Here is a 54,622-nt window from a genome sequence, read left to right as displayed (position 1 = left end):
CGCCCATCGTGCAGGCCTTCACCGACAGCTGGGGCGACATGCTGCGCGTGGTGTGCATGGCGCTGATGAACGTCATTCCGGTGGTGGCCACCGTGTTTGGCGCGGCCTATGCGGTGCAGGCCGCCTACGGCATCGGCTTTCAGAAAGACGTGTACCTGTGGATTCCGGTGCTGGGCAACATATTGGCCGTGATCGTCATTCCGTACGTGGGCAACCTGTCGGACCGCATCGGCCGCCGCCCGCCGATCATCTTTGGCGCGCTGGCCTCGGGCCTGCTGTCGTTCGCCTACCTTTACGCCATCAGCATCAAGAACGTGCCGCTGGCTGTTTGCATGTCGCTGCTGATGTGGGGCATCGTGTACCAGGGCTACAACGCGACCTTCCCCAGCTTCTACCCGGAGCTGTTCCGCACCCGCAACCGCGTGTCGGCCATGGCCATTTCGCAGAACGTGGGCACCACCATCACCGCGCTGCTGCCGGCCCTGTTCGCCGCCGTGGCGCCTCCGGGTTCCACCAATGTGTGGCTCACCGTGGGTGCCATCACCTTCGCGGTGACCATCCTGGCGGCTCTGGCGGCCATGAGCGCACGCGAGACCTACCGCGTTCGCATGAACGACCTGGGCAAGCCCGACGCGGTGCCGGTCGACAAGCAGGAATACGACCGCCTGCGCGAGCAGACACTGTCGGACGCACGCATGGCCAAGGCCACGGCCTGATGCGAACCGCCATCGCCTGAAAACCTTTCGCGCACCAAGGCTTGTGGCGCCATGAAGAATGGCGCCATGACCTCCCATCTCAAGATCGATTTCGTCTCCGATGTGTCTTGCCCCTGGTGCGCCGTGGGCCTTGGCGCACTCGAAGCCGCACTGAAAAACGTGGCGCCCGACGTCACCGCCGAGCTGCACTTTCAGCCCTTCGAGCTGAACCCGCAGATGCCGCCCGAAGGGCAGGACACCTTCGAGCACCTGAACCAGAAGTACGGTTCCACGCGCGAGCAGCAGGCCCAGTCGCGCGAAATGATTCGCCAGCGCGGCGCGGCGGTGGGCTTCGAGTTCAGCCCCGAAGGCCGCCCACGTGTGTACAACACCTTCGACGCCCACCGCCTGCTGCATTGGGCCGAGCTGGAAAGCCCGGCCAAGCAGGCAGCGCTGAAGAAGCTGCTGCTGAAGGCCTACTTCACCGACAGCCAGAACCCTTCGGACGCCGACGTGCTGGTGCGCGCGGCAACAGAAGCGGGCCTGGACGCCGCACGCGCCCGCGAGATTCTGGCCAGCGACGAGTTCGCGCAGGAAACGCGCGAGCGCGAGCGCATGTACACCGACGCCGGCATTCACTCGGTGCCCGCGATCATCATCAACGACCAGCACCTCATCTCCGGCGGTCAGCCCGTCGAGGTGTTCGAGCGTGCGCTGCGCCAGATTGCCGGCGCTGCACCGTCGAGCCTGTCGGTAGCCTGACCAGGGCGGCGCAGGGCGCCGTCTTTGCGCAGCGTTACGAAAGTAAAGGCCGTCAACGCGCGGCGGGCTTGGGGGGTTGAGGTGGCATCCTTTCATTGCTGTCACCCTCAGGAGCCCGAAGATGAAGAAGAAAAGCCTCATTGCCGCACTTGCCATTCTGGCCGCGGCTTCGCTGCCCGCGCTGGCCGACGAATACGGCAAGCACCCGTTCTACCTGCATGCGCTGTCCGACCTGCGCACCGCCGAATGGCAGGTGGCGCACCGCCGGCCTGAAGACGGCAGCGTCTCGCGCGACGAGCAGGTGGTGGTCGACGAAATCCACGCCGCCATCGGCGATCTGCAGCATGCCGCATGGCTGGACGGCAAGCCCGTCGAATGGCGCGAGCCCACTGATGCATGGCTGCCGCGCGAAGGCCGCCTGCATGTGGCGGTCGACTTGCTGCGCAAGGTGCGCTCCGACGTGGCGCGCGAAGAAGACGACCCGCGGTCGCGTCCGTTCCAGCAACGCGGCCTGGCGCATGTCGACCTGGCACTGAACACCGCGCAGCACGCCATCGGCGACGTGCGCCACCACGACATGCGCAGGGAGTGAACGCCATGCCGGCCACTGCCGCTGCGGCTGCGTTGTTCTCCCGGCGCCGCGCGTCCATGGCGCTCGGTGCCTGCGCGCTGGCACTGCTTGCTTCCTGCGCGAGCACGCCGGGCGACCAACGGCCGCTGGTCACGGTGTCGCTGCCGTCCGCGCCCCTGAACGAGGCCACGCGCCTGCGCTGGCTCGACCGCGTGAGCTGGGGCGCCAACGCCAGCAGCGACGCGCAGCTCGCGCAGCGCGGCCTGCCGCTGTGGATGCGCGACCAGCTCAACCCGCGCTCCGCTGCTGCCGCGCAACTGCCGCCCGCGGCGCAGGCGCAGATAGACGCCATGGTCATCTCGCACACGCCGCTCGATCAGCTCGTGACCGAGCTCGACGCGCAGCGCAAGGCGGCCGACGCCCTGCCCGACGAAGACCAGAAGAAGGCCGCGCGCCAGGCCTACCAGCAGCAGCTGAACAACCTTGCGCGCGAAGCGCAGACCCGCTTCGTGCTCCGCGCGCTGTATTCGCCCAACCAGCTGCAGGAGCAGATGACCTGGTTCTGGATGAACCACTTCAACGTCAACCTGCGCAAGGACAACCTGCGCGCGATGGTGGGCGACTACGAAGAAAACGCCATTCGCCCGCACGCGCTCGGCAAGTTCCGCGACCTGCTGGGCGCCACGCTGCACCACCCGGCCATGCTGCGCTACTTGGACAACGCGCAAAACGCCGCCAACCGCATCAACGAGAACTACGCGCGCGAGCTGATGGAGCTGCACACGCTGGGCGTGGGCAGCGGCTACTCGCAGGCCGACGTGCAGGAGCTGGCGCGTGTGCTCACCGGCGTGGGCGTGAGCATGCAACCGCTGGACGCGCCGCCGCCCAATGTGCGCCCGGCCTTGCGGGCCGACTATGTGCGCAAGGGCCTGTTCGAGTTCAACCCCAACCGGCACGACTACGGGCCCAAGACGCTGCTGGGTCAGCCCATTCAAAGCCACGGCCTGGCCGAGGCCGACGAGGCGCTCGACCGCCTGGCGCGTTCCCCGGCCACTGCGCGCTTTGTGTCGCGCAAGCTGGCCGTGTACTTCGTGTCGGACGACCCGCCACAGGCGCTGGTCGATCGCATGGCCGCGGCTTTCACGCGCAGCGACGGCGACATTGCGGTCACGCTGAAGGCGCTGTTCGAGTCGCCTGAATTCACCGCCTCGCTGGGCCACAAGTTTCGAGACCCGGTGCACTACGTGCTGGCCGGCGTGCGGCTGGCCTACGACGACCGCGTGGCGCTGAACGTGAACCCGATGCTCGGCTGGATCAACCGCATGGGCGAGCCGCTGTACGGCCACGAGACGCCCGACGGCTATCCGCTGAACGAAGCGGCATGGGCGAGCGCGGGGCAGATGAACACGCGCTTCGAAATTGCGCGCGCCATCGGCGCGAACGGTGCCGTGCTGTTCCGCGCGGACGACAAGGCGCCGCTGGAGAAGCCCGCGTTTCCGCAACTGGCCGAGTCGCGCGCGGTGCGTGCCATGCAGGGCGGCCTGAGCGCGGACACGCGCGAGGCGCTGGCGCAGGCGAAGAACCCGCAGGAGTGGAATACCTTCTTGCTGGCGTCGCCGGAGCTGATGCGCCGCTGAGGTTTTTCGGGGTTTTCTCCCTCCCCTTCCGGGGGAGGGCAGGGGTGGGGGCAAGCGGCGTTCGATGAAGCGCTGCGGTGAAGCAAGCGCCGCCGCGCCCCCATCCCAACCTTCCCCCGGAAGGGGAAGGAGCAAGACAGAAGGCAGAAGACAGAAGACATAAAGGACATCGTCATGCAACGCAGAGAACTCCTCAGGCTCATGGCCGCCGCCCCCTTCGCGGGCGCCGCGGGGCAGCTCATGGCCGCGCCCGCGGCCGAAGGCACCAAGCTGCTGGTCGTGTTCCTGCGCGGCGCCTACGACAGCACCAGCCTGCTGGTGCCCACCGGCAGCGACTTCTACTACGCCTCGCGCCCCAACATCGCCATCGCGCGCCCCGGCACGCCCAACGGCGCGCTGCCGCTCGACGCCAACTGGGGCCTGCACCCCGCATTGGCGCAAAGCGTGATGCCGCTCTACCAGCAGAAGCAGGCCTCCTTCATCGCCTTCGCCGGCACCGACGACCTCACGCGCAGCCACTTCGAAACGCAGGACTCCATCGAGCTGGGCCAGGCGCTCGACAAGCGCCGCGACTACCGCTCGGGCTTTCTGAACCGCCTGGCCGGCGTGCTGGGCGCGGGGCCCATCACCGACGTGTCGCCCATCGCCTTCACCGACCAGTTGCCCATTTCGATGCGCGGCAACGCCAAGGCCGCCAACATGGCGCTGGCGGGCAATGCGCGCTCGGGCATCGATGCGCGGCAGAGCCAGGTCATTGCGGCCATGTACCGCAACACCGCGCTGGCCCAGCCGGTGGCCGAAGGCTTTCAGGTGCGCGACGAGGTGATGCGCGCCGTGCAGGCCGAGATGGACGCAGCCAGCCGCAACGCCATGACCGCCAAGGGCTTCGAGCTGGTGGCGCGGCGCATGGCGCTGTTGATGCGCGACCGCTACGACCTGGGCTTTGTCGACGTCGGCGGCTGGGACACCCACGTGGGGCAGGGGGCCGCCACCGGCTACCTGGCCAACCGCTTCGAGGAACTGGGCCGCGGCGTGGCCGGCTTCGCGCAGGAGATGGGCGACGACGCATGGCGCCAGACCGTGGTGGTCGTCATCAGCGAGTTCGGCCGCACCTTCCGCGAGAACGGCAACCGCGGCACCGACCACGGGCACGGCACCGTGTACTGGGTGCTAGGCGGCGGCCTTGCGGCGCAGGCTGGCGGGCGCGTGGTGGGCGAGCAGCAGGCGCTCACGCAGGCCACGCTGTTCCAGAACCGGGACTACCCGGTGCTCAATGAATACCGCGCGGTGTTCGGTGGGCTGTTCCAGCGGATGTACGGCTTGTCGCCGGCACAGTTGGCGCGGGTGTTCGACGGGGTGGCGCCGAAGGACCTGAGGCTGGTGTGAGGCGCGTGGCGCGCTAGCTAAGGTCCGCGCCCCCATCGTCCAGCGAAGGCGGCCGCGTCAGGTCGGCGTCGATGCCCATGACCGCGCTTGCGCGTTCCACGGCTTGCCAGAGTGAAGAGGGCATCTGCAGAATTTCTTCCGGCGAACTGGCGCGCTCTATCCATGCGCCTATTTGATGATGCTGGTCGGCTGTCAGCAGGTCGAGATTGAGCATCTCATCGATGGTTTTCATTTTTGCGAACGGGTTGGCTTTGGCTTTGATGTGCTGCCGCAAATGCCGGGTTCAAGGTGAACGGGTGGCGGGGCAGCGCAGAGGCGATGGCCCAAGTTTGGCATGAGCCAGCGCGGGCACGCGTGGGCCGCCAATCAGCCCCCACGCGGCCGTCAGCCAAAACACACAGGAGCTCCAGCGCGCGACTTGACGGGCTCTCCACAGACCGCGTACATTGCCCCTGCCTCGTGATGAGCGGGGTCGGGATTGGCGTCCCGCTGACATCCTGCGACGAAAGCCGCAGTCACCGCACATGGTCTGCGGCTTTTTTCGTTCGTGCGCCTTTTAAGGCGGCTCGAACGGGAGGGCTCGCGCCCTGCCGGTTTCCGCAAGGATGTCCCGGTACGCCAACCTGTTCGAGCTGCCGCCCCCGATTGGCGTCGAGGGCGTCGGTTGTTGCAAATCGACATCCTAGGAGGCCCCATGGCCCATGCTTCGAACGCCGGCTGCTCTTGCAGCAAGCCCTACCGTCCCACCGCCCAGTTCAAACCCTTCGAATGGTTGCAAGGCGAGCCACTCGATCCATCGCAGCAAAGCCACGCCGCGTTTCTCAACGACGCACGCGATGCCGTTCAGGGTGCGCACACGCTGGCGCAGTTGCTTGCGTGGGATGAAGACCGCCGCGATGCGGCTATGTCCGACGCAGACCCCGCGCCGCTTTTCGACCCGTGCCAGCGCAGCGCGTTGAATCGGTTTCTCTCGGTGTCGCTGGCCCTGCTTCACGCGCGCATCGAAAGCCAATGCGAGGCGCTGACGGGTTAGCTTGGCCAGACGGAGGGCCGAGCGGCCCGCTCAGGCAATCATCGGTTCCAGGTCCGCAGCCAGCACGCGTGGCGGCGGCATCTGCTGAACGATGTCCTCGGTGATGCCGATGGCCACCATCGCGGACTGGCTCGGCCAGAAGCCGGCCACGTTGCTCAGGTCCACGCCCTGGCGCTCCAGGGCCACGCGCCACACCGCCAGGTGAAGCACGCCGCCGAGCGCGTTCACGCGCTCCGACTTGGCAGGGTTCACAAAGCTCGACAGCCCGCCGATGAGGTCGGGCGCAAAGTCCCAGCGCTGCGCGAGCGACGCGCTCACATCGCCGTAGTGGTAGCCGAACTCCGCAAGCTCAAGTTGCGCGCGCCCGAGCGCGTCGAAGGGGTGCGCGGCGTTCAGTGCGGCCATGCGCTGCGGCATGGCCTGCGCCATGATGAGGTGGCCAATGGCATGCATGCTGCCCGCGGTGAACGCCAGGTTGGGGTCGACGCGCCGTGTCTTGGCGGCCAGGTAGCGCGAGACCGACGCCACGCGCAGGCTGTGCGCCCAGAAGTCGGGCAGGTCGACACCGTCCACCTTGCGATAAGTGCCCGACACCCCGGAGCTCACGACGAACGACCGAATGGTGGAGAGGCCCAGCATCAGAATTGCGCCCTGAATCGAAGAGATCTTTCGCTGCACCCCGAAGAAGGGCGAGTTGACCATCTGCAGCACCTTGGCCGCCAGCACCTGATCGAGCTCGATGCGGTGCGCGATGGTCGCAAAGGACACGTCGTCGTCGCGCAGCATCTCTATCAGGTCGGACACCACCCGCGGAACCGTGGGGAGCGACGCTTCGTTGGCGAAGAGTTGGTCGAGTGTCATGGCGTTGGTCATGGCGTGGATGTGTGTTTGCCTTGGTATGCAAAAGATTCTGCGCCAGAGCGTTGCGCAATGGACCCCCAATCGGTGTGAATCTGTAATTTCTACGGATACCGGTGGGCGCCGCTTCCGCACTGCAAACCTGATGTAGACAGACCGTTCTACAATGCCCCGGCTGAAGTGCTTTCAGCGCTTGAAGCGAGACACTGGAACCATGAAGCTGGCAATCGTCGTGTTGGAAGGTGTGCAGGCGCTGGACGTTGCGGCACCGATGGATGTGTTCGCCGAGGCCAACAACTTTCTTCCCCCCGAGCAGCACTACCAGGTCACGCTGGTCGGCCTGCGCGCGGGGAGCGTACGTTGCGCCAACGGCATGGCGCTGCAAGTCGATGTGGGCTACCTCGACCACCACGACCAACCCGATCTGCTGCTGGTCGCAGGCGGGCCCAAGCTGCCCGACGTGAACACCTACGCACCCAGCTTTCTGCATTGGTTGCGCGCCAAGGCCACGGGCGCGCGGCGCTACGGCTCCGTGTGCAACGGCGCCTTTCCTCTGGGCCATGCGGGGCTGTTGAACGGCAAGCAGGTCACCGCGCATTGGCATGACGTCGACCGGCTCATTGCGCAGTTTCCCAGGGCGCGCGTGCGGCCCGACAAGATCTTCGTGCGCGACGGCAGCCTGTTCACCTGCGCCGGCGTCACGGCCGGTGTCGACCTGTGCCTGGCGCTGGTCACGGAGGACTGGGGCCACGAGCTGGCCTTGCGCATTGCCAAGCGCCTCATCGTGTACATCCGCCGCGAGGGCGGGCAGTCGCAGTACAGCCCCTTCCTGGCGGTGGGGCCGCAGGAAGAAACCATCGTGGCGAAGGTGCTGCGCCATGTCACGGACCACATCGACGCGCCGCTGTCCATCGAGCAACTTGCCGATGCGGTGGGCGTGAGCCGGCGTACGTTCTCGCGCGTCTTCTCGAAGCACGCCAACATGACACCGTCGGCGTTCGTGGAGCAGGTGCGTGTCGACTTCTCGCGCAAGCTGCTCGAGGAGACCGACCTGCCGATGAAGACGGTGGCGTTTCGATGCGGCTTCCACAGCGCCAACCACATGCGCATCGTTTTCGCGAAGCGGCTGGACACGACGCCGCGCGACTACCGCCTGCGCTTCAGAAGCGAGGCGCCGACGCAACTGAATGAAGGTGCGCCTGGCTTGCCTGCGATGGCCGACGCACACGGCGTCGCTGCCACCGGCGCACTGCAGGTCGCCGAAGCGTCCTAGCCTCGAACGCACATGGGCATGGCCTGAAAACGGCCATCAATGGCGCAAACCGCGCCACGGCCGCAGCCCGCGCTGCGACCCTCGCTCCTAGACTTTGCTGCAAGGCGCTTGGCGCCATTCGTTCGCGTTCATCCAGGAGCAAGCATCAACACCACGCACACGCTGAGCCCGGCGGCAAGCCCGCGGCAGGCATCGTCCCTTCGTAACCTCCCCGTCAGTCTGTTCGCCTCGGTCATGGGTGTTTCAGGGCTGGCCACGGCCTGGCGGCAGGCGGGTCAGCAGTTCGGGGCCAGCCCGCTGATCGATGGCGCCATCGGCACGCTGGCGGTCGTGCTCTTCGTGGTGCTTTGCGTGGCCTATGCGGCCAAGGCGGTGCTGCATCCGGATGCAGTGCGCAGCGAGTTCCAGCATCCCATTGCGGGCAACTTCTTCGGTACGGTCGCCATTGCCATTCTGTTGATCTCGTCGGTGGTGGCGCCCGTCAGTGCGCGTGCGGCGCAGGTGCTGTGGACGGTGGGCGTGGTCACGACCATTGCGCTGTCTTTCACCATCGTGAGCCGGCTGCTGCGGGGCAAGGTCGATGCGGGCCACGCCGTGCCGGCCTGGCTCATTCCGGGCGTGGCCACGCTCGACATCACGGTGGCCGGTGGCACCATGCCGATGGCCTGGGCCAGAGAGGTCAACCTGTTCTCGATGGCCGTGGGCACGATGCTGGCGCTGGTCTTCTTCACGATGATCGTCTCCAGGCTCATTCACCACCATGAAAAGCTCGCGAACGACATGGTGCCGTCGCTGATGATCTTGACGGCGCCGTTCGAGGTCGGCTTTCTGGCATACACCCACTTCTTTCAGCGGGTCGACAGCTTTGCCGCGATGCTTTTCTACTTCGGCCTGTTTGTGTTCTTCTCGCTAGTTTTCAAGGTGTTCAAGCGCAGCATTCCGTTCGCGGCCGGATGGTGGGCCCTGAGCTTTCCGATGGCCGCGCTCAGCAATGCCGCGCTGCGCTATGCGCAACACGTCGATCACGTGGCGGTCACGGCGCTGGCGCTCGCGCTGCTGGCCTTCCTGAGCGTGCTGATTGCCGTGCTGCTGTTTCGAACGACGCGGTTGCTGGCGAGCGGCAAGTTGCTCGGCCCGAAGTGAGCGCAAGAGCGCGCGGGCCAACCTTCTGCTCTATGCCTGCGCCTTGCCCGCCATCTCCAGGTTGAACGCGTACTGCTCCTCGACCGCCACCGGCGTGCGCGCGCTCTGCTGCACCGAGCCCTCTTTCGTCCAAAGGAACGGAAAGAAGTTGAAGCACTGGTCCGCGCCGATGGTCTTCATGTCTGACTCCCAGCCGGCCCAGCGCATGTCTGCGTAGAACACCTGCAGCCGGTCGGTCGACGCCCATTCCAGAAAGTCGCTGTAGCCGATCTCCAGCGACTCCCAGGTGAGCGTGTCGGGCGCCCAGTAGTACATGGCGCCGGCGTCTTCGCCGAGCCCGCCGCCGTTCAGCGCAAAGAAGCCGCCCACCACGTCGTCCGCCACCAGCAGAAAGCCGTTGGACCGTCCGTCGTTCCAGTCGAGGATGTTGCGGCCCAGCCTGGCATGGCCCGAGCCCAGCACGCGCAGCCAGCCGTGGTCGATGAGCACGCCGCCGGTGTCATGGGCCACGGCGCCCATGGTCGAGCGCGTGGTCACCTGCAGGCCGAGCAGCACGCGGTCGCGCTCGGGCTGGGGGGAGGGGGCCAGCAGCTCGAAGGAGTGGCTCGCGCCTTCAGCCCACTCCTTCAGGAGCGGCAAAGCGGCGTCTTCGGTGTCTATCAGTTCTTCAAGCGTGCGCATAAGGAGTTGGTTTGGCCAGGTCGGGGTAAATCAACTGGATGTAACGCGAAAGAATTGTTAATTCGGCGTCTTTCAATTTGAAGTTCTTACAACTTCAGAGCCGTTCATGCTGCTTTCTGACGGTAAAGTTCCCGGCCTGAGTTTTGGATTGTCCCCGACTCTTTCCCCCCACCGCCTTCCGTTCCCCCCCGCCTCTTCATGTCCAACCTCATCGTGCACGGCGGTACGCCGCTGCGTGGCCGCATCACCCCCTCCGCCAACAAGAACGCCGTGCTACCGGTGCTCTGCGCCACCCTCCTGACGTGGGAGCCCTTGCGGCTGCTGGGCGTGCCCGACATCACCGACGTGCGCAAGATCCTCGACATCTTTCGCACCCTGGGCAGCGAGGTGCACATGGACCACGCTACCGGCACGCTGGAGCTGCACCACCGCGAGACCAGCTTCGACGCGGCACGCCATCGGCTGCCCGAGGAGATGCGCTCGTCGATCATGCTGGTGCCGCCGCTGCTCGCGCGCTTCGGCGTGGCGCGGCTGGAAGACAACGTGAAGGGCTGCACGCTGGGCGTGCGCGAGATCGATCCGCATGTGGAGGTGTTTCAGCGCTTCGGCGGCGAGGTCGAGCGCACCGAAGGCTCGCTGCTGGTGCACAGCAAGGGCCGCCTCACGCCCACTGACCATTGGCTGGACTACGCCTCGGTCACCACCACCGAGAACTTCGTGCTGTGCGCGGCCGCCGCGGGCGGCACCTCGACGCTGACCAATGCCGCGTCGGAGCCGCATGTGCAGGAGTTCTGCCGCTTCATGGCCATGATTGGCGTGCGCATCGACGGCCTGGGCACCTCGCGGCTCACGGTGCACGGCGGCGGCGCGTTCAAGGGCGGGGAGTTTCGCTTCGACGAAGACTTCCACGAGATCACCACCTTCCTGGCGCTGGGCGCCATCACCGGCGGCGATGTGGTGGTGCGCAACAGCGCGCCGGAAAACTTTCCGCTGCTCGACCGCACGTTCGCCAAGTTTGGCGTGCAGATCGTGCATGAAGACGGCTGGTCGCGCGCCATTCGCAGCGGCCCGCTGAAGGTGCAGACGCCCTTCACCAGCAACGTGCTCACCAAGGTGGAGGCCGCGCCGTGGCCTTACTTTCCGGTCGACCTGCTGCCGATCTTCATTGCGCTGGGCGTGCGCGCGCAGGGCAATGCGATGTTCTGGAACAAGGTGTACGACGGCGCGCTGGGCTGGACGGGCGAACTGTCGAAATTTGGCGCGCATGTGTTCTCGTCGGACCCGCACCGCCTCATCACCTTCGGCGGCAACCCGCTCACGCCTGCCGTGGTCGAGAGCCCTTACATCATTCGCGTGGCGATCGCGCTGTTCATGGTGGCGGCGAGCATCGAAGGCAAGTCGGAGATCCGCAACGCCGCGCCCATTCGCCGCGCGCATCCACGCTTCGTGGAAAACCTGCGCAGCCTGGGCGTGCAGGTGGAGTGGACGAGCGAGGAATGACCGAAGACCCGTCGCGCTCGTGCCTCAGAACGACGGCACGGGGTTGCGGCCTTCGGTGAGCACGTAGGCGTCTTTGCGCCAGGCGTACACCAGGGTGTTGTCGATGTTTTCGGTGTGGCGGCTCTTGCCGTTGACGACGGTGCGCGTGCCCTTGAAGGCGATGCGCATCTCGCCCGGCGTGTTGTCGTCGGGGCCGGGCGTGAAGGCGGGCGTAAAGGCGGGCGTGCCGCTGATGTCGTAGCACTCGGCTTGCTGCGGCTCCTGCAGGCTCTCGGGCCTTGACGGCTTGTCGCAGCCCTCGCTGGCGCCTTCGTTGGAGGCCGACATGGCAATGGACGGCGTCACCGGGCGCACCTTGCCCGCATCCAGCGCATACACCGCCAGCCATTCGCCGCAGTAGCCCTGCCAGCAACTGCCGTTGGTGATGGTCAGTGCGTAGCGCCGGGGCGCCATGCGCTCGATCTTGGTGGTGCCCAGGTTGCCCATGAAGCCGAGGTAGTCGACACCGTCGGTGCGGCTCGTGAGCTTCCAGCCTTCGGGGCCCTGCTCGAAAAAGTAGGCGCCGAGCCATGCGCCGTTGGCGTGGCCGTCCATTGCCTGGCCCTGGTCGTCGACCGGCACGGTCTCGGTGAGCATCACGGCATGGGTGTCGTCCAGCTTCACCACTTCGCGCGGTGACACGCGGGCGTTCTGCTCGGCGGTGCTGCCGGGCACCGACTTGCCGTCGTTGCCGATCTCGGGGAGCGACACCGCGTCGGGTTGCTCGGGCTTGGCGTTGGGGCCTTGCGAGTCGGGGAACACCAGCGCCATGAGGTCGGCGCGCTTCAGGCTGGCGGAGGCGGTGGGCGGCGTGGAAGGCGCGGGCGTTGCGCCTGGTGCGGTGGCGGCTGAAGCGGCTGCGGTGGGTGCGGCAGGTACATCTGCCGCGCCCGTGGCGGCCTCTTTCTGCGGGCAGCCGCCGAGCAGCAGCAGGCCGGCGGCTGCGAGGGCCACGGCGGCTGTGCGTTGCAGCGTTGGGGAGGGAGCGAAGGGAGTCGGAAGGCGTCTGAGCATGGCCGCCATTTTGCCGAAGCGCCGCGGCGATGACCCTGTCGCCGCGGCGACCTCCGGCTTGGCGGGAGAATGCGCGGCAGTCGATGACCGAGCGACCAAGCAACCACGCAACCTCGCAACCTCGCGACCCCGCAAGACAAGGAGCCTCACGCATGACCACGCTGCAACAACTTCTGGGCACTGAACTGCCCCTCGTCCAGGCGCCGATGGCCGGCGTGCAGGGCAGCGCGATGGCGGTGGCGGTCAGCAACGCGGGCGCGCTCGGTTCGCTGCCCTGCGCCATGCTGAGCCCCGACGCCCTGCGCAGCGAACTGGCCGCCATTCGCGCCGGCACCGACAAGCCCTTCAACGTCAACTTCTTCTGCCACACCCCGCCGGTGCCCAGCGCCGAGCGCGAAGCCACCTGGCGCTCCGCCCTCGCGCCGTATTACATCGAGCACGGCATCGACCCCGCGGGCATTGCGGCCGGGCCGGGCCGCAACCCCTTCAGTGCCGATGTGGCCGATCTGCTGGCCGAGTTTCGTCCGCCGGTGGTGAGCTTTCATTTCGGCCTGCCGCCTGCGGCGCTGCTGGCGCAGGTGCGCGGCTGGGGCGCGAAGGTGCTGGCCTCTGCCACCACGCTCGACGAGGCGCTGTGGCTCGAGGCGCACGGTGCCGACGCGGTCATTGCGCAGGGGCTGGAGGCCGGCGGGCACCGCGGGCATTTCCTTTCGCACGACCTCACCAAGCAGCTCGGCACCTTCGCGCTGCTGCCGCAACTCGTGCGCGCGGTGAAGGTGCCGGTGATTGCGGCCGGCGGCATTGCCGACGCCAGCGGCGTGGCCGCGGCCATGGCGCTGGGCGCGGCCGGCGTACAGGTGGGCACCGCCTACATGCTGGCGCCCGAGGCAACGACCAGCGCCATCCACCGCGCCGCGCTCAAGAGCGAGGCCGCGCGGCACACCGCACTGACCAACCTGTTCACCGGCCGGCCGGCGCGCGGCATCGTCAACCGCGTGATTCGCGAGTTGGGCCCCATCGGCGCGGTGGCACCGGAGTTTCCGCTTGCCACCTCGGCCATTGCGCCGCTGCGCGCCAAGGCCGAGGCCAAGGGCAGCGGCGACTTTTCTCCGCTGTGGTCGGGGCAGAACGCGAGCGGCTGCCGCGAGGTGTCGGCGGCCGAAATCACGCGGGCGCTGGCACAGGGCTTTCGCTGAGCGACATGGGCGCCACTGACCAGCGTGCTCAGTCCCGAAAAGGGCAGCAAGTAAGCTCGCAAGCCAAACATCTCGCCTGAAGATCGCCCGAAGATCGCCCGAAGATCGAATGGTGGTCGCATGAAGAAAAGTGCCTTCGTTTCGTTCCTGTTTTTCCCGCACGCCTGAACCATGACCCAACTCCACCTGCCCCTCAAGTTCCTCGAACATGCCGCCCAGCCTTCGGTGCGCGAACCCTGGCTGCTGGTGCTGATGCACGGCGTCGGCAGCAACGAGCAGGACCTGTTCGGCCTGGCGCGCATGCTGCCGCCGCAGTTTCATGTGCTGAGCCTGCGCGCGCCTTACGTGTTGTCGCCCGACGCCTACGCCTGGTTCGAGTTCCAGGTGCTGGCCAACGGCGAGCGCCACATCGATGAAGAACAGGAGCGCGAGAGCCGCTTCCTCATCGGCGAGATGGTGGCCTCGGCCGCGCAGCAGCTCGGCGTGCCGCCGGAGCGCGTGGTCGTCGGTGGCTTCAGCCAGGGCGGCATCATGGCCTTGTCGCTGCTGCTGACCAAGCCGGAGACAGTGCGCGCAGCGATGGTGTGGCACAGCCGGCTGCTGCCGCAGGTGGTGCCGCACATGGCGCTGCCCGAGGCCTTCGAAGGCAAGGCGCTGTGGGTGAGCCACGGCAGCGCTGACAACGTCATTCCGCCAAGTGCCGCGCAAACCACGCGCGACCTGGCGCGCACGCTGCCGCTGGCGTTGTCGGGCGCGGACTTTCCGGGTGCGCACGAGCTTCGCCCGGCCGAGCTGCAGGCCACGGTGGCCTGGCTGCAGTCGCTCAGCGTGCCGAAGAACGCGTGAGCAGGCGGGCCATCACCATCGCCTGCATTTCGCCGACCCACTCGCGGTCCCAGTGGCACTGGCAGTGCCACTGGGACCGGCACTGGCTCCTGCACTGGCACTTTCACCGTCGCTGGCTTCAGGCTGCACCAGCAGCCGGTAGCGGCGCCCGCCCCATGCGGCGGTGAGCAGCGCATGAACCGTGGCGGGTGAGGGCTGTGGCTGCAGGTCCGTGCAGGCTGCGAAGGCTTGCAGCCATCGGCCGGCCAGTTCGTCGTACACGCGCCGGTGGTGCTTGGGCTCCGCCACGCGGTGCTCGAGCATCAGCATCGCGTGGTCGAAGGCGGGCAGGCCATTGGGCTGCGTGTCGCAGGTGATGTGCACGAGGCGACTCACGCGCTCCTGCCAGCTCAGGTCGGTCGGCGCGATCGCCTCGGCGTCGAGCCGCGCGAGCAGGGCCTCGATGCAGTGGCGCACATAGCCCGAGAGCAGCGCCTCCTTGTCGGGAAAGTAGTCGTACAGCGTGCCCACCGCAATGCCGGTTTCCAGCGCCACGGCGCGGGTGGTCACGCCGTTCCAGCCGTGCGCGTTCCAAATCCGAACAAAGGCATCGTAGATCGCCTGCACGGTGAACTTGCCGCGGGCTTGCGTGGGGCGTTTCAGGGGCTTGGAGCGGGGTGCGTGCGGCATCGGCGGGTTTCCGAACCCGCGATGAAACGGGCCGCCCTACAGTTTGCGAATGAACAACGCATTCACTTTAACCCGCCTCGAAACGCGCAAGAACGCCCTAGGCACCACCCGTGTGCTGACCACGCCGGACAGCGGCGCGCTGCAGCCCGGCGAGGTGCTGATGAAGATCGGCCGCTTCGCGCTGACCACCAACAACATCACCTACGCGGCCTTCGGCGACGCGGTCATGAAGTACTGGCAGTTCTTTCCGACCGGCCATGCCGACTGGGGCCACATGCCGGCCTGGGGCTTTGCCGACGTGGCGGCGTCCAACGCCGAGGGAGTGGCGGTGGGCGAGCGCTTCTACGGCTACTTTCCGATCGCGAGCCACCTGCGCATGCAGCCCGTGCGCGTGACGCCACGCGGCTTCTACGACGGCGCGCCGCACCGTGCCGGCCTGGTGTCGGCCTACAACCAGTACATGCGCTGCAGCCAGGACGCAGGCTACGTCGCCGCGCTGGAGGACTACCAGATGCTGGTGCGCCCGCTGTTCATCACCTCGTTCATGCTGGCCGACTTCCTGGAAGACAACGGCTTCTTCGGCGCGCGGCAGGTGGTGGTGTCGAGCGCCTCGAGCAAGACGGCGTTCGGCACGGCCTTCTGCCTCGGCCCGCGCGAAGGGCTTGAATTGGTCGCGGCCACGTCCAACGCCAACCGCGCGTTCGTGCAAGGCCTGGGCTGCTACAGCCGCACGGTGGCCTATGAAGAGCTGACCACGATGGCGCGCGAGGTGCCCACGCTGTACGTCGACTTCTCGGGCAACGACGATCTGCGCGCCACCGTGCACCATCACTTCGGCGACGCGCTGGTCTACGACTGCTATGCGGGCTCGGCGCAGAACACCGCGTTTCTTGGCGACACCGGCGCGCTGCCCGGTCCCGCGCCGCAGCTCTACTTTGCGCCGGTGCAAATCAGCAAGCGCAATGCCGACTGGGGCCCGCAGGAGGTCAACCGCCGCTTCAACGAAGCGCAGGGCCGCTTCATCGCAGAACTCAGCCTTCCCGGCAACCGCTGGATGACGCTGGCGCAGGGCGAAGGCTTCGCGCATGCGCAGGCCGTGATTGCCGACCTGCATGCGGGCAAGGTCGATCCGCGCCAGGCGCATGTGGTGCGGCTCGCGGGCTGAGCGGCTCACATGAAAGAGGGATGAAGGCATTCACCTCATGCGATAGCCTGCACCCGGCCGGATTGCGGCAGAAATCGGGAGGTCTGGATGTCATCGCAGAAATCGAGCAGGAGCCGGTCGGCTCCTTACATCATGTGGCGCCTGCTCGGAGCGGGTGCCGGCGCGCTGGTGCTGTGCTTGCTACACGGTTGCGTCAGCCTGACGCAGCCACAAGAAGCTGCGCTGTCGCGGGAGCCGGGCGAGCGCGTGCTGGGCCACTCCGTTGATGTGGGTGTCGAGGCCAGGAAGCACTGGGAGTACGCATGGCTGAGCACGCGGGCCTACAACGCGCACTACGTCGAGGCCACCGGTATAGCGCCCGAGCCTCCCAGGCTGGAAAGTGGGTCGGGCGGCGCGCAGAGCCTGAAAGCAGAGCGCGACTGCCCGAGGCCCGACGAAGTGCTGGAAGGTGCCCGCTGGTACCGATGGGAGGAATTCCCAGGCCCGCAGGACGGTGACCTCACCCAGCGCCTGAGCAAGGCGCACTTGCGCGTCGAGGTCTGGGAGCATCCGGCCACGCGTCGGATGGTGGTCGCGTTCGGCGGAACAGTGTTTACCAACGCGTCCGACTGGTTGTCGAACATCCGCTGGTTCCTGCCGGAGCGCGAGGACGAGTACACGACGATCCAAAAGGCCTTCGTAAAGGCGTTCGTTGCCAGGTACAAGGAGCGGGCCGCCGATCCGCGCTATGCATACCTGCGAAGCGGCGGCGGGGTGAAGCTCTATGCCACAGGCCACTCGCTGGGTGGCGGCCTCGCCCAGCAATTCGCGTATGCGCTGCCGGCGGATGCCGATGTGCCACGCGTCGAACGCGTGTATGCATTCGACCCATCGCCTGTGACGGGCTATTACAGCGTTGAGGAAAACGTGCGGGAGTCAAACGCCAGGTTGCTCGAGATCGACCGCATCTACGAACGCGGCGAGGCGCTCGCATTCGTGCGCTCCATCACCAATTTCTTCGTGCCGCCGAGCGACAACGAACCGAAGATTCGCAGCGTGCGCTACGCGCTGTTCTACAACATCAAGACCTTCTGGAACATCGTGGGTGCGCACTCGATCCCGCAGCTGGCGTGCGAACTCGGCGAGGCTAAGAACCGGGCCGAGCCGCCGCCGGTGCAGGCAGCGGCTTCGTCGGCCGGGTGAACTTCCGAACGGCCGGCGCGTCACAGGGCGTTACGACGACATGGCAGGGTGCGGCCCGAATGGGTGCACCATCGTCATTCGCCTCCCCTGACATTCATCGCAAGGAACCCGACCTCATGTCCGACAGCGATACGCGCGATTCCCGTGACAACCGCAACCCTTCCGACTTCAGACCCCGCCGCGAAACGCCCACCGGCGCCATCGTCATCGCTGTGCTGGTGCTGCTTGCCGCCGCATTCTTCGGCTGGCGCTGGTACCAGCAGCAACAGCTGAAGCCCGCCGAGCCCACGCCGGTTGCCGCCGCGGCCAACGACGCACCCGCGCCACCGCCACCCGCCGCGGTGGAACCCTCGGGCCCGCAGAACCCGGTCGATGCGCTCGCGCCGCCCGATGCCGCCTTGCCCAAGCTGGCCGATTCAGATTCGCGCGTGATGAAGGCATTGGCCGACCTGCTCGGCGCGAAGAACGCCCAGGCCTTCTTGCGCTCCGACGGCGTCGTGAACCGCTTCGTGTCCACGGTCGACAACCTGGCGCGCGAACACGCGCCGGCCAACGCATGGCCGGTGCAGCCCACGGGCCAGCGCTTCATTGCCGAAGGGCAGGGCGAGGCGCAGGCCATCTCGGCCAACAACGCCGCGCGCTACAACGCCTTCGTTCTGCTGGCGCAGTCCATCGACCCGGCCAAGGCCGCGGCCGTTTACGCCAGGCTCTATCCGCTGTTTCAGCAGTCGTATGAAGAGCTGGGCTATCCGGGGAAGTATTTCAACGACCGGCTCATCGCGGTGATCGATCACCTGCTGCAGGCGCCCGAACCCCAAGGCCCGGTGCTGGTGCGCCTGGTCGAGGTGAAGGGCGAGGTGCCTTCGCAGCGGCCCTGGGTGCGCTACGAGTACGTCGATCCGCAGCTGGAGGCCATGTCCTCCGGCCAGAAGATCATGGTGCGCATGGGGCCGGAGAACGAGCGCAAGGTGAAGGCCAGCCTGCGCGGGCTGCGTCAGCAGATCGCCACGGGGGACGTGGCGAAGAAGAAGCAGCCCTGAAGCAGCCCTGAAGCCCCCGAGCGGGACCCCCTCAGCCGCCCCTCAGCCGCCCTTCAGCAGCGCCTGCACGTCCAGGCTCCACATCACGGTGTCGCTGGTCGACACCGCCACCGCGCCGGCGGCCAGCGCGCTGCGCACATCGTTGTGCGTGCTCACGAAGCCGGAGGCCACGATGGGCGGCAGCGCGTTGCGCTCCTTGATGGCAATGTGCGAGAGCATGGGTGCCGGCATCAGCTGCACCAGGTTCGGGTCGCTCTGCTCCAGCGCCTTCACGCTGCGCGGCCATGTGGAGCGATCGGTCACGAACACCTTCTGCATCGTCAGCAGGCCTGCCCGGTTGGCGCGCTGGATGGTGGCCACGCGGGTGGACACCAGGCTGGTCGCGCCGATTTCGGCCAGATACTCCACGCCGCCCTTGTCGGGCGAGATGCCCTCGCAGCTGTCGATGTTGACGATGGCGATCTTGCCCGCCCGCGTGATGGTCGACACCACGCCTTGCAGCTTGCGCAGTTCCACATTCGCGACGATGGCGATCTCGCTCGCGCTGTCGATGAAGGCGTCGATCTGCTCCGCCCCGTAGAGCGTTGCGATGATCGGGTGCCGCGCAAGGCGCGCGCCAAGGGAGCGGTCCATTCGTTGAAACTCAGTCTGCGTGGGGGGACAGTTCGTCGGTGAGGCCGAGCTTGCCCGGGTTCAATATGTTCTTCGGGTCGAGCGTGCGCTTGATGGCCTGCAGCACCGGGAAGGCGCTGCCCAGCGAGTCGGCCATGTAGGGCGCACGCAGCAGCCCCACGCCGTGGTGGTGGCTCAGCGCGGCATTGTGGCGCACCAGCACGGCGTTGGCCGCGTCCCAGGCGGCGCGGTACCAGCGCGCGCGGTCTGCCACATCCACTTCGCCTCGCAGCGAGAAGTACAGGCAGGCGCCGTCCACGTAGGCGTGCGACTGGTGCGCCGAGCCGGCCAGGGTGCCGGGCACGGCGTTGATGGCGGCCACCACCTCGTCGTAGATGGCGGGCAGGTCGCTCCAACGCCCGCTCATCTCCAGCGTGTCGGCCACGAAGCCGGGGCTGCGCTTGAAGCCTTCGGCGCTCTTGCCGGTGAGGTAGCGGGTGTCGAGCCAGCGTTCGAAGATGGCCGGGCCGTCCAGCACGCGGCCCAGTTCCTTGCAGGCGCGTTCGCTGATGGTCATGACGGCATCGACCATCTCGGGCGCGCCTTCGTCGGCGATCAGCAGCACGTGCGTGTCCGCCAGCTCGAACTGCACCTTGCTTTCCAGCGCGTCGTACAGCCGCAGCGCGGCCGGGTTGGCGCCCCGCTGCATGATCTCGCGGCAGGCCTCCAGGCCGCTGGCGAAGCTGTCGAAGCCGTAGGCGATGGCGCGGCCGTAGTCGGGCAAGCGGTGCAGCTTGAGCCGCACGCGCACGATCACGCCCAGCGTGCCTTCGGAGCCGATGAACAGCTGCTGCAGGTCGGAGCCCACGGCCGCGCGCGAGTAGCCACCCACGGTGACGAGGCTGCCGTCGGCCAGCACCACGTCCATGCCGAAGACCATGTCCTCGATCTTTCCGTAGCGCGTGGACAGTTGGCCCGCGCCGCGGCAGGCCACCCAGCCCCCGACCGTGCTGATGCCGAAGGAAGAGGGCCAGTGGCCCATGGTCATTTGATGCTCGCGCTGAATGGTTTCCTCGAACACGTCGCCGAACATGCCCGCCTCCACCTCGACGATCTGGCTGTGGGCATCGAAGCCGATGAACTTGTTGAGTTCGCACACGTCCAGCACGATGCCGCCGCGCACCGGCAGCGCCGCGCCGGTCACGTTGCTGCGGCCGGCCGACACGGTGACCGGAATGGCCGCCGCATGCGCGATGCGCATCACGGCCTGGATCTGCTCGACCGTGGAGACGCGCACGATCACGGCCTGCGGCGTGGCCGGCTTGCCGCCGGTTTCGCTGACCATCGAGCCGGCCCACCAGTCGCGCGTCCACGTCACCACGTCAGCGGCGGCGGTGAGCACTTCGTCGGCCACCTTGCGCAGCGCCTCGGTGTGCGCGGGAGCCACGGAGACCGGCGCGCGCTGCAGGCCGGGCGGGCCGTCGGTCGCGGTGATCGTCTTGGCGTAGGCCGGTGGCGTGTGCGCCCCGACGACGTAGTTGCGGCGGTTGTAGCCGCGCTGGATGGCGTCTTTGCTGATCATTTACTTCACTCCCATAAGGATGGATTTTTCATGCGCGATGGCCGCGCGGTAGCTGGCTACCTGCCGGGCCGTCTCGGCGGTGGACAGGCCCAGTTCGGCCTGGAGGATGTCGCCCACGCGGGCCGCAGCGCGCCCGGATGCGTCGCGCGCCATGAGGCGCGCGCGGATGCGCCGCGACAGCACGTCGTCGACGGTGCGTGCGAGTTCGTGCCGTACCGCGTAGACGATCTCGGCCTCGCTGTGTGGCAGGCCTTCGACGATGGGCCGCTGCAGGCCGGGGTCGGCCTGCAGGATGTCGGTGACAAAGCGCGCCTCGGTGCCGTAGCGTTCGCCCAGGTGCGCGGCCATGCCGCCCGATGCGGTGATAGCCTGCGCGTCGTAGCCCGCAGCACCCAGCAGAAAGGCCGACCTGGTCTTGCAGCCGTTGCGCTGGCCCAGCACTTTCTGTGCGGCGTCGATGGTCTGCTCGGCCATGTGGCGCGATGTGGTGAGCTTGCCGCCGACGATGGTCAGCAGGCCGTCGGGTGCGGTGCGGATCTGGTGGTTGCGCTTGATCTCCAGCGTCTTGCCGCCGGCTGCACCGGCGGGAGCCACCAGCGGGCGGCAGCCGGCGATGCTGCCGACCACGTCTTCGGCGCACAGGTCGGTCTTCAGCGCGGAGCGCGCGCCGTCGAGCAGAAAGTCGAGTTCCTCGCGTGTGCAGCACACGTCGTCGAGGTTGCCTTCGTAGTCTTCGTCGGTGGTGCCCAGGTACGACACGTCGCCCCAGCGCGTGATGGTCGCGCGCCGGTTGCGCCCGGGCACCGGAATGGTCACGGTGCAGTCGTTGCGGATCTTCAGCCACGGAATGGCCACGTGCACGCCCTTGGCGGGGCGCACGTTCAGCGTTTTTTCTTCGTTCTTCTTGCGACCGTCCCAGTCGCGCAGCCACACACCGGTGGCCATGACGACGACGCGCGCGCGCACACGCATCTCGCGGTCGTCGGCCTGCACCACGGCACCGTCGACCTTGCCGTGCGCGTTGCGGGTGATCTCCACGGCCTTTGCATGGTTGAGCACGGCCGCCCCATGAAAGGCGGCGGTGCGCGCGATGTTGAGCGTGAGCCGCGCGTCGTCCACCCGCGCGTCGAAGTACATGAAGCCGCCGGTCAGGTGCTCGTCCTTGAACGTGGGGCAGTGCGACAGCACTTCGGCCTTGGTCAGCTTCTGGTGCAGGATGCCCTCGCGCCAGCCGCCCGCGATGTCGTAGGTCCACAGCAGGCTCTCGAAGGCCTTGGCCAGGCGCTTGTCGAACACGCCCTCGCGCTCCATCACCGGAAACAGGAAGGGCAGCCGCTGCACCAGGTGCCGCGCATTGCGGCGCAGGCGCTGGCGCTCCAGCAGCGAGTGGCGTACCAGCCCGAGGTTGCCCTGCTCGATGTAGCGCAGCCCGCCGTGAACCATCTTGGATGATTTGGACGACGTGCCGAAGGCGAAGTCGTCTTTCTCGACCAGCGCCACGCGGTAGCCGCGCAGGCTGGCGTCGAGCGCGGCGTAGGCGCCGGTGACACCGCCGCCGACGATCAGCATGTCGAACTGTTCGTCGGCCAGGCGCGCGAGCTGATCCTGCCGGTCGAGCCGCAATGGCTCGGTGGTTGTCATGTCGGCCCGGTCCTTGCCGGACCGCAGGGATAGCAAACCCATCATGAGGGGAGTTCTCCTTTGCAAAGGTTCTTGAAATGGCGTGCATGCGCGAGCTCTGACGCAACGCGGGCATGCCACAAGGTTCTGCGCGCGTGGCGTTGCGCGGCATCGACGGAGGGTTCGAACACGGCGTCGGTAACCAGCGTGTCGCGCGCCTGCTGCAGCGAGTCCCAGAGCAGGCCCGACGAGCCGGCCAGGAAGGCAATGCCGCGCAGGCTGGCGCGGTCGGCCTCGGCCATGCGCCGCACGGGCATGCCGGTGAGATCGGCCTGAATCTGCAGCAGCGTCGAGCTGCCCGACAGCCCGCCGCCCACGAAGAGTTCGGACACACGCACGCCAGAGACTTCCTCGTTCGACTGGATGCACGAGGCCACCGAATGCGCGATGCCTTCAAGGATGGCGCGCGCCACTTCGGCGCGTGTGGTGGCCATCGAGATGCCCGTGAGCGAGGCACGCGCGGCGGCCTCCATCGCGGGCACGCGCAGTCCGGTGAGTGCCGGAATGAAAGTGACGTCGCGCGCGCTGCCCGCGGTCGCCGCCAGCGTGCTGATTTGCGCCGCGTTGTCGAACCACTGGAGCTTTTCGCAAACCCAGTTGAGCGCCGAGCCGGTGGTGGCCACGAAGGTCTCGACCGCGAAGTGCGACACGCCCTGCGCGCGCCGCGCCGTCATGGTGAGGGTGCCGTCGTGCAGGCCGGCGTTGGCGGGCTGAACGGGGCCGGTGATCACGTCGACGAAGCTGCCCGTGCCGTGCACGCACATCGCCTGTTCGCGGTCGAGGCAGCCCAGGCCGATGGCGCCCGCGTGCTGGTCGCCGGCGCAGGCGAGGATGGGCACGTCGATGCCCAGCAGGTCGGCGCGGGTGCGGCCGAACTGGTCTGCGTCCTCGCGCAGTTCGGGCAGCAACTCGGCGGGAAAGCCGAGCGCGCCGATCCAGTCGAGCTGGTAGCGGTGTTCGGCCAGCACATAGGCGCTGCCGGAGGTCACGTTGGTGGGCGTGGTCACGCAGGCACGTGCGTCGGACAGGTGCCACAGCAGCCAGCTGTCGATGGTGCCGAAGGCCAGCCGGCGCTGCTCGAAGGCCTGTGCCACGGCGGGCGTTTCGCGCAGGTGGTGCGTGGCCCAAAGGTAGGGCGAGCGCACGCCGACCGGGCGGCCCATCTGCTTGACCAGCAGCCGGTCCCATTGCGACGCCAGCTTGTCCAGTTCGTCGACGTAGCGCGTGTCCTGCCACACCATGGCGGGCACCAGCGCGCGGCCGGTGTGGGTGTCCCACAGCACGGCCGAGCAGCGCTGCGTGGCGATCGCGAGCGCCACGATGCGCTTGCTCTCGGCCCGGGCGCGCGCAATGGTCGTGCGGCACACGGCCAGGGTCTTGTCGAGGATGGTGTTGGCGTCCTGCTCGACCACGCCGGGGCGCGGCGTGTCGACCTGCAGGGGCGCGTACTCGAGGCACGACACATGGCCGTTGCGCCCGACGACGGCGGCCCGGGTGCCCGAGGTGCCTTCGTCGATGGAGAGGATCACGTCCTCGATGGTGGACTTCATCGGTTCATTTTTCCCACGGCTGGATGCAGGGTTTCGCGCAGCGGGCGCGCGTCTTCCTCGAACTGCGGCGCGCCGTCTTCGTTGTCGGGGTTGATGGTGGTGCGGGTCGGGTCCCAGCGGATCACGAAGCAGATCACGCTGGCAATGAGCGGCACCACCGACAGAATGAGGAAGGTGTGGTCCAGCCCGTACTTCTCGCGGAACAGCGGGAACACCAGCAGGCCCAGCGCCGCGCCCATGGAGCCGAGCGCGCCGATGATGCCGTTGGCGCCCGCGCGCAGCTCGCTGCGGAACGACAGCGACGACAGGCTCTTGCCGTTGGCGCCCGGCCCGCCCGAGTGGAACAGGATGAAGAGCGACGGCACCGTCACCGCCAGCCACAGCGGCATGTGGCCATGGAACAGGCCCAGCGTGAGCAGCATGAGGAACACCATCGCAAAGCCGAAGGCCGACGCGCGACGCAGACCCAGCTTGCGGCCGATCCACGGCGAAAGAAAGCCGCCGAAGATGCCGAACACGTTGAACGCCAGTGCGCCGATGGTGGCCTGCGCAAAGTCCCTGCCGAACAGCGTGGCGCTGATCAGCGGCAGGTACCAGCCCACCGCGAAGTATTGGATCGACTGTCCGATCTGCACCGTTGCCGCCAGGATGGTGCGCTGCAGGTACACGCCGCGAAAGATCAGAAGCACGTTGGCCGCGCCGCGGCGCGCCTGGTTCATGACAGGCAGGCGCTCGTTCTTGGGTGCCGCCACGAACAGCTGTCCGTAGATGCGGCTCATGGCCTTGGCGGCGTCGTCGAGCCGCTCCTTGCGCGCCAGCCACACCGGGCTTTCCACGAGCAGCACGAACTGCAGCACGAGGATGGTGACGCCGAAGACCGCGGTGGCCGCCACCGAATAACGCCAGATGGAGTCACCCACGTCCCACGAATAGAACATGAGCGCCAGCAGCAGGTTGGTGCACACCGCGGCGTACCACATGCCCTGCCAGGTGTTCAGCCGGCTCTTGAGCTTGGCCGGCGTGAACTCCGCGAGCACCGCCATCGCAATGGCGAAGTCGATGCCGTAGGCCGCGCCCACGAAGAAGCGGCCCACCAAAATCATCTCGAAGCTGGGTGCGAACACCACCAGCACCGCACCGATCACGGCGAGCAGCTTGGCGAGGATCAGCGGGCGGATGCGGCCCCAGCGGTCGGCCATCCAGCCGCCGATGGGGTTGAACGCAATGGCAACCCACGAGGCCATGGACGTCATCAGCGCCACCTGCGCGGCGGTGAGCGAGAGGTTGCGCGTCATGGGCCCGAGGCCCGCGCTCAGTGCGGAGTTGGAAAAGGCGTCGAGGAAGAGGCCGCCAAGTGCGAGCCACCAGATGACGGCGGCCCGCCCGACGATGCCCTGGCGTGAATCCAGGTAGGCGATGACATCGTCGATGCCGCGGATCTTGATCGCGTTGGGTTGCACAGTTGTCTCCATTGGAATAATCCGCAAGAAGACGATGCAAACCATGCAGGCGCGACAAAGCCATCTTACAGATGGTCTTTAAATCTGAACCTGTGCGCAAATTTTAAGTGCGACCTTTTCGATGAGTCAATGAACGCCGGGGCGGTGTTAACCACTAGCGTGCCAGCGCGCGCCTCGGCGCCTTCGTTGCGCTCAGAGCTTGGAGCCCCCATCGACACGCAGTGTGTCGCCCGTGATCCAGCGCGATGCGTCCGACGCAAGGAACGCGACGGCACCGGCAATGTCGTCGGGCTGCGCCACGCGCTTCAGCGCCTGCAGTGAGAGCGTGAAGTCGCGGCCCGCGTCGGTCTTCGCGAACTTCGACATGTCGGTCTCGACCACGCCCGGTGCCACTGCATTCACGCGGATGCCGCGTTCGCCGAGGGCCGAGGCAAAGTGCTTCACCAGCGTATCGATCGCGCCCTTGGTGGCCGCATAGGCCGACAGCGCGCCCACCGAGGCATGCGCGGCAAGCGACGACACCAGCACGACGCTGCTGTCCTTGCCCAGCATCGGCAGCAGTTGCTGCACCAGGAAGAAGGGCGCGCGCACGTTGACGGCGAACATGCGATCGAAATCGTCGACGGTGGTTTCTTCGATGGTTGCGCCGACCGACACACCGGCGTTGGCCACGAGGATGTCGAGCCGCTCGCCGACCACTTCGCGCACCTGGCGCGCAAGCGTGTGCGGCCCGTCGGGCGCGCCCAGGTCGGCCTTCAGCGCATCGGCGCGCCCGCCAGCCTGGCGGATGTCGGCGACGACGGTTTCGGCCTCGGCTGCGCCGCTGCTGTAGTGCACCAGCACCCGCGCGCCGGCCTTGGCGAGGGCCAGTGCGCTGGCACGGCCGATGCCGCGCGAGGCGCCGGTGACGAGGGCTGTCTTTCCTTGGAGCGAATGCATGGAGATTCCTTTGAGGCAGACGTGGGAGGTATCTCCGCCTGCCGGGGGTGCGTTGGCGATATGCCTTTGCATGAGACTTAATCTAGGGCCCGCATGCACGCTTCACAAAGACTTTGTAAGCTCGGCCCCATACCTCACAGGCATGGAGCCGACCCATGGAACTGCGCCATCTGCGCTACTTTGTTGCCGTGGCCGAAGAAGGCAGCTTCACGGTCGCGGCCGAGCGCAGGCTGCACACCGCGCAGCCCTCGCTGAGCCGGCAGATTCGCGACCTCGAATACGAGGTCGGCACGCCGCTGCTGAGCCGCAGCGCGCGTGGCGTCGAGTTGACCGCCGCGGGCAAGGCCTTTCTCGACCATGCGCGGCTGGCGCTGTCGCAGGTCGAGGCGGCCGGCGAAGCGGCGCGCCGCGCGGCCACACCGGCCAAGACCACGTTTGCGCTGGGCTTCCTCACGGGCCAGGAGATCGACTGGCTCGCAGAGGTCATGCGCACGCTGCGCGACGAGCTGCCGCTGATCGAGGTCACGGTGCAGAGCCAGTATTCGCCGAGCCTGGCCGACGCGCTGCTGCGCGGCAAGCTCGACCTGGCGTTCATGCGCCGCGAGCCGAACATGCCGGACCTGGCGTTCAAGCTGGTGACGCGCGAGCCGCTGCTGGTGGTGCTGCGCAGCGACCATGCGCTGGCGGCGCGCAAGTCGATCGACCCGCGCGCGTTGGCGAAAGAGAACTTCGTTCAGGTGTCGAACACCGCGCCCGCGCTGCGCGCGGTGATCGACAGCTACCTGAAGCACCATCGGCTCGCCATCACGCCGGTCCACGAGGCCGACAACCTGGCGATGGCAATTTCGCTCGTGGCGTCCACGCGCGGCGTGGCACTGCTGCCGGTGTATGCGTTGAACTTTCTGCCGGCGTCGGTGGTGAGCCGCCCATTGAAGTCTGTGGGGCCGTCGAAGGGCGAGGCGCCCGCCATCGACCTGGTCGTCGGCTATCACAAGGCCAACGCCTCGCCCCTGCTCAAGCTGTTTCTGTCACGCATGGACGAGATGGTGGCGCGCGTGGCGCAGCGGGCGCATTGAGCGGCGCGCGCCTCGTTCCCGCCGGGACAATTCGCGCGGGCCTTCAGGCCGCTTCGGCTTCCTTGTAGTCGCCCACGGGCAGGCAACTGCAGAACAGGTTGCGGTCGCCATACACGTTGTCGACGCGGCCGATGGGCGGCCAGTACTTCGCGTTCTTCAGCGCGGCCAGCGGGTAGGCGCCGAGTTCGCGCGCATACGGGTGGCTCCATTCACTGCCCAGCAAACTGGCCGCGGTGTGCGGTGCGTGCTTGAGCGGGTTGTCGTCCTTCGGCCAGACGCCTTCCTCGATGCGGCGGATCTCGCCGCGGATGGCGATCATCGCGTCGATGAAGCGGTCGAGCTCGGCCAGCGGCTCGCTCTCGGTCGGCTCCACCATCAGCGTGCCCGGCACCGGAAAGCTCAGCGTGGGCGCGTGAAAGCCGTAATCGATGAGCCGCTTGGCCACGTCTTCGGCGGTGACGCCGCTGGTGTCCTTCAACGGGCGCAGGTCCAGGATGCATTCATGCGCCACGTGCCCGTTGGGGCTTGCGTACAGCGTGGGGTAGTGGTCCTTCAGGCGCGCGCTGATGTAGTTGGCGCTCAGGATGGCCGTTTCGGTCGCGGCCTGCAGGCCCTTGGCGCCCATCATGCGGCAGTACATCCAGCTGATCGGCAGCACGGCCGCGTTGCCCAGCGGCGCGGCCGACACGGCACCCACGCCGTGCGACGGCACACCGGCCGTGGCATGGCCCGGCAGGTAGGGCACCAGGTCTTCGACCACGCACACCGGGCCCACGCCCGGGCCGCCACCGCCGTGCGGAATGCAGAAGGTCTTGTGCAGGTTCAGGTGGCTCACGTCGCCGCCGAACTCGCCCGGCGCGGCCACGCCGACCAGCGCGTTCATGTTGGCGCCGTCCACGTACACACGCCCGCCGTGTTCGTGCACCAGTTCGCACAGTTCCTTCACGCGGGTTTCGAACACGCCGTGCGTGCTGGGGTAGGTGATCATCACGGCGGCCAGCTTGTCGCTGTGCTTTTCGCAGGCGCGCTTCAGGTCGTCCATGTCGACGTTGCCCTGCGTGTCGCAGGCCGTCACCACCACCTGCATGCCGACCATCTGCGCGCTGGCGGGGTTGGTGCCGTGCGCGGAAGAAGGAATCAGGCAGATGTTGCGGTGGCCCTGGCCCTTGGCCTCATGAAAGGACTTGATGGCCAGCAGGCCCGCGTACTCGCCCTGCGAGCCCGCATTGGGCTGCAGGCTGATGCCCGCGTAGCCGGTGGCCTCGCACAGCCAGGCGCGCAGTTGGGCGTCGAGCTGGGCATAGCCCTGCAGCTGGTCGGCGGGTGCGAACGGGTGGATGTTGGCGAACTCCGGCCAGGTGATGGGGATCATCTCGCTGGTCGCATTGAGCTTCATGGTGCAGCTGCCCAGCGGGATCATGGTGCGGTCGAGCGCCAGGTCCTTGTCGCTCAAGCTGCGGATGTAGCGCAGCATGGCGGTTTCGCTCTTGTGGGTGTTGAACACCGGGTGCGTGAGAAAGGCGCTGGTGCGGCGCAGGTCGTCGGGAATCAGCGGCGTGGTGTGGGCAGCCAGGTCGTCGAAGCGCGGCATCGCGGTGCCGGCGGGCACGAACAGCGCCCACAGCGTTTCGATGTCGTTGCGCGTGGTGGTCTCGTCCAGCGAGATGCCCAGGTGCTGCTGCAGCCGCTGGCGCAGGTTGACGCCGCCGGCCTGCGCCCGCTCCAGGATGGTGTGCGTGTCGTCGCCTGTGCGAATGGTCAGCGAGTCGAAGGCGGTGGTGTTCACCGGCTCGCGGCCCATCTGCGACAGGCCCTTGGCGAGGATGGCGGTGAGCACGGCCACGCGCTGCGCAATGCGCGTGAGGCCGTCGGGCCCGTGGTACACGGCGTACATGCTGGCCACCACGGCAGGCAACACCTGCGCGGTGCAGATGTTCGACGTGGCTTTCTCGCGGCGGATGTGCTGCTCGCGCGTCTGCAGCGCGAGGCGGTAGGCGGGCTGGCCGTGGGTGTCCACGCTCACGCCGACCAGGCGGCCCGGCAGCGAGCGCTTGAAAGAATCGCGGCAGGCCAGATAGGCGGCGTGCGGGCCGCCGTTGCACAGCGGCATGCCGAAGCGCTGCGTGGTGCCGCAGACGATGTCGGCATCGAACTCGCCGGGCGCCACCAGCAGCGTGAGCGCCAGCAGGTCGGCCGCCACGATGAAGGCGGCGTCGCACTGGTGCGCATGGCCCGCGAGCGGGCGCAGGTCGTGCACGTGGCCGGTGGTGGCGGGGTACTGCGCGAGCACGCCGAAGAACTCGCCGCTCACCATCAGGTGCGGCAGCGTTTCCGACACGGTGCTCACCTTCACCTCGATGCCCAGCGGCGCGGCGCGGGTCTTGATGACCTCGATGGTCTGCGGATGGCAGTCGCCAGACACCAGGAACACATTGCTCTTGCTCTTGACGCTGCGCTTGGCCAGCGTCATGGCCTCGGCCGCGGCCGTGGCTTCGTCCAGCATCGACGCGTTGGCGATGGCCATGCCCGTGAGGTCGCACACCATCGTCTGAAAGTTGAGCAGGGCTTCCATGCGGCCCTGTGAAATTTCGGCCTGGTAGGGCGTGTACGCGGTATACCAGGCGGGGTTTTCGAGCACGTTGCGCAGGATGACGCCCGGCGTGTGCGTGCCGTAGTAGCCCTGGCCAATGAAGCTCCTGAACACCTTGTTCTTCGATGCCATCACCTTCAGCTCGGCCAGCGCGTCGGCCTCGGTCACCGGCGCGGGCAGGCGCATCGGCTTGTTCCGGCGGATGGCCGCGGGCACGATGCCGTCGATGAGCTCCGCGCGCGTGGCCGAGCCGATCACCGGCAGCATGCGCGCCTCGTCCGCCGCATCGATGCCGATGTGGCGGGCAAGGAATTCTTCGGCGTTCTCTAGTTCTTGCAAAGAGGGAAGGGCGGGCGTCGGCATGGCGGTGACTGTCTATCGGCGTTAATAAAAGAACTCAGCGGTCGCCGCCGGGCCGCCCCAAGGCGGACCGCGCCTTCCCCACGGGGGATGGAGAAGCACACGAAGTGGCAAGCCGAGGGGCAAACATCATTTCAGGATTCGGCGGCGAACTGGTCGTACGAAGCCGCGTCCAGCAAGGCGTCGAGCTGCGCGGGTTCGCTCAGCTTGACCTTGAAGAACCAGCCGCTGGCCAGCGGGTCGCTGTTGGCGAGCGAGGGGTCGGCGCGCAGCGCTTCGTTCACTTCGACAACTTCGCCCGACACGGGCATGAACACGTCGGCGGCGGCCTTGACCGATTCGACGACGCCGGCAACTTCGCCTTGCGCAAAGCTCTTGCCCACTTCAGGCAGGTCGACGAACACCACGTCGCCCAGCGCGTCCTGCGCATGCACGGTGATGCCGACAGTGGCCGCGCCGCCTTCGGCCAACACCCATTCGTGGTCCTTGGTGTACTTGATGCTCATGGAAAACTCCTCGTGGAAAAAATGTTTCGGGGTGCAGAGCCTAACGGGGCTCGGTGTCCTTCAACCGCGGTAGTAGCGGGTGGGAACGAAAGGCATGGTGGACACTTCCATTGGCACCGGCTTGCCGCGCACGATGGCCTGCACGCGCGTGCCCGGCTCCGAGAAAGCGGTGGCCACATAGGCCATGGCGATGCAGCGCTCGGCCGTGGGGCCGAGCAGGCCGCTGGTGACGATGCCGATGTCTTGGCCTTCGAAGGACTGCAGCACGCTGCCTTCGCGCACCGGAATGCGCTCCAGTGCCACCAGGCCCACGCGCTTGCGCTTGAGCGTGTCGTGGTCGGTGTGACCGGCGGCGAGCGCAGTGGCGGCGGTGAGCTGCGCCAGTATTTTTGCCGCGCCCGGAAAGCCGCCTTCGCGCGCGCCGCCCGTGCGGCGCACCTTCTGCATCGCCCAGTTCAGTGAGGCTTCGACCGGCGTGGTGGAGGTGTCGATGTCGTTGCCGTACAGGCACAGGCCGGCTTCCAGGCGCAGCGAGTTGCGCGCGCCCAGGCCCACGGGCTTGACTTCGGGCTGGGCCAGCAGCAGGCGGGCGAGGGCGTCGGCGTCCTGGGCGGCCACGGAGATCTCGAAGCCGTCTTCGCCGGTGTAGCCGCTGCGGGTGACGAAGGATGCAATGCCGCCTATCTTCACCGCACCGCCGGTCATGAACACGAAGCGCTCGATGCCGGGGGACAGGCGCGCCAGCGTGGCGGCGGCTTGCGGGCCCTGCAGTGCGAGCAGGGCGTGGTCGGGCAGGGGCTGCACCGCGCAGCGCGCACCGATCTTCTGCTGAATGTGCGCGATGTCGGCCACCTTGCAGGCGCCGTTGACGATCACGAAGAGCGAGCCGTTGCCTTCGTTGAAGAACATCAGGTCGTCGAGGATGCCGCCTTCGTCGTTCAGCAGCAGGCCGTAGCGCTGTTTGCCGACGGGCAGGTCGATGACGTCGACGGGCATCAGGGTTTCGAAGGCGGCGGCGGCGTCGGGGCCCGTCAGGCGCAGTTGGCCCATGTGGGAGATGTCGAACAGGCCGGCCGCGTCGCGTGTGTGTTTGTGTTCGGCCATGAGGCCGGCGGGGTACTGCACGGGCATCGAGTAGCCGGCGAAGGGCACCATGCGGGCGCCGAGCTCCAGGTGGAGGTCGTGCAGGGGCGTCTTGAGGAGGGTGTCGGAAGCAGATGCGCAAGAGGCCATGGGGCACTCCAAAGGGGCAGACGAAATCCATGACGCAAGCCATGGGCCACCCCTGCTGTCCGCTTTACCTGAGAGATTCGCCCCACGATCGGGGTTTGCTCCTTCGGTGGGCTGTTGTCTGGCAACGGCCTCTCTCCAGCAAGGAAACGCCGGTGTTCACCGGCGTCTTGTCAGTCCTTTTGCCTGAGCGTTCGGGGAATCCCTGCGCCTTCGGCGGCCCCGTCACGCGGGGCTCTCTCCTGACCCGGGCGAGTGTAGTGGATCGGGGCTGGGTTGCGGTTGCTCAGGGATTCAAGGATTCAGGGCGCGTGCACAGGCCGCCGGGTACTCCCCTCCGCGAATGTCCCCCGGGCTTCGCCCTCCTCCTTTATTTCGCTGCGGGGAGTACCCGACGCCCTGTGCACCAGGGCACGCTGCTGGTGTTCCGCCGATCAACCCCGGCTCTGAAAACGCTCACGTCGATGGGGTGCCTTGCGCAGCGAAATAAAGGGGGAGGCCGCAGGCCGGAGGACATTCGCGGAGCAAGGCACCCCGTCGGCGTGAGCGTCGCCCTGAACAGAACATCGACGAACTTCAACCGTTCAATGAACAACCTCAGCCGGCGGCAACAACCGATCGATACGCTCGCGCAACGATTCGGCCCGCTCCGGCCCCGCGCTTTTCTCGACCTCCGACAGCATCAGCGCCGCAATGGTCAGCATGGCCTCGCGGTCGCGCGCCTCGCGCAGGGCGTCGCGCATCTGCAGCGCAAATTTTGGGTCGCGGCGCACGAACATGCGCTCGCACATGTCGAACAGGAACATGCGCGTGGTGGCCAGCGAACGCTTGCCGTCGAAGGTGTCGGCCGACATGCTGACCTGGATCGGCTCGGCCACAGCAGCTACAGCGGCCGCCGCAGCCTGCGCCACCTGTGCGGCTGCCGATGCTGCAACAGCCGCCGCATGCGGGTCGTGAAGGTAACCCCGCTGCACCAGCGCCAGCAGCACCTGCTCGGCCTCACCCCGCGTGGTGAACAACGGACTGAAGTCCGTCAGCGAACGCCGGCCATCGGCCATCAGCAGCAACGCACGCTCGCGCTGGCTCAGCGTGCGCTGGTCGCCCTGGAGTTCGTCGCGCGCCTTGTCGGTCTTGGTGGGGAGCATGGCAGCCACAGCTTTCTGGGATCGGGGGCTGAAGCATCGTTGCATGCGGTGACATCTTCATGAACCGTTTGGTTTAAGTGGTCAGGCTCGCATTCACGCCATGTTTCAGGCGGTGGCAGCTTCCTCCTCAACCGGCACCATCGGCACCACCGGCACCGTCCGGTTGCGCAACCGCAGCGCCAGCCCCGTCGCCACGCACAGCACGCACAACACCGTCGTCAGCGTGACCCCCAGCCCGCGTGCGTCCGACAGCATGCCGAACAGCGGTGACACCAGCCCGCCCACGGAGAGCGCCAGCCCCAGCGTGATTCCGCTGGCCGTGGCCGGGTTGCGCGGCAGGTAGTCCTGCGCCAGCGTTACCTGCGCCGCGAAAGGCAGAAACATGCACATGCCCAACAGCGCAGTACAGGCCAGCGCCCAGGCCGCGTTCGGCGCCAGCACCAGGCCCGCCATGGCCGGCAACGCGAACAGGTAGCCCGCGCGGATGGTGCCCATGCGGCCGATGCGGTCGCCAAGCCAGCCGCCCAGCAGCGTGCCCACGGCACCGAACGCGGTGAAGGCGGTGAGCGCCGCCGCACCCTGAAACGCGGTGCCGTGCAGGTCGCGGGTGATGCGCAACGAGAGCATCGACAGCACCGTGACATACGGAATCGACCAGCCCACGATGGTCGCCACCAGCACGCCGAAGGCACGCCAGTCGTTATGCGGCTTCAGCAGATGACTGGCGGCCTGGCGTGCAGCTGCGGCCGCTGCAACCGAGGCACGCTGGCCCCCCGCGTTCGCCACCACCCACACCACGCCCATGGCCAGCGCGGGCAGCCCCAGCAGGTAGCTGCGCGACAGGCTGCCGCCGCCGACCACCGTGGCCGCCAGCACCGGCGCGAACGAAGCGCCGATGGTGCCGCCCACCGAGAACACGCTCATTGCCTTCTGCGAAGCACCGCCGGCAGCGCGCGCGGCCACCGTGGCCGGCGGGTGGTACGCCGCAATGCCCAGGCCGCACAGCGCAATGGCGATCCAGGTCAGCAGGTAGCTCTGGCTGACGCCCGCCAGCACCACGCCCAGTGCCGCCACCAGAAAACCGGTGGGCACCAGCCAGCTGCGTGGATGGCGGTCGGCATACAGGCCGAACAGCGGCTGCACCACGCTCGACAGGCCGGTGGCCGCCAGCATCAGCCCGGCCGCGGCCGTGTAGCTGTAGCCGCGCTCCAGCACCATGAAGGGCAGCAGCGCGGGCACCAGGCCCTGGTAAAGGTCGTTGACGGCATGGGTGCCGGTGAGCAGCCCGAGTCGGCGCTTGTTCATGAGGGTCGCTTCTTTCGTTTCCTGGTGAAAAAAGCATCGTAGGAAGCCGTGCGAAGATGTTCTCTCTACGAATTGGCATTCATCGTCGAGAAATGGACAAAGCAATCAACCTGCGCCCCGAAGAAGGCGAGTCGACCCCGCGCGCCGTCGCGGTGCTGGCGACCGACCCCGCGGGGGACGCCTTCATTCCGCCGCACACGCACCGTCGCGGGCAGCTGATTCACGCCATCTCCGGCGTGATGCTCGTGAGCGCGGCGGCCGGAAGCTGGGTGGTGCCGACCGGGCGCGGCGTGTGGGTGCCCGGCGGCATGGAGCATCAGATTCGCATGGCGGGCGAGGTGCGCATGCGCACCGTGTTCGTCGAGCCCGGCATGCGCGCGGACCTGGGCAGCCAATGCCGCGTGATTCATGTGGGCGAGCTGCTGCGCGCGCTCATCGTCACGGCGGTGGCGCTGCCGCTGGACTACGCACCGGGCGGGCGCGACGAACGTGTGATGGAGCTGATGCTCGACGAGATCGAGGCCGCGCCTGCTCTGTCGCTGCATGTGCCCATGCCGCGCCATGCGCGCCTGGCGGCGCTGTGCGAAGAACTGGTGCGCGACCCCTCGCTGCCCGCCTCGCTCGACGCCTGGGCGCTGCGCCTGCACATGAACAGCCGCACGCTCGCGCGCCTGTTTCAGCGCGAGACGGGCATGAACTTCGGGGCGTGGTGCCGGCAGGCACGGCTGCTGTTGAGCCTGCCCAAGCTGGCCGCCGGCGCGTCGGTTCTGGACGTGGCGCTGTCGCACGGCTACGAGAGCCCGAGCGCCTTCACCGCCATGTTCCGGCGCACGCTGGGCGTGCCGCCCAGCGTGTACCTGCGCCGTTGATTGCTACTTGGCGTAGACCAGGTCGCGCAGTGCCAGCGACACCCACGGCACATAGGTGATCACCATCAGGCACGCCAGGATCACCAGCACGAAAGGCACAAGGTGCCGCACGATGCGGTCCAGCGATATTCGCGCCACCGTGCAGGCCGCGAACAGGTTCACACCGAAGGGCGGCGTGATCATGCCCAGCGCCAGGTTCACCACCATGATCAGCCCGAAGTGCACCGGGTCGATGCCGAAGTGCACCGCCACCGGCGCCAGAATCGGCGCCAGCACGATGATGGCCGCGCTGGTCTCGATGAACATGCCAATCACGAACAGCGCCGCGTTCACGCCCAGCAGGAACATGGCCGGAGACTTCAGCACCTCCTGCAGCCAGTGGCCAATGGCGTCGGGCACGCCCGCGCGGGTGATCAGAAACGCGAACAGCCCCGCGTTGGCAATGATGAACATGATCACCGCCGACGACATCACCGACTTGCGCAAGATCACGTACAGGTCGGTCAGCTTGATCTCGCGGTAGATCACCACGCCCACCACCAGCGCGTAGAACACCGCCACGGCCGAGGCCTCGGTCGGCGTGAAGATGCCGCCGTAGATGCCGCCCAGAATGATCACCGGCATCAGCAGCGCCCAGCCGGCCTGCCACAGCGCACGGCCGAAGGGCATGCGGCCTTCGCCGTCGGTCTTGCCCCAGCCCTTCCACTTGCAGTAGGCCCACACGAAGAACATGAGCGCCAGGCTGATCAGAATGCCGGGGCCGAAGCCCGCGATGAACAGCTCGCCAATGGACACCTCGGCGCTCACGCCGTAAAGAATCAAGGGAATCGACGGCGGAATGATCACGCCCAGCTCCGCGCTGGTGGCCTGCAGGGCCGCCGCGTAAGACGCGGGGTAGCCGTGCTTGATGAGCGCCGGAATCAGGATGGCGCCAATCGCAAAGGTGGTGGCCACCGACGAGCCCGACACCGCCGCAAAGATCATGCAGGTGAGCACGCAGGTCATGGGCAGGCCGCCCTGCACGCCGCCCACGATGCTCTTGGCAAACTCCACCAGCCGGCGCGAGATGCCGCCGGTTTCCATCAGGTTGCCCGCCAGAATGAAGAACGGAATGGCCGCCAGCGGAAACTTGTTGATCGAGTTGAACATCTCCTTCACGGAGATGAGCATGTTGGCGTTGGTGACCTGAATGCCCACGATCGACGAGAGCCCGATGGACACCGCCACGGAAATCGACAGTGCAAAGCACAGCACCATCGTTGCAACCATCACGACACTCATTGCGCGGTCTCCAGTTCGAGCCGCTTGGGGTCGAGAAAATTACCAACGATGCCGAACAGGCAAAACACCGAACCCACCGGCAGCGCCAGGTAGGCCCACACCATCGACAGGCTTTCAAGCCCGGCCATCGACTGCACGCGCCCGCGCATGGCGTAGTCCCAGCCCCACCACAGAATGACGAGCATCAGCGCCAACGCCGCCAGGCTCACCACCGCGTCGAGCACGCGGCGCATGCGCGGCGGGCTCCAGCGGTAGAGCACGTCCACGCTGACCATCGCGCCCTGGCGAAACGCCATCGGAATGCCCATGAAGACCATCCAGATGAGGCTCACGCGAATCAAAATCTCACTCCATTCGGCCGGTTGCTCCAGCACGAAACGGGTGACGATCTGGAACACGCCCAGCGCCGACGCCACGACCAGCATCGCGCAGGCCATCAGCATCGAGAAGCCGGTGGTCCAGCGCTCGATGCCCAGGAACTTGTCTTTCACTTGTAGTCGCGGATCTTGTCGAGATTGGCCTTGCCGAAGTCCTTCTCGAACTGGGCATTGACCGGCGCTAGCGCGGCAACGAACTTGGCCTTGTCGACGTTGTCGATCACCGTCACGCCCTTGGCGCGCAGGTCGGCCACGCCCTTGGCGTCGTCTTCGTCCACGCGCGCGCGGTTGACCTTGGTGCCTTCCTTGGCGGCTTCGAGGAACGCCGTCTTGTCGGCTGCGCTGAGCTTGTCGAAGCTAGCCTTGTTCATCAGGAAGATGCAGGGCGAGTACACGTGCCCGGTAAGCGACAGATGCTTTTGCACCTGGTCGAACTTGGCCGAAATGATGACCGGCAACGGGTTCTCCTGGCCGTCGACCGTGCCTTGCTGCAGCGCGGTGAACACCTCGGGGAAGGCCATGGGCGTGGTGATGATGCCGAAGCCCTTGTAGGCGGCGATGTGCACCGGGTTTTCCATCGTGCGCATCTTCAGGCCCTTCAGATCTTCGGGCACCTTCACGTCGCGCTTGCTGTTGGTCATGTGGCGAAAGCCGTTTTCGGCCCACGCCAGCGCCTTGAAGCCCTTGGCGTCGAACTTGGTGAGCATGTCCTGGCCGATGGGGCCGTCGAGCACGGCGCGCGCATGGGCCTTGTCGCGGAACAGGAAGGGCACGTCGAGGATCTTGGTCTCGGGCACGAAGTTGGGGATGGGGCCCGTGGACGAGAAGGCCAGCTCCTGCGTGCCCAGCTGCACCGCCTCGATCGACTCGCGCTCGCCGCCGAGCGCGCCGTTGTAGAAGGTCTGCACCTTGTAGCGGCCCCCGGTGCGCTTTTCGACTTCCTTGGCAAAGGTGTCGATGGCCACGCCCTGGTGGGAGTTCTGCGCGGTGGAGATGCTGATCTTCATGGTCGTCTGCGCGAAGGCGACCGACGTCATGGCGACAGAACTCAGGGCGAGCGAAAGGCAGGCGGCGGCGATGGGGCCGAATTTCATGGTGTCTCCGGGGAGTTGTTGTCAGGAGCGCGTCAGGTGCGCCGGGCTCTGACTATGCAACACCGGGGAGCTTCACCGCGTCGGGATTTTCACGGACGTAATCGCGAATGACGTCGTCGAAGCTCGCGTCGGCCGTGAGGCCCAGCGCGTTGGCGCGCGCGGTTTCGATGTGGCCCGGCCAGGTCTTCACGATGCGCTGGATGGCCGGGTCGGGCGTGCGGTCGAGCAGGGCGGTGGCGGCCTTGCCGGCCACGCGCTCCAGCGCCGCGGTCATCTCGCCCACGGTGGTGGCGAGCGAGGGCAGGTTGAGCGCGGTGCGCGGGCCCCATTGCGCGTCGGTCGCCTCGGCGGCGCGCAGGATGCCTTCGATGGTGCGCGCCGGCGACGCAATGGCCACCGGCGTGGCGTCGGGCACGGGGCAGGCGGCGGGCAGGCCGGCCAGCGGCTCGCGGACCATGCCGCTGAAGAAGCCCGAGGCCGCGCCGTTGGGCTTGCCGGGTCGCACGCTCACCGTCATGAGCCGCACGCTGCGCCCGCGCACGAAGCCCTTGCGCGTGAAGTCGGCCAACAGCTGCTCGCCGATGAATTTCTGGATGCCGTAGCTGGTCTGCGGCGTGGGCAGCGTGTGGTCGTCTAGCACGCGGGGCAGCGGCTGCTCGGGCGAGTCGCCGAACACCGCGAGCGAGCTGGCGAACACCAGCACCGGCTTCGTGCCCAGCGCGCGCACCCGTTCGAGCAGTGCGTGCGTGGCGGCGAAGTTGCTGCGCATGCCCAGGTCGAAGTCGGCCTCGCATTCGCCGCTGACCGCGGCGGCGAGGTGAAAGATGGCGTGGGCGTCGCGCCAAACGGTGGCGTCGGCATCGGGCGCCAGTTGCGCGTTCAGGTCGCCGGTGACGGCCGTGATGCGGCTGTCGGCGGCCAGGTCGGCAGGGGGTGGGGCGCGGTCCACGAGCGTGATGCCCGCTATGGCTTGGGCCGGCGCGCCCGCCAGCGAAAGCTGGCCGCGTGCGAGCAGCGTGCGCGCCAGGCGCGCGCCCAAAAATCCGGCGCCGCCGGTGATGACGATGTGCATGGGTCTTGTCTCCTTGTTTCGAACAAGGATAGCGCCCGCCAACGCCCGGGCTGCGCCGGCGGACCCAACAGACCCGCCCGTGCGCGCTCAGGCGGCCAGCGTGGCCTTCAGCGTGATCTCCGGCACGCCGGTCAGCGCCTTCGAGAGCGGGCAGCCGGCCTTGGCGGCGGCGGCAATCTGCTGGAACTTGGCTTCGTCGAGGTTGGGCACGGCTGCGTCGAGCTCGAGCGCAATGCGGTCGATCTTGAAGCCGTCGCCGTCCTTGGCCAGGCGCACGGCCGCCTTGGTGTCGATCTTCGTGGCCGCCAGGCCTTCCTTTTCGAGCGCGAAGGCAAATGCCATCGTGAAGCAGGCGGCATGCGCCGCGCCGACGATTTCCTCGGGATTGGTGCCGCGCTTGTCGTCCTCGAAGCGGCTGGCGAAGCCGTACGGGTAGTCCTTCAGCGCACCGGTCTCGGTGCTGACCTGGCCCTTGCCGGTCTTGCCGGCGCCTTCCCAGTGAACGCTTGCGTGCTTGTCTGCTGCCATGTCGGTTCCTTCAGTTGGTGGGTGGGTGAACAAAGAACGTCAGGTATCGCGCGGAACGCAGCCGCTGTCTGTAGTCGCACCGCGCGTGCGACGCAGTGTGAGAAAAAATGGCGTCGCCAATGTGACGCTCCGGGGGCTTCCCCGCTGGGAGCGGCGGCGTTGGCGGCTTAGGCTGGCAGGCTGTTCGCTCTTTCTTCCCGCCTGTTCCCACCATGCAACAACGCCCGCATTACAAGTTCTGGCCCAAACGCCTGCCGCATTCGATCACCGTGCCCGCCACGTCGCTCTGGCACAACCTGGCGACCTCGGCTGCGCGCTACCCCGACAAGGCCGCCCTGGTGTTCTTCGGCCGCGTGATCAGCTACGGCGAGTTCGCCGCGCAGGCCGAGCGCCTGGCCGGCGCGCTGCATGCGCTGGGCGTGAAGCGTGGCGACCGCGTGATCCTGGACATGCAGAACTGCCCGCAACTGGTGATCGCGCATTTCGCGATCCTGCGCGCCAATGCCGTGGTGGTGCCGGTCAACCCGATGAACCGGGCCGAAGAGCTCAAGCACTACATCACCGACCCCGACGCCAAGGTCGCCATCATCACCGGCGACCTGGCCGCCGAGCTGGCCAAGGCCAGCAACGCGCTGCCGCCCGAGCAGCAGCTCGCCCACATGATCGTGACCCAGTTCACCGACGCCTTCGACGCCGATGCGAGCGGTGACGACGCCCCCGCGCCCGCCTGGAAAGACTGGCTCGGCACCCGCCACCCGCTGCCCGAACTGGCCAGCGGCAAGACCCTGGCCTGGACCGACGCGCTGGCCGCCGACCACCCGCCGCCCGCGCACGTGGTGGGCGCCAACGACATGGCCTTGCTGCCCTACACCAGCGGCACCACCGGCCTGCCCAAGGGCTGCGTGCACCACCATTCGAGCCTGATGCACAACGCCGTGGCCGGTCAGATGTGGGGCGGCTCGACCTCCGAGGCGGTGGTGCTGGCCGTGGTGCCCATGTTTCACATCACCGGCGTGGTGAGCATGATGCACACGGCGGTGCTGGCGGCGGCCACGCTGATCGTCATGCCGCGCTGGGACCGCGACGTGGCCGGGCGGCTCATCTCGCGCTGGAAGGTGACGGCGTGGACCAACATCCCGACCATGGTCATCGACCTCATGGCCAGCCCCAACTTTGCGAGCTACGACCTGTCGAGCATGAACTACATCGGCGGTGGCGGCGCGGCCATGCCGCAGGCGGTGGCGCAGCGCCTGTTCGAGCAGTACGGCCTGAAGTACCAGGAGGGCTACGGCCTGACCGAAACCGCCGCGCCCTCGCACACCAACCCGTCGGACAACCCCAAGCAGCAGTGCCTGGGCATTCCGTTCGTGAGCACCGACGCGCGCGTGGTCGACCCCGACACGCTGGCCGAAATGCCCATCGGCGAGTCGGGCGAAATCATCATCCACGGGCCCGAGGTGTTCCAGGGCTACTGGAAGCGCCCCGACGCCACCGCGGCCGCGTTCGTCGAGTTCGAGGGCAAGCGCTTCTTTCGCTCGGGCGACATGGGCCGCATGGACGAAGACGGCTACTTCTTCATCACCGACCGCCTGAAGCGGATGATCAACGCGAGCGGCTTCAAGGTGTGGCCGGCCGAAGTCGAGCTGCTGATGTTTCGCCACCCCGCCATTCAGGAGGCCTGCGTCATCTCGACCAAGGACGCCTACCGCGGCGAGTCGGTCAAGGCCGTGGTGGTGCTGCGCGCCACGCACAAGGACACGACCGAGCAGCAGATCATCGACTGGTGCCGCGAGAACATGGCGGTCTACAAGATTCCGCGCAAGGTGCAGTTTGTGGATGCGCTGCCCAAGAGCGGCAGCGGCAAGGTGATGTGGCGGCTGCTGCAGGAGCTGGAGGTCTCATGAGCAAAAGGCTGCTTGCTACATTTTTTGTAGCACTTTGCCGAAAAGGTCATTTTTACGGAAAAAATACGGAAGTCCATTTTTGGGGCTCGCTGTCTGGCGGTGATTTCGTTGCCCGTCCAAAGACGTCCGATTCGTTTGACGAAAAAGCTTTGGGAGCGGAAATCGACCGCGCAGTCGCGTAGGGTTCTAGATCGCGGTTTTGCGACAGCTAGACAAGTCTGGGGCACGTTAGTCTTCGAGGGCAGGCTAATCGACGGGGCACGGCAGTGCGAAGGGCGTGCTAACCTCGTGTTTCATTTTGTATCCACCGAGACCGAGATTTTCCAATGAACGCCGAGCACTTCCCGGAAGTCCCAGAACAATATAGTCGAATCGTGCAGAGAGCTCAGCGCCTCCTGAACACGCTGGAGCACTGGTATCTCGAGATTAAGCCCGAGCATGGAGAGACTGGTTTTAGGGAGCGCGTGTTTAACAGGATGAATGACCCGGCGATCGCAGTTCCGGAGGAACTGATCCTCTCCACGGGTGAAGTCCGGATGGAAAAAGTCACCGAGTTGATCGAGCTTGAAGGGGATACCATCCCGTCGGATCTTTGGTGGATTTACGGCGCTTGCGCGCACGTTGTGGCCTCCTCCAGAGCCCTTAACGCCAACGACTTAGACCGTGCATGGGAGCTCATGTGCGATGCACATACGCCGACCGGAGCTATGTTGGTGACGAACCGAGCGGAAGAAATACTCACCAAAACCATCGCTGGTCTAGTTAACCAAAAAAGAGCCTCAAACGCTGCCAAGGGCCGTCATGTAAAAGACTATAAATTGCAAGCTTTCGCATATGACATCGTGCGTGCAGGTGAGCGGTGGTCCAAACCGATGGACGCGGTCCGCATGCTGGAAAAAAAGCTCATAGAGCAGTTCGCGGAGGACTATCACTTGAACAGTCCCCATCGAACCATTCGCAGGTGGCTGCACGAGATGCCTGACCGCGACCAGTTTTTTCCAAAAAAAAGAAAAAGGGCATACGCTCAAGGATAGACATGTCAATCAGTGGACTACGGTCCGCCGAGCCGAGGCCAAATCGGGCGGAATTCGCGCCTCAATGAAGTCTGCCCAGCAGACGTAAGTTCGAAAGTTTCGTCTGCTCGGCAGAGGTGTATCCGAGGTAGTTTGATCTGGAGAGACTTGGTCCTGTCGCAACCAACCACTACCGACGGAGAACCAAGATGCCCAACGCGAACCAAATGCCGATCCCGGCTGCCCGAAGCTACCAACTTATCCGCAAGAAACGCTTGCTCGAGAAGGTTCCTTTTTCGAAGACCACGCTGCACGCAAAAATGGCGAAAGGCCCGTATCAAGATACGACCTTTCCCCTTCCAATCTACTTTCCCAACAGTCGCATCCCGTACTGGCCCGAGGACGCCATCGACAACTGGATCGCCTTGGCTGAGCGCCGCTCCTTCCAAGGCAATAAAGCTTTCGGCGAGTTGGGGCACACGACCGCCCAGGTGTCCTCTTCGTTGACTGCGCCCCAGGCGGAGCCCGAGAACCCTCTTGAGCAATCCATTCCGAACCACCGCGACGCTATTCGCAGCGTGCTTACCGCCGCCGACCTCAACGGACGTCCCAAGCAGATATCCGTCGCGGTGGGCCGCAAGCGCGCAGCGATGCCCATCGCCGTAGCGCCCGTGGCCCAGACCCCGTTGGAAACGCGGACCGAGGCGGTCGCCCCCGGCCATGACGCAGAGCTCTGGACTTACACGTCCGAGACGGAGGAATCCATTCAGGGTCAACCGGAACGCTTGCTGCCCATGCCGCACGAGGTGACCCACGTGTATGGCGAGTGCGCCGATCACGACGTGACCCCCGTGTATGGCGAGTGCGCCGATCACGAGGTGACCCCCGTGTATGGCGAGTGCGCCGGTATCGCCCGCGCGCGGCAGGTTGCTCCTGAACGTCCGCCTGCGTCCCCCGTGTTCCCTACGGGCCGGCTCTGAGCATTTCTCACTCGACAGCGAACTAAACCGCCAGCGGACAACCATCGGGCACCCAGGTAACGACGGTTGTCCGACGGCGGACTATATATGTCGCCAGTGGAACCAAAACGCCAGCAAATTGGTTGGGACCAAATTGCTGAGCCGCTGCGCATTCGAGTCAGCTTGATGCCGAGACCTTCGGCCTCGTCGAATTCGAATTTCGCCATTACCACTAACACTATTGCAAACCCTCACCTCTCTGGGGAGTAAGAGATCTGAAACTTCCTTCCGCCGGAAGGGCTCAGCCTTCTCAAAGCAATTGTTAGGTCTCTCTTTTTATCGATCGCTGCCATCAGGGCAGCGTGGACAAGTGCATTTTAAAATGAACGAACCAAAGCATGAAGTGCGTGAGCAGATCACGCACACCTCCGACGAGGCAGCTTACAACGCCATGGCCCGGCTCGCTCTCCGTCAGCAAGCCATTGAACGCACCCTGCAAGACGATGAGCACCCCGAAAAAGGTCTTCAAGTTGCTCGCGGCAAGGCCCACGACCAAATCATGTCGCTCTTGCACGACTTGGCAAAAGACGTCCTGCGCCCCTCGGATCCGCCTTTCTACGTTGAGCACGAGAAAACCCGCAGCTTCGTGCGCTGCACGCCGCTCGGTCAGCAATTGCTTGACGTGGCATGCGCTGACTTCTATCAAATCGAAGCGGACTACCCGTTGCACGACTTTTCCCCGATTTACAAGGTCTTCGCGCGCCTGCGCCGCCTTATGCCAGTCTTTTCGTCCGCCTTCTTCAACCGCTCGGTCTTGCCGAATGACGCCGACCTGACGCAAGTGGCCGCACTTCGGCTGGTGGACGCACTGCGCCGTGCGTTTGGCCGCGAATCGGTCAAGTCGGCGAATGAAAACTTCCGCCGTGGTGCAATGGACAATTTCAACGGCCTGAGCGATTCGGTGAGCTGGCTGGCCCAGCGTCATCAGGAAGTGATCGGTCTGCGCTTTGACTTGTTTCAACGTGCGGTTGACTCCCAGCCGGTCAGATTCGGTGATCATCCCAGTCTGGACGGCCTAGACGAATTCATGGCCTGGCGCGAGCGTTTTCATCGCTCGCTAGACCGTCATTTCGGTAAAAAGCTGCTGGGCTACTTCTGGGCACTCGAATATGGCCGTGAGAGCAAGTTTCACATTCACTACTTCGTCATCGTTGACGCCCGTGTGCGTGTGGATCACGTGGACCTAGTCGAAATGTTGGGCGGGAAGTGGGCGTCCGTGACCGACGGTCGCGGCTACGTCTACAACGCCAACGCGCACGCCAACCGTCAGACCTACCCTGCGCTCGGGCGCATTGATTTGAACAACCCGCAGACGATCAAAGGTCTGCAGTTCCTCATGAGCTACTTGACACTCGCCGGGCTGTTCGTGAAGCTGGACGTGAAGAAGCGCTTTCGCACGTTCGCGAAAGGCCGATTCCCGAAAAAAGCTTTGCGCAAGGCGGGCCGTCCGCAGGATCGCGCATATGGCTCCCGTCTGAAGATCTCGGTTGCCGAGGCTCGTGGCGTCATGAAGTTCATCTGAGGGCTATGAACATGTTCCCCTTCCCTCAGAACGCCGAGGGGTGCTTGCCCCCTCAGGAGCGGATGGCGAGCATCCGCTCGCCTATTTTGCGCGGTCACCTGCCGGCTCGGGCCGTGCCGCGCATTGCGAAGAGCCAGCTGCTGCGCCTGGCGCTGGCCGAGCGCATGTGCGACCTCATGATGCACCAGCCTGCGGTTCGCCCAGTTCCTGTGCAAGGCTGGCAGCCTGCCTATGCGCCTCATGGAGGCGTCATAACGCCGCTGACAGCCCAGTGGCTCCCCAGATGGGAAACCATGGGCTGCGGCGACACTCTGCTGACGGTTAAGGCCTTCTCCAAGGCCTGCATCTCCACAAGCGCTGCCGACACCTCGGCCTTCAATCACACGCCGCGCGGCTGGAAGGCCAATCGCTTGGGAAACAGCTTTCTCGATGTTGCGCCTTTAATCGAATTCTGGAGCCAGGCTCGGCGTGGCGACTTGCGGTTTGATCCGCAGGTGGAGTTGGCTATCGACGTGTTCCAGCAGGTCGGCTTGGCGGAGGGAACAGCGATGGGACCACTCGGGCAGGTCGAGTGCTGGTTCGCCCAGGGTTACGCGATTGCATCCGTTGCCGTCCGGGTGAATGCGTTCGTCAATGAACTCGGAAAGCGCGGCAGGCAAGTCAGGACCGCCCGGAAAGTGCATCGCCATGAAGACCTGCATACGGCCCGCGGACGCGAGGTTCGCTCGTACCTTACGGGGGCGCTCAGGCGCCATCCCGGGTCCCATGTCATGCGATTCGAGCTGTGCGTGAGCCGCAACACCAAGGTGGGCCGGGAGGACGAATACGACTTCATGCTGGAGGCCAGCACGCGCTATGAGCGCGAACTGAAGGAGATGTTCGGAACGGCCATCGTGGCCGATGTCCGCAAGATCGATCGCGGAAACACGAGCCGGTATTTGGTCCATTTCCTGTTGGCTCTGGACGGGCCTCGCCCGGCTGAGCTCATCGCGATCCGGCAAACTGCCTCAGACCGCTGGAACGCGCAGATGCAAGGGATTGGCTACCTGGTCAATACGAACGAGGTGGACAGTTTCGTATATCGGGGCATGGGCAAGCAGTCTGGGCGTTGCGAATCGACCGAAATCCAACTCATCAAGGCCGCAGCCTTCCTAGCCGACACGGATCGCGTGATTCAAGTGGGTTCCGACGGCATGCACGATGGACTCATTTTTGGGATCTGTGCCTGACCGACGTATGCAACAGGACGAAGGCCCACCGACCACCAGAACCGGGAATGCGCCGTCGCGGCCAACCCCGACACCTTCCGGTTCTGCTTCATCGAGAAAAACCGCATCGACGCGTTTTCGCAGATCGCTGATCGCGAGGTCTTGGCGTCGTGCCGACAGGGCCTCGAGATGCTGTCCGAGAAGATGTGGCGCTGGCTCGGCATACTCAACCTGCAATTTGCCGGAGTCGGCGCCGAACCCGGCCTTCGCAATCTCTGCGATGCGATGCGCTGCGCAAACGGCTCACCGATGCTGCCATTCAGGTGTGTAGCCTCGCAGCCTCGAGAGTACTGGGCGAACAAAAAAAGAAGCGTTTGGCGGAGTATGCCTGGGCATCTCCACACCCTCGTCGGCCCACAGGAGCGGACGAGGTTGCTTCGCTGCCTTCGCAAACTTCAGATGCTGCAACGGGAAAGCCCCTTAATTCCTTCGCCGCTTGCCCGCCCGAGATGTGATTGCTTCAGGAAGCGTCCTTGCGAGGCGCGCATCCCTCAGAGACCGTGTGGCCGCAAACGATCGGAAACGTTTCCATTGCCTCGAAGTTGTTCGACGGAAGTTGCAGGCGCGACTTCACTGCTTCGTCCACCAGCTGCTGCATCCTCTTCGGATCCAGCAGCACGGCCGCGACATACGACGAGTTCACGGCCGTCTCCATCTGAGCGTCGGAGACCCACTTGGCCGAACGCAACTCGACCGGGGACTTCTTGTTGACCTGGAACGTGATCTTCAACTGAAGCTTCTGGCCCTTGGCACGAGCGATGAATTCATCCGCGCGCTTCATGCCGGTCGCCTCTTTTTCGGCGACAGCTGTGTAGTAGCGCTCCTTCCAGGCAAGCATGCCCTGCGTCATGTGCTCGTATTCAGCGACGCTCTTGTACGGATTGGCTCCGAGAGAAGGAGCGGCAACGGGATTGTCACGTGCTTTCTCTGCGGCAGCGACCAAGACATCGGAGGTGGCGATGGCCGATTTTGTGGACGCGATGTCCGCCTCGAGGCGGCGGGCGACGTATGGAGGGGCGCGCTTGCCATCAGGCTGCTCTGCGCTGGCCTTCTCGTGCTCGGCCGACAGGGTATCGATCATTTGCTGCAAGTACTGGCGCCGCGCTTTTGCGTCGTCAACCCTGGCTTGAGCTTCACTGCGGTCACGAGCAGCACCTTGCTCCACGGTTTGCTTGTGCTGCGCGAGCGTAGCCAGCGCGTCGGTCCAGATCGTATCGAACGTCTTGCTCAGCGCCTTGATGCGATGTGTGTTGTCCGCCCTGGCCCGGTCGACCTGCGCGGAAGTGATTTCTGCGGTGCAGGTGTACTCGACGACAGAGCGGCCGTTGTCGTCGTCGCGATGGCTCCACGCGGTGGATTCGCAGCCCTTGGCGTCGTCCAGCGCTTCGCCGAAGGTGAAGTCGCTTTGCGGCACGGAAGATTTCTTGACCGCCGTGATGCTGGAATCAGTGCAGCCGGTGAGGCCGAGGCACAACAGCCCGCCGGCGAGGATCGATTTTGTTGAGAGTTTTGACATGTGGACGAGTGGTGAGGTCATGCCGCAGCAGGCCGCTCCCCAGGATCAGGAAGTCGGCCGGAAGCGCTAGCAGCGATATTTCTTGTTGATGGGCCGGCGTGGGTCAGTTCCAAGGACCGCGCCTTCTTTGGTCATGCACACGCCATCAACGCAGCTGTAGCCGGGCGAGGTCAGCACAGCGCGATCGGCGTCACCGATCTCACAGCGAAGCTCGTCGAAGTCGAACTCCTTGTACGTTTTCACGCGGTCGGTGGTTGTGTAGTACACGCCGTTGCCGCCGGCCTGCACCTGGATCGGATAGACGGGGTACTTGAGGTCGCGGCTCCAGCCCTGAATCTGAACTTCCATGGCCGAGCGGTCGATCTGATGCTTGACGGCATCTGGGTTGATGAGTGGATCGCCGCCCTTGGCAAGAGCCAAGGGGGTGACGACGATGGCGGTGAGCATCGCGAAGGCGGCGCCGAGTATGGTTTTCATGAAGGCCTCGGAGTAAGTGGACGTAGGCGGGGTCGGCTGGACTGTCCGACACCCCGCTGCTCAGCCGAGCCGGGTGTCGGTAGCCTTCGGTGCAACCAGCCGCGGGACATTCCAGTCAGCAGGGAAGTCGGCGACGGGCGTCCAACCGCTTTTGACGTAGCTGCGAGCAGAAAAGCGGTTACCGAAGTAGCCCACCAGACCACACGCCGCGATGGCGCCAAGGAAGCGGGCGGGCTCCAGATCAAGGTCGAAAACCATGATCGTGATGAAGCCGGTGAGCATGTAGGCCGCATACATCGCTGCGGCACAGCCGGCAGCCAGCAGGAACTGGCTGCGCATCAGTAAGGCAATCGGTCCGAAGCAAAAGATCTGCCACGAGAAGCCGTGCTTGACGAAACGGGTTTGGTTGTTTTTGGCAAAGTGGATGTTCACGACGGATTCCATAAATCTGTGAAGTTAGAAGGACGGGTTCAAGGTTGGCGACCTGCGAGCAGAGAAGACAGCCGCTCCAGTCGACCTGAGGCGTTGGAATGTTATCAATAGACACGTGTCTATTGGAAACATTTGCGTGAGAGTTGTGCGTGATGCGACCAAGCCGCAACGCGCTCCTTTTGCAAGCTCTCGGTACTGCTCTTAAGGAGCGGAGGAATGAGCTTGGCTTGACACAAGAGGATGTGGCCGGGGCCGCCGAGCTGGATCGGCCCTTCATCACGATGATCGAGGCTGCTAAAAAGCAGCCGACAGTCAGCGTTCTTTGGAGGCTGGCGGCGGCTCTTCAGATGAGCCCAGCGGACTTCGTGAATCGGGTGGACCAGCGCTATTCAAGCTATCTGGCAAAGCCCGATAACTAGTCCCTCCCGCACAGGCTTGCAGTACCAGGCCCCGTGCACGGCGAGATACTTCGGTGGACCACCGGCCGTCGGTCACACACGTGTATCAAGCCCGCCCCTCCAATCCGCACAGGGCGAGCCGTTGTCAATCTCCCGCGGAAGGGAGCGGTGCACCCAGCCAACTGACCGGTGGGAAGGGGTCAAGCGCTGCAGCACCTGACCCGGAGGCGCGACTTTCAGCAGCGACGCTGCCTCGAGCGCCATTGCCAGCCAACCCCAAATCCGAACAGAAGGCCGACCGCCAGCACGATCGCGAACGCAGCCAGGTATTCGAGGGGCCCTGGAAATGCTGTCATCGCGCTCCCCATGCGTTCATGCCTCCCGTTTCGGCGCTGTGACGGAAAGGCCGTGCGTGCTCCCGATCACCAGGCCCTGCACGTTGGACCTCCTCTTCAAGGGCACGCTGCACCCGAGCGAGCCGGCATGGATCGCGCTGCTTGCCGAGCAGTCCAGCGCGGTCCACGCGCTCCAGGAAGGCTTCATCGAACTCGACGCCTGCGTCGGCCACCGGCGATTGGCCCGCGTGAGACGTCGTCATTGCAGATTCTCCCGAAGAAATACCGCTTGCACGCGCGATGCCCCACTGCCGTGAGCCGGAAAGCCCACGATCGCCGCACGATCACGCTGCTGACAGATCCCGCAGTTCAGGCAATCGGAATTCCCGGTGCTGGCCGGGCAAACGATCACTTGGCGCCCGGCCGTTGTGCAGGTGGACTTGGTGGCGTCGTGCGGCAGCACGACCACCACGGGCGCGATGCCCAGATCCGCATAGGCGTCGGCTTGCGCCAAGGTCTCCGCACTGAGGTTGACCGTGAAGCCAAGCCTGTTGGCGTTGTGGATCGCTATCTGGTTGAAGGTCGTCGGCGGGTAGTGCGTATAGGTGAACCCACGACGCCCTCTGTTCGCCATGGCCAACCGTGTCAGAAGTTGCGCGTCGATGACCCCAGGCGCCTCGGGCGTCAGGTCCCCCGCCTGGTTGTGGCGCCACAGTGCATGTCGTCGCAAGGTGGCAACCTCCTGCAGCAACTCGTCGAAACTGCTGCCCCGCTTTCCGCGGGACACCGCATTCCAATGGATCGCCAGCGGCCCGCTTTCCGCATAGCAACCGTTGCCTTTGAAGCTGCAGTTCGGCGGACACGAGTTCGCACTCGTGGTCGTGACCGGAATCGGGCCGGTCTTGCGGTTGCGGCTGACACGTATCAGGTGATAGGTGAACACACCCTGTGCGAAGGGAAGCGCAGGGGGAAGATCCGAGCGGCTTTGAGGCGCACGGTCCGGGTTCGGGCGAGCCTCCGCCCGCGCCATGATTGAGATGGACAAAGTCGAATCCTCTATTTTGTGAGCGCGGCCATCGGCAGCGCCAGGAAGAGCCGGCCTAAGGGGCCGAGCCAGACCCACGCGCGAACACCCTCCACGCTCCAGGCCAGAAGGCCAGGGCGTGGAGGGTGTGTGTGCTGGGATACGGGTGGGAAAGGACGTGGACCGCAAAGGTCCGACGCGAGCGCGATGCTCCCTTGCGTAACTGCATCGAGTCAGCGGGTGCTGAGGATCAAGTTCCCTGCGAGGGTGTGACGGGCAGTGGGTTCGTGCCGCTTCTGCCAAGCCTTCCGGCCAGTTTGTCCCGAACCTCGACAGCGCAGCCGTGCCAGGCATGACCGCTGACCATCGGCGTGTCGAGTGCCTCTGGCGCCATCGCAGCCACGCGCTTGGCGTACTGTTCCAGCGCCTGCATGACAAACGCCTGGATGAGCGCGCCATGCGCACTGAATTCCATCAGGTCGGTGACGAATTCGACGTTGGTCGATGTCATTGCGCGCTCTCCCCGCATGCCGACTGGAGGATCTCGAAGCCCGCACCGACCATCAAGCCAGGATCGAGCAGCATCACCAGGTCATCGGACAGGCCCACGCGCATCGACGCCCACTCAGCCTCACTCAGCCCGTCTTCGAGTGCACGGGCCATGGCGGCATGCTGCAACGCCGCTTTATAAAAAACGGCAAGGTCAGCAGTGAACACCAGCGTCGTTCGGATCGGGGCGTTCATGAGCGCTCCCCAGCGAGAGAGATTTCCGCACCGAAGGCCAGCGCCGCGTTGTCGGGGCTGGGTGGTCCGTTCTGGCGGATCCACCAGTCGGGCGGGCTGTACGGTACGGTCATCACACCCAGGTACCCGTTCTGGGAGGCATAGCCCACCACCTTGGCGCGGCCGACGGCGTTGATGCGGATGATCACGTCTTCGCCGATCAAGGGAACGTCGAAGTCGGCTGACCACTTGGGCATGTCCTGGGTGATGGGGTCGCGGGTGTAGGCTGGCACTGTGGTGTGCCGCTGGAACGTGTGTTTCATGGATGGTTCTCCTGGGGCGGCAACACCGTCGCGTTGCCGAGCTGTCGGGATTTCATGCACAGGCCAAGGCCGTCGCTCTCGCGCTCGACCTCCCACCCGCGGCGTCCGAGGCTGCGCCGCAGGACATAGGTGTGGGCGTCGTAAGAGACGCGTGTGCCCAGCCGGATGGCAGCCCGTCGGGCCGTCGGGTTCGCGTGGAACGCACGCACCTTCTCGCGCCACGGGCCGGCGTACGGCCCTGTCGGGGCATCGGCCTGCGCAAGGAAGGCGAGCGGACAGTCGTAATAGCAAGGGCCGCAGGTCTCGTCCATGCTCTTGATCGCCGCCTGACCACCCCGGCAATCGATGAGCGTCAGGCCGATCCAATTGCGGCCGACCTGCGCACCCGAGCGGGTCTGGGCCAGGAACCACAGCCGATTGCCGATCACGCGGTGTGCGAGCACCGTGGAATAAGCGCCCACATTGGCCAGCTCGTCGTGGACGGCCTGGTCCTTGGTGGCGCGGTAGACGATGGTCCCCATGTCAGGCTCCTTCGAGCACCGAATGGCTGGGCGTGAAGCCGGCGCCAGGCACGTGGGGAGATGAGAGTCGAATCAGGATGGCCATCAAGGCTGTACCGATCCTTGAAGAGAAGGTGTTGTTGTGCATCGGATGGACGTAAAAAAGCCCGCGGAAGGCGGGTTGGATGGATAGGTGAATGGGTGGGAAAGAGTGAGTGGTTGGTGGTGATCGAAAGCGACCTCGCCGCAAGGCGTCATACAGGTTGCATGGCGTCTTCCGGCCGGCGCTCAGGGGTCTCGTCGGTTGGGCTCACGGCATCGCTGGGCATCCAGAGCCAGCCCATGACGAACGCACCCTCAGCGCTGGCTGAAATGAAGGTGTCCTCCGCGTCGATTTCGATGTCGTCGTCCGCATAGAGGCCGATGGCGCGTTCGATCAGGTCCTGATGCTTCAGCCGGTCGTCGGCGATTTCCTGCAAGCGCTGGTCCAGCGCGCGCACGGCCGCGGCGAGATCGCCACGCTCCCAGCAGACCACGACCTCGCGCGCCAGGCGCTCAAGCGTGAGCATGGGAAGCCTCCAGGCCGTGGACATAAGCCTCGATGCGCGTGTGCTCCGCCGGCGAAGAGCGCCTCAGGATGTCGATCACCTTCAGGTGCAGCGGCGTGGTGCGGGTCCAGACCCGGTGCCAGGCCGCTGCATCGTCGGGCAATGCACCGTCTCCCTCGTCGGGACTGTCGATGCGCTCGAGCCGAAGCTCAACGATGTCACCGAAGTGCGTGAAGAGCGACCAGCCTTCGGCGCAGGCCTCGGCGTTTTCCTCTGCGGTGAGCAAGGACGCCGCATCGTGCGCACCGGCTACCTCCGACCTCGGTGGCTCGAAGTCGTTGAACTCGCACGCCTCGGCAATGATCTGGCGCATTGCCAGCGGCCCCATCGCATCGGCGGCCTCCTGCTGCGCATCGTCGATGTCGCTCCAGTCCACGGAGCCATCGCCGCCATTGGCGATGTCGGCGATCTCATAGGCACGCGCCACGCTGTGCGCGCAATGAATGGCACGCTGCAGCTGATGTCCGGTGTAGAGACTTCCTCCAAGGAGGTACTGGCCGGCTGCGTTAATGAGGACCGAGGTCATGGCGGGTCCCGCGCGAACATCGGACGGGGGAGACGTCGAACGGATCAGGGCCATGGAAAGACCTCGCACTCCAGAACGGCCGGTAGCACCAGGTTGTTGCCCGCGAGCTCCAGGGCCTCGCATTGGTACGTCTGCGCGAGCCGGAGTAATCGGCGCAGTGCGTGCCATCCCAGCGCCTGAGCCGCCGCGATGTTGTCAGCCGTGACATCGGCGCGCCAGCTGTAGTCGTCCAGCTCGAGGATCAGGAGGCCACCGGCAGACTGGAAAGCGCCGCAGGGATCACCCGTCTGGTGCTCCGCATGAATCTGTTGGGCGATCTCCCAGGGCAGGTGACGGGCGCTGACCCGCAGCGTCTTGGCAATGTAGCGATGGAGGCCCGAGGACAGCACCACGGAAGGGTCGTGATCCTCAGGAGCGAGAGGGGTTGAATGGTTGTTCATTTCTGATGAGGTTGTGAGAAAGAGAAGAAGAAAGGAGAAGGAGGCCCCTCCCTGCGCTCGCACGGGATGCCCCGTGGCGGCTGCAGGAGAGTTGCCAAGGCACCACGGCTGAGACGGCACAATCTTGGTCATGACGATGAAGCAGGAGCTGCCCGATGAGGTGCTGAGTGCGATGGCCGTCGAGTGGCGCAGGAAGGCCCTCGAGCGCGACGGTCATGCACGCGGCATCGCCCATGAGCTCGAGACGGAATTGCGTCGGCGTGCCGGTGCACCGCTTACGAACTACGACACGATGGACCTCCGGCCCCTCAAGACGAGGACCGCGTCGCGCCGGTGGTGGACGTTCTGGCATCCACGTTGATGAACCTGACGACTCACGGCTCCTGCACCGCCTCATCCCGCGCGGGCGGCGCCTGATCCAGCTCGACCCCGCGCCAGAACGCCCGCTCGGCCTGAATGAGCTGCGCGATCCCGCTCTCGTCGCGCTCGATGCGGTAGATCTGCAAATCCTGGCCGCCCAGCAGCACGACCACATCGGCCGCACGCAGGCCCGTGACGGCCAGCAAGTGCATCACCCGGAGCCTGATGTATTCGGGCACGCCCTGGGCCCAGAGGGGGGCGGCGTTCATTCCCACGCACAGGCACTCG

General features: G+C 65.9%; 58 protein-coding genes and 2 riboswitches (2 of these 60 running past the window's edge). Of the genes, 24 read left to right on the top strand and 34 right to left on the bottom strand.

Annotation, left to right across the window (positions count from 1 at the left end):
• From VLK31_RS21100 to VLK31_RS21080, 5 genes are all read left to right on the top strand, one after another.
• Positions 1-716 carry the 3' portion of an MFS transporter gene (locus VLK31_RS21100; protein ID WP_409170390.1) on the top strand. The gene continues 694 nt to the left of window position 1, outside the view, so the window shows 716 of its 1,410 coding nt (coding positions 695-1,410); the start codon falls outside the window, past its left edge; the stop codon is at positions 714-716.
• 66 nt (positions 717-782) lie between these two features.
• Entirely contained in the window at positions 783-1,457 is a 675-nt protein-coding gene (locus tag VLK31_RS21095; RefSeq protein ID WP_409170389.1) for a DsbA family oxidoreductase, read from the top strand.
• A gap of 121 nt (positions 1,458-1,578) precedes the next feature.
• Positions 1,579-2,049 (top strand): hypothetical protein, encoded by a 471-nt coding sequence (locus tag VLK31_RS21090; protein WP_409170388.1) that lies wholly within the window; start codon positions 1,579-1,581, stop codon positions 2,047-2,049.
• A gap of 5 nt (positions 2,050-2,054) precedes the next feature.
• Positions 2,055-3,665, top strand: coding sequence for a DUF1800 domain-containing protein (locus VLK31_RS21085; protein ID WP_409170387.1), 1,611 nt, complete (start codon positions 2,055-2,057; stop codon positions 3,663-3,665).
• Positions 3,666-3,839: 174 nt separating this feature from the next.
• Positions 3,840-5,051: a DUF1501 domain-containing protein gene (locus VLK31_RS21080; protein WP_409170386.1), complete on the top strand. Its 1,212-nt coding sequence runs from the start codon at positions 3,840-3,842 to the stop codon at positions 5,049-5,051.
• 13 nt (positions 5,052-5,064) lie between these two features.
• Here the strand turns inward: VLK31_RS21080 and VLK31_RS21075 are convergent, their stop codons facing one another.
• Complete coding sequence (locus tag VLK31_RS21075; RefSeq protein WP_409170385.1) at positions 5,065-5,283, bottom strand: hypothetical protein; 219 nt, start codon at positions 5,281-5,283, stop codon at positions 5,065-5,067.
• A 462-nt stretch (positions 5,284-5,745) separates the two neighbouring features.
• Between VLK31_RS21075 and VLK31_RS21070 the strand changes: the two genes are divergently transcribed.
• A complete protein-coding gene (locus VLK31_RS21070; protein ID WP_409170384.1) occupies positions 5,746-6,084 on the top strand; it encodes a hypothetical protein in 339 nt (112 codons plus the stop codon).
• A 30-nt stretch (positions 6,085-6,114) separates the two neighbouring features.
• Here the strand turns inward: VLK31_RS21070 and VLK31_RS21065 are convergent, their stop codons facing one another.
• A complete protein-coding gene (locus tag VLK31_RS21065) occupies positions 6,115-6,957 on the bottom strand; it encodes an HDOD domain-containing protein (protein WP_409170383.1) in 843 nt (280 codons plus the stop codon).
• 199 nt (positions 6,958-7,156) lie between these two features.
• Between VLK31_RS21065 and VLK31_RS21060 the strand changes: the two genes are divergently transcribed.
• Both VLK31_RS21060 and VLK31_RS21055 read left to right on the top strand, forming a co-directional pair.
• Positions 7,157-8,215 (top strand): GlxA family transcriptional regulator, encoded by a 1,059-nt coding sequence (locus tag VLK31_RS21060; protein WP_409170382.1) that lies wholly within the window; start codon positions 7,157-7,159, stop codon positions 8,213-8,215.
• A 144-nt stretch (positions 8,216-8,359) separates the two neighbouring features.
• Positions 8,360-9,358 (top strand): SLAC1 anion channel family protein, encoded by a 999-nt coding sequence (locus VLK31_RS21055; RefSeq protein ID WP_409170531.1) that lies wholly within the window; start codon positions 8,360-8,362, stop codon positions 9,356-9,358.
• Between the two features lie 30 nt (positions 9,359-9,388).
• On the opposite strand, the gene VLK31_RS21050 is transcribed toward VLK31_RS21055, so the two are convergent.
• Positions 9,389-10,039 carry a DUF2625 domain-containing protein gene (locus VLK31_RS21050; protein WP_409170381.1) on the bottom strand — a complete coding sequence of 217 codons (651 nt, stop codon included), beginning with the start codon at positions 10,037-10,039 and terminating at the stop codon, positions 9,389-9,391.
• Between the two features lie 198 nt (positions 10,040-10,237).
• On the opposite strand from VLK31_RS21050, the gene VLK31_RS21045 reads away from it, so the two are divergent.
• The gene (locus VLK31_RS21045; protein WP_409170380.1) at positions 10,238-11,539 is read left to right on the top strand and encodes a UDP-N-acetylglucosamine 1-carboxyvinyltransferase; all 1,302 of its coding nucleotides are present in this window, start codon (positions 10,238-10,240) and stop codon (positions 11,537-11,539) included.
• Between the two features lie 24 nt (positions 11,540-11,563).
• Here the strand turns inward: VLK31_RS21045 and VLK31_RS21040 are convergent, their stop codons facing one another.
• Positions 11,564-12,532 (bottom strand): hypothetical protein, encoded by a 969-nt coding sequence (locus VLK31_RS21040; protein WP_409170379.1) that lies wholly within the window; start codon positions 12,530-12,532, stop codon positions 11,564-11,566.
• 212 nt (positions 12,533-12,744) lie between these two features.
• Between VLK31_RS21040 and VLK31_RS21035 the strand changes: the two genes are divergently transcribed.
• Together VLK31_RS21035 and VLK31_RS21030 are read left to right on the top strand one after the other, a co-directional pair.
• On the top strand, positions 12,745-13,788 hold the full coding sequence (locus tag VLK31_RS21035; protein WP_409170378.1) for an NAD(P)H-dependent flavin oxidoreductase: 1,044 nt from the start codon (positions 12,745-12,747) through the stop codon (positions 13,786-13,788).
• 171 nt (positions 13,789-13,959) lie between these two features.
• Positions 13,960-14,634, top strand: coding sequence for an alpha/beta hydrolase (locus tag VLK31_RS21030; protein WP_409170377.1), 675 nt, complete (start codon positions 13,960-13,962; stop codon positions 14,632-14,634).
• Positions 14,635-14,646: 12 nt separating this feature from the next.
• On the opposite strand, the gene VLK31_RS21025 is transcribed toward VLK31_RS21030, so the two are convergent.
• Positions 14,647-15,303 (bottom strand): TetR/AcrR family transcriptional regulator, encoded by a 657-nt coding sequence (locus tag VLK31_RS21025; RefSeq protein WP_409170376.1) that lies wholly within the window; start codon positions 15,301-15,303, stop codon positions 14,647-14,649.
• 49 nt (positions 15,304-15,352) lie between these two features.
• Between VLK31_RS21025 and VLK31_RS21020 the strand changes: the two genes are divergently transcribed.
• From VLK31_RS21020 to VLK31_RS21010, 3 genes are all read left to right on the top strand, one after another.
• Positions 15,353-16,468, top strand: a complete 1,116-nt coding sequence (locus VLK31_RS21020; RefSeq protein ID WP_409170375.1) for a DUF2855 family protein — start codon at positions 15,353-15,355, stop codon at positions 16,466-16,468.
• A 132-nt stretch (positions 16,469-16,600) separates the two neighbouring features.
• Positions 16,601-17,650, top strand: coding sequence for a lipase family protein (locus tag VLK31_RS21015; protein WP_409170374.1), 1,050 nt, complete (start codon positions 16,601-16,603; stop codon positions 17,648-17,650).
• A 116-nt stretch (positions 17,651-17,766) separates the two neighbouring features.
• Positions 17,767-18,690, top strand: coding sequence for a DUF3014 domain-containing protein (locus VLK31_RS21010; protein WP_409170373.1), 924 nt, complete (start codon positions 17,767-17,769; stop codon positions 18,688-18,690).
• A gap of 42 nt (positions 18,691-18,732) precedes the next feature.
• Here the strand turns inward: VLK31_RS21010 and VLK31_RS21005 are convergent, their stop codons facing one another.
• From VLK31_RS21005 to VLK31_RS20980, 6 genes are all read right to left on the bottom strand, one after another.
• The gene (locus tag VLK31_RS21005) at positions 18,733-19,323 is read right to left on the bottom strand and encodes a glycerol-3-phosphate responsive antiterminator (RefSeq protein ID WP_409170372.1); all 591 of its coding nucleotides are present in this window, start codon (positions 19,321-19,323) and stop codon (positions 18,733-18,735) included.
• Between the two features lie 10 nt (positions 19,324-19,333).
• On the bottom strand, positions 19,334-20,884 hold the full coding sequence (locus tag VLK31_RS21000) for an FAD-binding oxidoreductase (protein ID WP_409170371.1): 1,551 nt from the start codon (positions 20,882-20,884) through the stop codon (positions 19,334-19,336).
• Positions 20,885-22,570 carry an FAD-dependent oxidoreductase gene (locus VLK31_RS20995; protein ID WP_409170370.1) on the bottom strand — a complete coding sequence of 562 codons (1,686 nt, stop codon included), beginning with the start codon at positions 22,568-22,570 and terminating at the stop codon, positions 20,885-20,887.
• The gene (locus VLK31_RS20990; RefSeq protein WP_409170369.1) at positions 22,567-24,114 is read right to left on the bottom strand and encodes an FGGY family carbohydrate kinase; all 1,548 of its coding nucleotides are present in this window, start codon (positions 24,112-24,114) and stop codon (positions 22,567-22,569) included. Before VLK31_RS20990 ends, VLK31_RS20995 begins: the two co-directional genes overlap by 4 nt.
• Positions 24,111-25,574 carry an MFS transporter gene (locus VLK31_RS20985; protein WP_409170368.1) on the bottom strand — a complete coding sequence of 488 codons (1,464 nt, stop codon included), beginning with the start codon at positions 25,572-25,574 and terminating at the stop codon, positions 24,111-24,113. Before VLK31_RS20985 ends, VLK31_RS20990 begins: the two co-directional genes overlap by 4 nt.
• A 192-nt stretch (positions 25,575-25,766) precedes the next feature.
• Entirely contained in the window at positions 25,767-26,513 is a 747-nt protein-coding gene (locus tag VLK31_RS20980; RefSeq protein WP_409170367.1) for an SDR family NAD(P)-dependent oxidoreductase, read from the bottom strand.
• A gap of 155 nt (positions 26,514-26,668) precedes the next feature.
• Here VLK31_RS20980 and VLK31_RS20975 point away from each other — a divergent pair, with 155 nt between their 5' ends.
• On the top strand, positions 26,669-27,589 hold the full coding sequence (locus VLK31_RS20975; RefSeq protein WP_409170366.1) for a LysR family transcriptional regulator: 921 nt from the start codon (positions 26,669-26,671) through the stop codon (positions 27,587-27,589).
• 43 nt (positions 27,590-27,632) lie between these two features.
• Here the strand turns inward: VLK31_RS20975 and gcvP are convergent, their stop codons facing one another.
• The 5 genes from gcvP to VLK31_RS20950 all read right to left on the bottom strand — a co-directional run bounded on the left by gcvP (position 27,633) and on the right by VLK31_RS20950 (position 34,725).
• Positions 27,633-30,542, bottom strand: a complete 2,910-nt coding sequence (gene gcvP / locus VLK31_RS20970; protein WP_409170365.1) for an aminomethyl-transferring glycine dehydrogenase — start codon at positions 30,540-30,542, stop codon at positions 27,633-27,635.
• Positions 30,543-30,673: 131 nt separating this feature from the next.
• Positions 30,674-31,045, bottom strand: coding sequence for a glycine cleavage system protein GcvH (gcvH, locus tag VLK31_RS20965; RefSeq protein WP_409170364.1), 372 nt, complete (start codon positions 31,043-31,045; stop codon positions 30,674-30,676).
• Positions 31,046-31,105: 60 nt separating this feature from the next.
• Positions 31,106-32,278 (bottom strand): glycine cleavage system aminomethyltransferase GcvT, encoded by a 1,173-nt coding sequence (gene gcvT / locus VLK31_RS20960; protein WP_409170363.1) that lies wholly within the window; start codon positions 32,276-32,278, stop codon positions 31,106-31,108.
• Between the two features lie 45 nt (positions 32,279-32,323).
• Positions 32,324-32,427: riboswitch (glycine riboswitch) on the bottom strand.
• Positions 32,428-32,439: 12 nt separating this feature from the next.
• Positions 32,440-32,530, bottom strand: a riboswitch (glycine riboswitch).
• 329 nt (positions 32,531-32,859) lie between these two features.
• On the bottom strand, positions 32,860-33,420 hold the full coding sequence (locus tag VLK31_RS20955; protein ID WP_409170362.1) for a hypothetical protein: 561 nt from the start codon (positions 33,418-33,420) through the stop codon (positions 32,860-32,862).
• 105 nt (positions 33,421-33,525) lie between these two features.
• Positions 33,526-34,725: an MFS transporter gene (locus VLK31_RS20950; RefSeq protein WP_409170361.1), complete on the bottom strand. Its 1,200-nt coding sequence runs from the start codon at positions 34,723-34,725 to the stop codon at positions 33,526-33,528.
• Between the two features lie 92 nt (positions 34,726-34,817).
• On the opposite strand from VLK31_RS20950, the gene VLK31_RS20945 reads away from it, so the two are divergent.
• On the top strand, positions 34,818-35,594 hold the full coding sequence (locus tag VLK31_RS20945) for an AraC family transcriptional regulator (RefSeq protein WP_409170360.1): 777 nt from the start codon (positions 34,818-34,820) through the stop codon (positions 35,592-35,594).
• 3 nt (positions 35,595-35,597) lie between these two features.
• Here the strand turns inward: VLK31_RS20945 and VLK31_RS20940 are convergent, their stop codons facing one another.
• The 5 genes from VLK31_RS20940 to VLK31_RS20920 form a co-directional block, all read right to left on the bottom strand.
• Positions 35,598-36,875, bottom strand: coding sequence for a TRAP transporter large permease (locus VLK31_RS20940; protein WP_409170359.1), 1,278 nt, complete (start codon positions 36,873-36,875; stop codon positions 35,598-35,600).
• Positions 36,872-37,366: a TRAP transporter small permease gene (locus tag VLK31_RS20935; RefSeq protein ID WP_409170358.1), complete on the bottom strand. Its 495-nt coding sequence runs from the start codon at positions 37,364-37,366 to the stop codon at positions 36,872-36,874. Before VLK31_RS20935 ends, VLK31_RS20940 begins: the two co-directional genes overlap by 4 nt.
• Positions 37,363-38,289: a TRAP transporter substrate-binding protein gene (locus VLK31_RS20930; RefSeq protein WP_409170530.1), complete on the bottom strand. Its 927-nt coding sequence runs from the start codon at positions 38,287-38,289 to the stop codon at positions 37,363-37,365. The genes VLK31_RS20935 and VLK31_RS20930 overlap by 4 nt, the downstream gene beginning before the upstream one ends.
• Before the next feature lie 109 nt (positions 38,290-38,398).
• Entirely contained in the window at positions 38,399-39,418 is a 1,020-nt protein-coding gene (denD, locus tag VLK31_RS20925) for a D-erythronate dehydrogenase (protein ID WP_409170357.1), read from the bottom strand.
• A gap of 87 nt (positions 39,419-39,505) precedes the next feature.
• Complete coding sequence (locus tag VLK31_RS20920) at positions 39,506-39,946, bottom strand: OsmC family protein (RefSeq protein ID WP_409170356.1); 441 nt, start codon at positions 39,944-39,946, stop codon at positions 39,506-39,508.
• 212 nt (positions 39,947-40,158) lie between these two features.
• Here VLK31_RS20920 and VLK31_RS20915 point away from each other — a divergent pair, with 212 nt between their 5' ends.
• The 6 genes from VLK31_RS20915 to VLK31_RS20890 all read left to right on the top strand — a co-directional run bounded on the left by VLK31_RS20915 (position 40,159) and on the right by VLK31_RS20890 (position 46,633).
• A complete protein-coding gene (locus tag VLK31_RS20915) occupies positions 40,159-41,850 on the top strand; it encodes a long-chain fatty acid--CoA ligase (RefSeq protein ID WP_409170355.1) in 1,692 nt (563 codons plus the stop codon).
• Positions 41,847-42,032, top strand: coding sequence for a hypothetical protein (locus VLK31_RS20910; protein WP_409170354.1), 186 nt, complete (start codon positions 41,847-41,849; stop codon positions 42,030-42,032). The genes VLK31_RS20915 and VLK31_RS20910 overlap by 4 nt, the downstream gene beginning before the upstream one ends.
• A gap of 144 nt (positions 42,033-42,176) precedes the next feature.
• Positions 42,177-42,884: a hypothetical protein gene (locus VLK31_RS20905; RefSeq protein ID WP_409170353.1), complete on the top strand. Its 708-nt coding sequence runs from the start codon at positions 42,177-42,179 to the stop codon at positions 42,882-42,884.
• Positions 42,885-43,072: 188 nt separating this feature from the next.
• Entirely contained in the window at positions 43,073-43,843 is a 771-nt protein-coding gene (locus VLK31_RS20900) for a helix-turn-helix transcriptional regulator (RefSeq protein ID WP_409170352.1), read from the top strand.
• 361 nt (positions 43,844-44,204) lie between these two features.
• Complete coding sequence (locus VLK31_RS20895) at positions 44,205-45,404, top strand: hypothetical protein (RefSeq protein ID WP_409170351.1); 1,200 nt, start codon at positions 44,205-44,207, stop codon at positions 45,402-45,404.
• A 5-nt stretch (positions 45,405-45,409) separates the two neighbouring features.
• Positions 45,410-46,633 (top strand): hypothetical protein, encoded by a 1,224-nt coding sequence (locus VLK31_RS20890; protein WP_409170350.1) that lies wholly within the window; start codon positions 45,410-45,412, stop codon positions 46,631-46,633.
• Between the two features lie 499 nt (positions 46,634-47,132).
• On the opposite strand, the gene VLK31_RS20885 is transcribed toward VLK31_RS20890, so the two are convergent.
• The 3 genes from VLK31_RS20885 to VLK31_RS20875 are packed head-to-tail and all read right to left on the bottom strand — an operon-like array spanning position 47,133 to position 49,097.
• Positions 47,133-48,209, bottom strand: coding sequence for a hypothetical protein (locus tag VLK31_RS20885; protein WP_409170349.1), 1,077 nt, complete (start codon positions 48,207-48,209; stop codon positions 47,133-47,135).
• Between the two features lie 45 nt (positions 48,210-48,254).
• Complete coding sequence (locus tag VLK31_RS20880) at positions 48,255-48,665, bottom strand: hypothetical protein (RefSeq protein ID WP_409170348.1); 411 nt, start codon at positions 48,663-48,665, stop codon at positions 48,255-48,257.
• A 60-nt stretch (positions 48,666-48,725) separates the two neighbouring features.
• The gene (locus tag VLK31_RS20875; RefSeq protein ID WP_409170347.1) at positions 48,726-49,097 is read right to left on the bottom strand and encodes a hypothetical protein; all 372 of its coding nucleotides are present in this window, start codon (positions 49,095-49,097) and stop codon (positions 48,726-48,728) included.
• A 152-nt stretch (positions 49,098-49,249) separates the two neighbouring features.
• Between VLK31_RS20875 and VLK31_RS20870 the strand changes: the two genes are divergently transcribed.
• Positions 49,250-49,516 (top strand): helix-turn-helix domain-containing protein, encoded by a 267-nt coding sequence (locus VLK31_RS20870; RefSeq protein WP_409170529.1) that lies wholly within the window; start codon positions 49,250-49,252, stop codon positions 49,514-49,516.
• A 573-nt stretch (positions 49,517-50,089) separates the two neighbouring features.
• Here VLK31_RS20870 and VLK31_RS20865 read toward each other — a convergent pair.
• The 9 genes from VLK31_RS20865 to VLK31_RS20825 all read right to left on the bottom strand — a co-directional run bounded on the left by VLK31_RS20865 (position 50,090) and on the right by VLK31_RS20825 (position 53,974).
• Positions 50,090-50,875, bottom strand: coding sequence for a hypothetical protein (locus tag VLK31_RS20865; RefSeq protein WP_409170346.1), 786 nt, complete (start codon positions 50,873-50,875; stop codon positions 50,090-50,092).
• Positions 50,876-51,104: 229 nt separating this feature from the next.
• Positions 51,105-51,365 (bottom strand): hypothetical protein, encoded by a 261-nt coding sequence (locus VLK31_RS20860; RefSeq protein ID WP_409170345.1) that lies wholly within the window; start codon positions 51,363-51,365, stop codon positions 51,105-51,107.
• Positions 51,362-51,598 carry a hypothetical protein gene (locus VLK31_RS20855; protein WP_409170344.1) on the bottom strand — a complete coding sequence of 79 codons (237 nt, stop codon included), beginning with the start codon at positions 51,596-51,598 and terminating at the stop codon, positions 51,362-51,364. The genes VLK31_RS20860 and VLK31_RS20855 overlap by 4 nt, the downstream gene beginning before the upstream one ends.
• On the bottom strand, positions 51,595-51,900 hold the full coding sequence (locus VLK31_RS20850) for a hypothetical protein (protein ID WP_409170343.1): 306 nt from the start codon (positions 51,898-51,900) through the stop codon (positions 51,595-51,597). The genes VLK31_RS20855 and VLK31_RS20850 overlap by 4 nt, the downstream gene beginning before the upstream one ends.
• On the bottom strand, positions 51,897-52,421 hold the full coding sequence (locus VLK31_RS20845) for a hypothetical protein (RefSeq protein ID WP_409170342.1): 525 nt from the start codon (positions 52,419-52,421) through the stop codon (positions 51,897-51,899). The genes VLK31_RS20850 and VLK31_RS20845 overlap by 4 nt, the downstream gene beginning before the upstream one ends.
• Position 52,422: 1 nt before the next feature.
• A complete protein-coding gene (locus VLK31_RS20840) occupies positions 52,423-52,548 on the bottom strand; it encodes a hypothetical protein (protein WP_409170341.1) in 126 nt (41 codons plus the stop codon).
• Between the two features lie 106 nt (positions 52,549-52,654).
• Positions 52,655-52,969: a hypothetical protein gene (locus VLK31_RS20835; RefSeq protein WP_409170340.1), complete on the bottom strand. Its 315-nt coding sequence runs from the start codon at positions 52,967-52,969 to the stop codon at positions 52,655-52,657.
• Positions 52,956-53,534, bottom strand: a complete 579-nt coding sequence (locus tag VLK31_RS20830; RefSeq protein WP_409170339.1) for a hypothetical protein — start codon at positions 53,532-53,534, stop codon at positions 52,956-52,958. Before VLK31_RS20830 ends, VLK31_RS20835 begins: the two co-directional genes overlap by 14 nt.
• A 44-nt stretch (positions 53,535-53,578) precedes the next feature.
• The gene (locus VLK31_RS20825; protein WP_409170338.1) at positions 53,579-53,974 is read right to left on the bottom strand and encodes a hypothetical protein; all 396 of its coding nucleotides are present in this window, start codon (positions 53,972-53,974) and stop codon (positions 53,579-53,581) included.
• Positions 53,975-54,104: 130 nt separating this feature from the next.
• Here VLK31_RS20825 and VLK31_RS20820 point away from each other — a divergent pair, with 130 nt between their 5' ends.
• A complete protein-coding gene (locus VLK31_RS20820) occupies positions 54,105-54,335 on the top strand; it encodes a hypothetical protein (protein ID WP_409170337.1) in 231 nt (76 codons plus the stop codon).
• A 13-nt stretch (positions 54,336-54,348) separates the two neighbouring features.
• On the opposite strand, the gene VLK31_RS20815 is transcribed toward VLK31_RS20820, so the two are convergent.
• On the bottom strand, positions 54,349-54,622 hold the end of the coding sequence (locus tag VLK31_RS20815) for a YqaJ viral recombinase family protein (protein WP_409170336.1). It continues 431 nt past the right edge of the window; 274 of the gene's 705 nt are visible here — the last part of the coding sequence; its start codon lies off the right edge, out of view; the stop codon is at positions 54,349-54,351.

The sequence above is a fragment of the Variovorax sp. H27-G14 genome (assembly GCF_046156345.1).
Taxonomy (GTDB): Bacteria; Pseudomonadota; Gammaproteobacteria; order Burkholderiales; family Burkholderiaceae_C; genus Variovorax.
Note: the sequence above shows the minus strand (reverse complement) of the source record. Positions and strands in the feature narration are given on the sequence as shown.

Excerpts from the sequence above, each read along its gene's own strand:
- VLK31_RS21025 (WP_409170376.1), bottom strand. The coding sequence starts at position 15,303 with ATGCCGCACGCACCCCGCTCCAAGCCCCTGAAACGCCCCACGCAAGCC.
- VLK31_RS20920 (WP_409170356.1), bottom strand. The coding sequence starts at position 39,946 with ATGGCAGCAGACAAGCACGCAAGCGTTCACTGGGAAGGCGCCGGCAAG.
- VLK31_RS20830 (WP_409170339.1), bottom strand. The coding sequence starts at position 53,534 with ATGACCTCGGTCCTCATTAACGCAGCCGGCCAGTACCTCCTTGGAGGA.
- VLK31_RS20855 (WP_409170344.1), bottom strand. The coding sequence starts at position 51,598 with ATGAACGCCCCGATCCGAACGACGCTGGTGTTCACTGCTGACCTTGCC.
- VLK31_RS20995 (WP_409170370.1), bottom strand. The coding sequence starts at position 22,570 with ATGATGGGTTTGCTATCCCTGCGGTCCGGCAAGGACCGGGCCGACATG.
- VLK31_RS20955 (WP_409170362.1), bottom strand. The coding sequence starts at position 33,420 with ATGCTCCCCACCAAGACCGACAAGGCGCGCGACGAACTCCAGGGCGAC.
- VLK31_RS20885 (WP_409170349.1), bottom strand. The coding sequence starts at position 48,209 with ATGACCTCACCACTCGTCCACATGTCAAAACTCTCAACAAAATCGATC.
- VLK31_RS21085 (WP_409170387.1), top strand. The coding sequence starts at position 2,055 with ATGCCGGCCACTGCCGCTGCGGCTGCGTTGTTCTCCCGGCGCCGCGCG.
- VLK31_RS21070 (WP_409170384.1), top strand. The coding sequence starts at position 5,746 with ATGGCCCATGCTTCGAACGCCGGCTGCTCTTGCAGCAAGCCCTACCGT.
- VLK31_RS21065 (WP_409170383.1), bottom strand. The coding sequence starts at position 6,957 with ATGACCAACGCCATGACACTCGACCAACTCTTCGCCAACGAAGCGTCG.
- VLK31_RS20870 (WP_409170529.1), top strand. The coding sequence starts at position 49,250 with ATGCGACCAAGCCGCAACGCGCTCCTTTTGCAAGCTCTCGGTACTGCT.
- VLK31_RS21035 (WP_409170378.1), top strand. The coding sequence starts at position 12,745 with ATGACCACGCTGCAACAACTTCTGGGCACTGAACTGCCCCTCGTCCAG.
- VLK31_RS20900 (WP_409170352.1), top strand. The coding sequence starts at position 43,073 with ATGCCCAACGCGAACCAAATGCCGATCCCGGCTGCCCGAAGCTACCAA.
- VLK31_RS20940 (WP_409170359.1), bottom strand. The coding sequence starts at position 36,875 with ATGAGTGTCGTGATGGTTGCAACGATGGTGCTGTGCTTTGCACTGTCG.
- VLK31_RS21015 (WP_409170374.1), top strand. The coding sequence starts at position 16,601 with ATGTGGCGCCTGCTCGGAGCGGGTGCCGGCGCGCTGGTGCTGTGCTTG.
- VLK31_RS20915 (WP_409170355.1), top strand. The coding sequence starts at position 40,159 with ATGCAACAACGCCCGCATTACAAGTTCTGGCCCAAACGCCTGCCGCAT.
- VLK31_RS20910 (WP_409170354.1), top strand. The coding sequence starts at position 41,847 with ATGAGCAAAAGGCTGCTTGCTACATTTTTTGTAGCACTTTGCCGAAAA.
- VLK31_RS21030 (WP_409170377.1), top strand. The coding sequence starts at position 13,960 with ATGACCCAACTCCACCTGCCCCTCAAGTTCCTCGAACATGCCGCCCAG.
- VLK31_RS20950 (WP_409170361.1), bottom strand. The coding sequence starts at position 34,725 with ATGAACAAGCGCCGACTCGGGCTGCTCACCGGCACCCATGCCGTCAAC.
- VLK31_RS21060 (WP_409170382.1), top strand. The coding sequence starts at position 7,157 with ATGAAGCTGGCAATCGTCGTGTTGGAAGGTGTGCAGGCGCTGGACGTT.
- gcvP (WP_409170365.1), bottom strand. The coding sequence starts at position 30,542 with ATGCCGACGCCCGCCCTTCCCTCTTTGCAAGAACTAGAGAACGCCGAA.
- VLK31_RS20835 (WP_409170340.1), bottom strand. The coding sequence starts at position 52,969 with ATGCTCACGCTTGAGCGCCTGGCGCGCGAGGTCGTGGTCTGCTGGGAG.
- gcvH (WP_409170364.1), bottom strand. The coding sequence starts at position 31,045 with ATGAGCATCAAGTACACCAAGGACCACGAATGGGTGTTGGCCGAAGGC.
- VLK31_RS20905 (WP_409170353.1), top strand. The coding sequence starts at position 42,177 with ATGAACGCCGAGCACTTCCCGGAAGTCCCAGAACAATATAGTCGAATC.
- VLK31_RS20880 (WP_409170348.1), bottom strand. The coding sequence starts at position 48,665 with ATGAAAACCATACTCGGCGCCGCCTTCGCGATGCTCACCGCCATCGTC.
- VLK31_RS20845 (WP_409170342.1), bottom strand. The coding sequence starts at position 52,421 with ATGGGGACCATCGTCTACCGCGCCACCAAGGACCAGGCCGTCCACGAC.
- VLK31_RS20975 (WP_409170366.1), top strand. The coding sequence starts at position 26,669 with ATGGAACTGCGCCATCTGCGCTACTTTGTTGCCGTGGCCGAAGAAGGC.
- VLK31_RS21010 (WP_409170373.1), top strand. The coding sequence starts at position 17,767 with ATGTCCGACAGCGATACGCGCGATTCCCGTGACAACCGCAACCCTTCC.
- VLK31_RS20990 (WP_409170369.1), bottom strand. The coding sequence starts at position 24,114 with ATGAAGTCCACCATCGAGGACGTGATCCTCTCCATCGACGAAGGCACC.
- VLK31_RS20945 (WP_409170360.1), top strand. The coding sequence starts at position 34,818 with ATGGACAAAGCAATCAACCTGCGCCCCGAAGAAGGCGAGTCGACCCCG.
- VLK31_RS21045 (WP_409170380.1), top strand. The coding sequence starts at position 10,238 with ATGTCCAACCTCATCGTGCACGGCGGTACGCCGCTGCGTGGCCGCATC.
- VLK31_RS21090 (WP_409170388.1), top strand. The coding sequence starts at position 1,579 with ATGAAGAAGAAAAGCCTCATTGCCGCACTTGCCATTCTGGCCGCGGCT.
- VLK31_RS20860 (WP_409170345.1), bottom strand. The coding sequence starts at position 51,365 with ATGACATCGACCAACGTCGAATTCGTCACCGACCTGATGGAATTCAGT.
- VLK31_RS20980 (WP_409170367.1), bottom strand. The coding sequence starts at position 26,513 with ATGCATTCGCTCCAAGGAAAGACAGCCCTCGTCACCGGCGCCTCGCGC.
- VLK31_RS21095 (WP_409170389.1), top strand. The coding sequence starts at position 783 with ATGACCTCCCATCTCAAGATCGATTTCGTCTCCGATGTGTCTTGCCCC.
- gcvT (WP_409170363.1), bottom strand. The coding sequence starts at position 32,278 with ATGGCCTCTTGCGCATCTGCTTCCGACACCCTCCTCAAGACGCCCCTG.
- VLK31_RS20825 (WP_409170338.1), bottom strand. The coding sequence starts at position 53,974 with ATGAACAACCATTCAACCCCTCTCGCTCCTGAGGATCACGACCCTTCC.
- VLK31_RS21005 (WP_409170372.1), bottom strand. The coding sequence starts at position 19,323 with ATGGACCGCTCCCTTGGCGCGCGCCTTGCGCGGCACCCGATCATCGCA.
- denD (WP_409170357.1), bottom strand. The coding sequence starts at position 39,418 with ATGCACATCGTCATCACCGGCGGCGCCGGATTTTTGGGCGCGCGCCTG.
- VLK31_RS20840 (WP_409170341.1), bottom strand. The coding sequence starts at position 52,548 with ATGCACAACAACACCTTCTCTTCAAGGATCGGTACAGCCTTGATGGCC.
- VLK31_RS20820 (WP_409170337.1), top strand. The coding sequence starts at position 54,105 with ATGACGATGAAGCAGGAGCTGCCCGATGAGGTGCTGAGTGCGATGGCC.
- VLK31_RS21020 (WP_409170375.1), top strand. The coding sequence starts at position 15,353 with ATGAACAACGCATTCACTTTAACCCGCCTCGAAACGCGCAAGAACGCC.
- VLK31_RS21000 (WP_409170371.1), bottom strand. The coding sequence starts at position 20,884 with ATGATCAGCAAAGACGCCATCCAGCGCGGCTACAACCGCCGCAACTAC.
- VLK31_RS21080 (WP_409170386.1), top strand. The coding sequence starts at position 3,840 with ATGCAACGCAGAGAACTCCTCAGGCTCATGGCCGCCGCCCCCTTCGCG.
- VLK31_RS21050 (WP_409170381.1), bottom strand. The coding sequence starts at position 10,039 with ATGCGCACGCTTGAAGAACTGATAGACACCGAAGACGCCGCTTTGCCG.
- VLK31_RS20890 (WP_409170350.1), top strand. The coding sequence starts at position 45,410 with ATGAACATGTTCCCCTTCCCTCAGAACGCCGAGGGGTGCTTGCCCCCT.
- VLK31_RS21075 (WP_409170385.1), bottom strand. The coding sequence starts at position 5,283 with ATGAAAACCATCGATGAGATGCTCAATCTCGACCTGCTGACAGCCGAC.
- VLK31_RS20930 (WP_409170530.1), bottom strand. The coding sequence starts at position 38,289 with ATGACGTCGGTCGCCTTCGCGCAGACGACCATGAAGATCAGCATCTCC.
- VLK31_RS20895 (WP_409170351.1), top strand. The coding sequence starts at position 44,205 with ATGAACGAACCAAAGCATGAAGTGCGTGAGCAGATCACGCACACCTCC.
- VLK31_RS20850 (WP_409170343.1), bottom strand. The coding sequence starts at position 51,900 with ATGAAACACACGTTCCAGCGGCACACCACAGTGCCAGCCTACACCCGC.